This is a genomic window from Streptomyces sp. NPDC047525, from assembly GCF_040643025.1.
Lineage (GTDB): Bacteria > Actinomycetota > Actinomycetes > Streptomycetales > Streptomycetaceae > Streptomyces > Streptomyces durmitorensis.
Genome location: NZ_JBEYTL010000019.1, coordinates 1 through 56,273 on the forward strand (window position 1 = coordinate 1; position 56,273 = coordinate 56,273).

The 56,273-nt window shown below is 71.0% G+C and carries 49 protein-coding genes, 7 tRNA genes and 2 pseudogenes; 17 read left to right on the top strand and 41 right to left on the bottom strand.

Annotated features, from left to right (window positions below):
* The 3 genes and pseudogenes from ABZ833_RS37400 to ABZ833_RS37410 all read right to left on the bottom strand — a co-directional run.
* Positions 1 to 224 (bottom strand): annotated as a pseudogene (locus ABZ833_RS37400) (hypothetical protein); the annotation flags it as partial.
* Between the two features lie 181 nt (positions 225 to 405).
* Complete coding sequence (hisS, locus tag ABZ833_RS37405; protein ID WP_361056744.1) at positions 406 to 1,668, bottom strand: histidine--tRNA ligase; 1,263 nt, start codon at positions 1,666 to 1,668, stop codon at positions 406 to 408.
* 13 nt (positions 1,669 to 1,681) lie between these two features.
* Positions 1,682 to 2,386, bottom strand: coding sequence for an MBL fold metallo-hydrolase (locus ABZ833_RS37410; protein WP_160503787.1), 705 nt, complete (start codon positions 2,384 to 2,386; stop codon positions 1,682 to 1,684).
* A 146-nt stretch (positions 2,387 to 2,532) separates the two neighbouring features.
* Here ABZ833_RS37410 and ABZ833_RS37415 point away from each other — a divergent pair, with 146 nt between their 5' ends.
* Both ABZ833_RS37415 and ABZ833_RS37420 read left to right on the top strand, forming a co-directional pair.
* Entirely contained in the window at positions 2,533 to 3,354 is an 822-nt protein-coding gene (locus tag ABZ833_RS37415; RefSeq protein ID WP_361056748.1) for a peptidylprolyl isomerase, read from the top strand.
* Positions 3,355 to 3,487: 133 nt separating this feature from the next.
* A complete protein-coding gene (locus tag ABZ833_RS37420) occupies positions 3,488 to 4,720 on the top strand; it encodes a DUF349 domain-containing protein (RefSeq protein WP_249591112.1) in 1,233 nt (410 codons plus the stop codon).
* Between the two features lie 137 nt (positions 4,721 to 4,857).
* On the opposite strand, the gene ABZ833_RS37425 is transcribed toward ABZ833_RS37420, so the two are convergent.
* The 18 genes from ABZ833_RS37425 to pgsA all read right to left on the bottom strand — a co-directional run bounded on the left by ABZ833_RS37425 (position 4,858) and on the right by pgsA (position 23,242).
* The gene (locus tag ABZ833_RS37425) at positions 4,858 to 6,006 is read right to left on the bottom strand and encodes a caspase family protein (protein ID WP_361056752.1); all 1,149 of its coding nucleotides are present in this window, start codon (positions 6,004 to 6,006) and stop codon (positions 4,858 to 4,860) included.
* Complete coding sequence (locus tag ABZ833_RS37430; RefSeq protein ID WP_361056755.1) at positions 5,990 to 6,400, bottom strand: hypothetical protein; 411 nt, start codon at positions 6,398 to 6,400, stop codon at positions 5,990 to 5,992. Before ABZ833_RS37430 ends, ABZ833_RS37425 begins: the two co-directional genes overlap by 17 nt.
* Complete coding sequence (locus tag ABZ833_RS37435) at positions 6,397 to 7,761, bottom strand: serine/threonine-protein kinase (protein WP_361056758.1); 1,365 nt, start codon at positions 7,759 to 7,761, stop codon at positions 6,397 to 6,399. Before ABZ833_RS37435 ends, ABZ833_RS37430 begins: the two co-directional genes overlap by 4 nt.
* Positions 7,762 to 7,791: 30 nt before the next feature.
* Positions 7,792 to 10,374, bottom strand: a complete 2,583-nt coding sequence (locus ABZ833_RS37440; protein ID WP_361056761.1) for a bifunctional (p)ppGpp synthetase/guanosine-3',5'-bis(diphosphate) 3'-pyrophosphohydrolase — start codon at positions 10,372 to 10,374, stop codon at positions 7,792 to 7,794.
* Between the two features lie 237 nt (positions 10,375 to 10,611).
* Positions 10,612 to 11,160 (bottom strand): adenine phosphoribosyltransferase, encoded by a 549-nt coding sequence (locus ABZ833_RS37445; protein ID WP_361056764.1) that lies wholly within the window; start codon positions 11,158 to 11,160, stop codon positions 10,612 to 10,614.
* Entirely contained in the window at positions 11,157 to 12,284 is a 1,128-nt protein-coding gene (gene secF / locus ABZ833_RS37450; RefSeq protein WP_361056767.1) for a protein translocase subunit SecF, read from the bottom strand. The genes ABZ833_RS37445 and secF overlap by 4 nt, the downstream gene beginning before the upstream one ends.
* Position 12,285: 1 nt before the next feature.
* Positions 12,286 to 14,067: a protein translocase subunit SecD gene (secD, locus tag ABZ833_RS37455; protein ID WP_361056770.1), complete on the bottom strand. Its 1,782-nt coding sequence runs from the start codon at positions 14,065 to 14,067 to the stop codon at positions 12,286 to 12,288.
* Between the two features lie 170 nt (positions 14,068 to 14,237).
* Complete coding sequence (gene yajC, locus ABZ833_RS37460) at positions 14,238 to 14,708, bottom strand: preprotein translocase subunit YajC (protein ID WP_361056773.1); 471 nt, start codon at positions 14,706 to 14,708, stop codon at positions 14,238 to 14,240.
* 164 nt (positions 14,709 to 14,872) lie between these two features.
* Positions 14,873 to 15,955, bottom strand: a complete 1,083-nt coding sequence (gene ruvB, locus ABZ833_RS37465; protein WP_361056776.1) for a Holliday junction branch migration DNA helicase RuvB — start codon at positions 15,953 to 15,955, stop codon at positions 14,873 to 14,875.
* A gap of 65 nt (positions 15,956 to 16,020) precedes the next feature.
* The gene (gene ruvA / locus ABZ833_RS37470) at positions 16,021 to 16,632 is read right to left on the bottom strand and encodes a Holliday junction branch migration protein RuvA (protein WP_361056779.1); all 612 of its coding nucleotides are present in this window, start codon (positions 16,630 to 16,632) and stop codon (positions 16,021 to 16,023) included.
* Complete coding sequence (gene ruvC / locus ABZ833_RS37475) at positions 16,629 to 17,204, bottom strand: crossover junction endodeoxyribonuclease RuvC (RefSeq protein WP_361056782.1); 576 nt, start codon at positions 17,202 to 17,204, stop codon at positions 16,629 to 16,631. Before ruvC ends, ruvA begins: the two co-directional genes overlap by 4 nt.
* A 132-nt stretch (positions 17,205 to 17,336) precedes the next feature.
* The gene (locus tag ABZ833_RS37480) at positions 17,337 to 18,089 is read right to left on the bottom strand and encodes a YebC/PmpR family DNA-binding transcriptional regulator (protein WP_249591103.1); all 753 of its coding nucleotides are present in this window, start codon (positions 18,087 to 18,089) and stop codon (positions 17,337 to 17,339) included.
* A 48-nt stretch (positions 18,090 to 18,137) separates the two neighbouring features.
* Positions 18,138 to 18,743, bottom strand: coding sequence for a pyridoxal 5'-phosphate synthase glutaminase subunit PdxT (gene pdxT / locus ABZ833_RS37485; protein WP_361056785.1), 606 nt, complete (start codon positions 18,741 to 18,743; stop codon positions 18,138 to 18,140).
* A gap of 12 nt (positions 18,744 to 18,755) precedes the next feature.
* Positions 18,756 to 19,670: a pyridoxal 5'-phosphate synthase lyase subunit PdxS gene (gene pdxS / locus ABZ833_RS37490; RefSeq protein ID WP_160503800.1), complete on the bottom strand. Its 915-nt coding sequence runs from the start codon at positions 19,668 to 19,670 to the stop codon at positions 18,756 to 18,758.
* A gap of 158 nt (positions 19,671 to 19,828) precedes the next feature.
* Complete coding sequence (locus ABZ833_RS37495; protein ID WP_361056788.1) at positions 19,829 to 20,374, bottom strand: hypothetical protein; 546 nt, start codon at positions 20,372 to 20,374, stop codon at positions 19,829 to 19,831.
* Between the two features lie 101 nt (positions 20,375 to 20,475).
* Positions 20,476 to 21,636, bottom strand: coding sequence for a glycosyltransferase family 4 protein (locus tag ABZ833_RS37500; protein WP_361056791.1), 1,161 nt, complete (start codon positions 21,634 to 21,636; stop codon positions 20,476 to 20,478).
* Positions 21,633 to 22,571 carry a phosphatidylinositol mannoside acyltransferase gene (locus ABZ833_RS37505; protein WP_361056794.1) on the bottom strand — a complete coding sequence of 313 codons (939 nt, stop codon included), beginning with the start codon at positions 22,569 to 22,571 and terminating at the stop codon, positions 21,633 to 21,635. Before ABZ833_RS37505 ends, ABZ833_RS37500 begins: the two co-directional genes overlap by 4 nt.
* Positions 22,568 to 23,242 carry a phosphatidylinositol phosphate synthase gene (gene pgsA / locus ABZ833_RS37510; protein ID WP_361056797.1) on the bottom strand — a complete coding sequence of 225 codons (675 nt, stop codon included), beginning with the start codon at positions 23,240 to 23,242 and terminating at the stop codon, positions 22,568 to 22,570. Before pgsA ends, ABZ833_RS37505 begins: the two co-directional genes overlap by 4 nt.
* A gap of 258 nt (positions 23,243 to 23,500) precedes the next feature.
* On the opposite strand from pgsA, the gene ABZ833_RS37515 reads away from it, so the two are divergent.
* Both ABZ833_RS37515 and ABZ833_RS37520 read left to right on the top strand, forming a co-directional pair.
* The gene (locus ABZ833_RS37515; protein ID WP_361056800.1) at positions 23,501 to 25,708 is read left to right on the top strand and encodes an elongation factor G-like protein EF-G2; all 2,208 of its coding nucleotides are present in this window, start codon (positions 23,501 to 23,503) and stop codon (positions 25,706 to 25,708) included.
* Positions 25,709 to 25,842: 134 nt separating this feature from the next.
* Complete coding sequence (locus tag ABZ833_RS37520; protein WP_361056803.1) at positions 25,843 to 27,510, top strand: hypothetical protein; 1,668 nt, start codon at positions 25,843 to 25,845, stop codon at positions 27,508 to 27,510.
* Positions 27,511 to 27,516: 6 nt separating this feature from the next.
* Here ABZ833_RS37520 and ABZ833_RS37525 read toward each other — a convergent pair whose 3' ends face one another.
* The gene (locus ABZ833_RS37525; protein ID WP_361056806.1) at positions 27,517 to 28,080 is read right to left on the bottom strand and encodes an HIT domain-containing protein; all 564 of its coding nucleotides are present in this window, start codon (positions 28,078 to 28,080) and stop codon (positions 27,517 to 27,519) included.
* Between the two features lie 67 nt (positions 28,081 to 28,147).
* Between ABZ833_RS37525 and ABZ833_RS37530 the strand changes: the two genes are divergently transcribed.
* Positions 28,148 to 28,804: a potassium channel family protein gene (locus ABZ833_RS37530; RefSeq protein ID WP_361056809.1), complete on the top strand. Its 657-nt coding sequence runs from the start codon at positions 28,148 to 28,150 to the stop codon at positions 28,802 to 28,804.
* Between the two features lie 39 nt (positions 28,805 to 28,843).
* On the opposite strand, the gene thrS is transcribed toward ABZ833_RS37530, so the two are convergent.
* The 3 genes from thrS to ABZ833_RS37545 form a co-directional block, all read right to left on the bottom strand.
* On the bottom strand, positions 28,844 to 30,820 hold the full coding sequence (gene thrS, locus ABZ833_RS37535) for a threonine--tRNA ligase (RefSeq protein ID WP_361056812.1): 1,977 nt from the start codon (positions 30,818 to 30,820) through the stop codon (positions 28,844 to 28,846).
* Positions 30,821 to 30,950: 130 nt separating this feature from the next.
* Positions 30,951 to 32,183 (bottom strand): hypothetical protein, encoded by a 1,233-nt coding sequence (locus tag ABZ833_RS37540; RefSeq protein WP_361057147.1) that lies wholly within the window; start codon positions 32,181 to 32,183, stop codon positions 30,951 to 30,953.
* Positions 32,180 to 32,746, bottom strand: a complete 567-nt coding sequence (locus tag ABZ833_RS37545) for a DUF4365 domain-containing protein (protein WP_361056815.1) — start codon at positions 32,744 to 32,746, stop codon at positions 32,180 to 32,182. Before ABZ833_RS37545 ends, ABZ833_RS37540 begins: the two co-directional genes overlap by 4 nt.
* Before the next feature lie 168 nt (positions 32,747 to 32,914).
* Here ABZ833_RS37545 and ABZ833_RS37550 point away from each other — a divergent pair, with 168 nt between their 5' ends.
* Positions 32,915 to 33,640, top strand: coding sequence for a 3'-5' exonuclease (locus tag ABZ833_RS37550; protein WP_361056818.1), 726 nt, complete (start codon positions 32,915 to 32,917; stop codon positions 33,638 to 33,640).
* 62 nt (positions 33,641 to 33,702) lie between these two features.
* Here ABZ833_RS37550 and ABZ833_RS37555 read toward each other — a convergent pair.
* Positions 33,703 to 33,774: transfer RNA gene (locus ABZ833_RS37555), tRNA-Val, on the bottom strand.
* Positions 33,775 to 33,836: 62 nt separating this feature from the next.
* Positions 33,837 to 34,295: an SRPBCC family protein gene (locus tag ABZ833_RS37560; protein WP_361056821.1), complete on the bottom strand. Its 459-nt coding sequence runs from the start codon at positions 34,293 to 34,295 to the stop codon at positions 33,837 to 33,839.
* Positions 34,296 to 34,387: 92 nt separating this feature from the next.
* On the opposite strand from ABZ833_RS37560, the gene ABZ833_RS37565 reads away from it, so the two are divergent.
* Positions 34,388 to 37,027 (top strand): hypothetical protein, encoded by a 2,640-nt coding sequence (locus tag ABZ833_RS37565; RefSeq protein WP_361056824.1) that lies wholly within the window; start codon positions 34,388 to 34,390, stop codon positions 37,025 to 37,027.
* Positions 37,028 to 37,144: 117 nt separating this feature from the next.
* Here the strand turns inward: ABZ833_RS37565 and ABZ833_RS37570 are convergent.
* Both ABZ833_RS37570 and ABZ833_RS37575 read right to left on the bottom strand, forming a co-directional pair.
* Positions 37,145 to 37,216, bottom strand: a tRNA-Val gene (locus ABZ833_RS37570).
* A 66-nt stretch (positions 37,217 to 37,282) separates the two neighbouring features.
* Positions 37,283 to 37,714 (bottom strand): TIGR02611 family protein, encoded by a 432-nt coding sequence (locus ABZ833_RS37575; protein WP_361056827.1) that lies wholly within the window; start codon positions 37,712 to 37,714, stop codon positions 37,283 to 37,285.
* Between the two features lie 191 nt (positions 37,715 to 37,905).
* Between ABZ833_RS37575 and ABZ833_RS37580 the strand changes: the two genes are divergently transcribed.
* The gene (locus ABZ833_RS37580; RefSeq protein ID WP_003959770.1) at positions 37,906 to 38,319 is read left to right on the top strand and encodes an SsgA family sporulation/cell division regulator; all 414 of its coding nucleotides are present in this window, start codon (positions 37,906 to 37,908) and stop codon (positions 38,317 to 38,319) included.
* Positions 38,320 to 38,548: 229 nt separating this feature from the next.
* The gene (locus ABZ833_RS37585) at positions 38,549 to 39,112 is read left to right on the top strand and encodes a CGNR zinc finger domain-containing protein (protein ID WP_361056830.1); all 564 of its coding nucleotides are present in this window, start codon (positions 38,549 to 38,551) and stop codon (positions 39,110 to 39,112) included.
* Positions 39,113 to 39,168: 56 nt separating this feature from the next.
* On the opposite strand, the gene ABZ833_RS37590 is transcribed toward ABZ833_RS37585, so the two are convergent.
* Positions 39,169 to 39,339, bottom strand: coding sequence for a hypothetical protein (locus ABZ833_RS37590; RefSeq protein ID WP_249591086.1), 171 nt, complete (start codon positions 39,337 to 39,339; stop codon positions 39,169 to 39,171).
* A gap of 178 nt (positions 39,340 to 39,517) precedes the next feature.
* Between ABZ833_RS37590 and ABZ833_RS37595 the strand changes: the two genes are divergently transcribed.
* Positions 39,518 to 41,068 (top strand): DUF4874 domain-containing protein, encoded by a 1,551-nt coding sequence (locus ABZ833_RS37595; RefSeq protein ID WP_361056834.1) that lies wholly within the window; start codon positions 39,518 to 39,520, stop codon positions 41,066 to 41,068.
* A 78-nt stretch (positions 41,069 to 41,146) separates the two neighbouring features.
* On the opposite strand, the gene ABZ833_RS37600 is transcribed toward ABZ833_RS37595, so the two are convergent.
* The gene (locus ABZ833_RS37600; protein WP_249591084.1) at positions 41,147 to 41,590 is read right to left on the bottom strand and encodes a hypothetical protein; all 444 of its coding nucleotides are present in this window, start codon (positions 41,588 to 41,590) and stop codon (positions 41,147 to 41,149) included.
* Positions 41,591 to 41,778: 188 nt separating this feature from the next.
* On the opposite strand from ABZ833_RS37600, the gene ABZ833_RS37605 reads away from it, so the two are divergent.
* Positions 41,779 to 42,315, top strand: a complete 537-nt coding sequence (locus tag ABZ833_RS37605) for a DsbA family protein (protein ID WP_361056838.1) — start codon at positions 41,779 to 41,781, stop codon at positions 42,313 to 42,315.
* Here the strand turns inward: ABZ833_RS37605 and ABZ833_RS37610 are convergent.
* The 3 genes from ABZ833_RS37610 to ABZ833_RS37620 form a co-directional block, all read right to left on the bottom strand.
* Positions 42,312 to 43,136 (bottom strand): GNAT family N-acetyltransferase, encoded by an 825-nt coding sequence (locus tag ABZ833_RS37610; RefSeq protein ID WP_361056841.1) that lies wholly within the window; start codon positions 43,134 to 43,136, stop codon positions 42,312 to 42,314. The two genes, ABZ833_RS37605 and ABZ833_RS37610, sit on opposite strands and share 4 nt — an antisense overlap.
* Positions 43,137 to 43,210: 74 nt before the next feature.
* A complete protein-coding gene (locus ABZ833_RS37615; RefSeq protein WP_361056844.1) occupies positions 43,211 to 44,032 on the bottom strand; it encodes an aminodeoxychorismate lyase in 822 nt (273 codons plus the stop codon).
* Positions 44,029 to 45,099 carry a chorismate-binding protein gene (locus ABZ833_RS37620; protein WP_361057150.1) on the bottom strand — a complete coding sequence of 357 codons (1,071 nt, stop codon included), beginning with the start codon at positions 45,097 to 45,099 and terminating at the stop codon, positions 44,029 to 44,031. Before ABZ833_RS37620 ends, ABZ833_RS37615 begins: the two co-directional genes overlap by 4 nt.
* A gap of 163 nt (positions 45,100 to 45,262) precedes the next feature.
* Between ABZ833_RS37620 and ABZ833_RS37625 the strand changes: the two genes are divergently transcribed.
* From ABZ833_RS37625 to ABZ833_RS37645, 5 genes are all read left to right on the top strand, one after another.
* A tRNA-Gly gene (locus tag ABZ833_RS37625) sits at positions 45,263 to 45,335 on the top strand.
* Positions 45,336 to 45,374: 39 nt separating this feature from the next.
* Positions 45,375 to 45,448 (top strand) — tRNA-Cys (locus tag ABZ833_RS37630).
* Position 45,449: 1 nt separating this feature from the next.
* A tRNA-Val gene (locus ABZ833_RS37635) sits at positions 45,450 to 45,521 on the top strand.
* Between the two features lie 41 nt (positions 45,522 to 45,562).
* Positions 45,563 to 45,634, top strand: a tRNA-Val gene (locus ABZ833_RS37640).
* A gap of 29 nt (positions 45,635 to 45,663) precedes the next feature.
* Positions 45,664 to 45,738, top strand: a tRNA-Val gene (locus ABZ833_RS37645).
* Positions 45,739 to 45,792: 54 nt separating this feature from the next.
* On the opposite strand, the gene ABZ833_RS37650 is transcribed toward ABZ833_RS37645, so the two are convergent.
* The 4 genes and pseudogenes from ABZ833_RS37650 to ABZ833_RS37665 form a co-directional block, all read right to left on the bottom strand.
* On the bottom strand, positions 45,793 to 46,107 hold the full coding sequence (locus ABZ833_RS37650; protein ID WP_361056847.1) for a zf-TFIIB domain-containing protein: 315 nt from the start codon (positions 46,105 to 46,107) through the stop codon (positions 45,793 to 45,795).
* Between the two features lie 69 nt (positions 46,108 to 46,176).
* On the bottom strand, positions 46,177 to 47,115 hold the full coding sequence (locus ABZ833_RS37655) for an aminoglycoside phosphotransferase family protein (protein ID WP_361056850.1): 939 nt from the start codon (positions 47,113 to 47,115) through the stop codon (positions 46,177 to 46,179).
* Positions 47,116 to 47,421: 306 nt separating this feature from the next.
* On the bottom strand, positions 47,422 to 47,628 hold the full coding sequence (locus ABZ833_RS37660) for a hypothetical protein (RefSeq protein ID WP_249591078.1): 207 nt from the start codon (positions 47,626 to 47,628) through the stop codon (positions 47,422 to 47,424).
* A gap of 198 nt (positions 47,629 to 47,826) precedes the next feature.
* Positions 47,827 to 48,125 (bottom strand): annotated as a pseudogene (locus ABZ833_RS37665) (hypothetical protein).
* Between the two features lie 195 nt (positions 48,126 to 48,320).
* On the opposite strand from ABZ833_RS37665, the gene ABZ833_RS37670 reads away from it, so the two are divergent.
* Complete coding sequence (locus ABZ833_RS37670) at positions 48,321 to 49,637, top strand: serine/threonine-protein kinase (RefSeq protein WP_361056854.1); 1,317 nt, start codon at positions 48,321 to 48,323, stop codon at positions 49,635 to 49,637.
* 24 nt (positions 49,638 to 49,661) lie between these two features.
* On the opposite strand, the gene ABZ833_RS37675 is transcribed toward ABZ833_RS37670, so the two are convergent.
* From ABZ833_RS37675 to cobT, 3 genes are all read right to left on the bottom strand, one after another.
* Positions 49,662 to 50,480 carry an RNA methyltransferase gene (locus ABZ833_RS37675; protein WP_249591076.1) on the bottom strand — a complete coding sequence of 273 codons (819 nt, stop codon included), beginning with the start codon at positions 50,478 to 50,480 and terminating at the stop codon, positions 49,662 to 49,664.
* A 105-nt stretch (positions 50,481 to 50,585) separates the two neighbouring features.
* On the bottom strand, positions 50,586 to 51,818 hold the full coding sequence (gene cobA / locus ABZ833_RS37680) for a uroporphyrinogen-III C-methyltransferase (RefSeq protein ID WP_361056858.1): 1,233 nt from the start codon (positions 51,816 to 51,818) through the stop codon (positions 50,586 to 50,588).
* A 238-nt stretch (positions 51,819 to 52,056) separates the two neighbouring features.
* Complete coding sequence (gene cobT / locus ABZ833_RS37685; protein ID WP_361056861.1) at positions 52,057 to 56,094, bottom strand: nicotinate-nucleotide--dimethylbenzimidazole phosphoribosyltransferase; 4,038 nt, start codon at positions 56,092 to 56,094, stop codon at positions 52,057 to 52,059.
* Positions 56,095 to 56,273: the final 179 nt, after the last annotated feature.

Here is a 56,273-nt window from a genome sequence, read left to right on the forward strand (position 1 = left end):
ACCACCGGATTGAGGCTGCAGCCCGGCGTGAAGTCCGGGTCCTCAAGGAGCTTGAACTTGTCCAGCGTGATGACCCACGCCGCCAGCAGACCCGCCGCACCCGTGATCACCAGAAGCAGCGCGAACGCACGGCTCCCGCCGACACTGCGTGGCGCGTCCGCGTCCCCTCCCCCGTGATCGTGCTCGGAGGGGAGGCTGTCGCTTGCCGGGGTCGTCTTGCTCATCACGCCGTTCCGTCGCTTGTGGTGGCCTGCGGGCACGGACATTGTGCCGCACGCGGGCGGGTGTCCACCGTTCGATGGACATAAGGAGGTACGGACCGAACGCGCATGGCACTCACCCCGGGACCCTGAACGGGCGGGGCCCGTGTGCGGTGTCGCACCCGGGCCCCGCACCAGGCTTCGGCTAGGCCAGCTTGCCCTTCAGGACGGCCACGATCTCGTCCACCGCGACAGCGTCCTGCTCACCGGACTCCATGTCCTTGAGCTGCACGACGCCTTCGGTGAGATCCCGCTCGCCGGCGACGATCGTGAAGCGCGCGCCGCTGCGGTTGGCGTTCTTCATGGCGCCCTTGAGGCCCTTGCCGCCGTACGAGAAGTCGGCCGCGACGCCCGCCTTGCGCAGCTCCGTCACCTTGGCGAACAGGACCCGCCTGGCCTCGTCGCCGAGCGGCACCGCGAACACGCTGGTCGCCGAGGGCAGTTCGAGCTCCACGCCCTCCGCCTCCAGGGCGAGGACCGTGCGGTCCACGCCGAGTGCCCAGCCGACGGACGGCAGCGCGGGGCCGCCGATCATCTCGGAGAGGCCGTCGTAGCGGCCGCCGCCGCCCACCGCGGACTGCGAGCCGAGGCCGTCGTGGACGAACTCGAAGGTCGTGCGCGTGTAGTAGTCCAGGCCGCGGACCAGCTTCGGGTCGTCCTCGTACGCGACGCCCTCCGTCGTCAGGAGCTCGCGCACCTCCTCGTGGTACGCCTTGCAGGCGTCGCAGAGGTAGTCGCGCAGCATCGGGGCACCGACCAGCTGCTTCTGGACGTCATCGCGCTTGTCGTCCAGGACCCGCAGCGGGTTGATGTCGATACGTCGACGTGTCTCCTCGTCCAGGTCGAGCGCGCGCAGGAAGTCCTGCAGCGCGGCCCGGTAGACGGGGCGGCACTCCTTGTCGCCCAGCGAGTTCAGCAGGATGCGGAACTGGGAGAGGCCGAGCGTGCGGTACGCCTGGTCGGCGAGGATGATCAACTCGGCGTCGACAGCCGGGTCCTCGATACCGATCGCCTCGGCGCCGACCTGCGAGAAGTGGCGGTAGCGGCCCTTCTGCGGGCGCTCGTAGCGGTAGTACGAGCCGGAGTACCAGAGCTTGACCGGGAGGTTGCCCGCCTTGTGCAGGTTGGCCTCAAGGGCCGCGCGCAGCACGGACGCGGTGCCCTCGGGACGCAGGGCGAGCTGGTCGCCGCCCTTGGTCTCGAAGGCGTACATCTCCTTGGAGACGATGTCGGTGGACTCGCCGACGCCGCGCGAGAACAGCTCGACGTTCTCGAAGCCGGGGGTCTCCACATAGCCGTACCCGGAGTTCCGCAGCGGCGCGGCGATCGCCTCGCGCACCGCCAGGTACTTCGCCGAGTCCGGCGGGAGCAGGTCGTAGGTGCCCTTGGGGGCCTTGAAGGTGCTCACGGGTTTTCTCTCGTCACATTCCTCGTCGGGGAGCGTCGGCTCCCAGGCCGGCGGCCACCTGACGCAGATACGGGTTGGTGGCGCGCTCACGGCCGATGGTCGTGTGCTCGTTGTGACCGGGCAGGACCACGGTCGAGTCGTCGAGCGGCAGGCACACGCGCGCCAGCGACTCGAGCATCTCGTCGTGCGATCCGCCGGGCAGGTCGGTGCGTCCGATGGAGCCGGCGAACAGCAGGTCGCCCGAGAAGAACACCGAGGGGACCTCGGCGGACTCGGGGAGCTGGAAGGTCACCGACCCCTTCGTATGCCCCGGCGCGTGCGCGACGGAGAAGTCCAGACCGGCGAGCTTCAGGCGCGCGCCGTCGGCCAGCTCCTTGACGTCGGAGGGCTCCCCCACGGTCAGTTCGCCGAGCAGCTGCGCGCCGAAGGAACGGCCTATGGCCTTCTCCGGGTCGCTCATCATGTACCGGTCGTCGGGGTGGATCCACGCGGGCACGTCATGGGCCCCGCAGACCGGGACGACCGAGGCGACGTGGTCGATGTGGCCGTGGGTGAGGACGACCGCGACGGGCTTGAGCCGATGCTTCTTGAGTGCGTCCTCGACTCCCTCGGCGGCCTGATGGCCCGGGTCGATGATCACGCACTCCTCACCGGCGGCGGGGGCGACCAAGTAGCAATTGGTGCCCCAGGCCCCGGCGGGAAACCCGGCAATGAGCACGATCGTCCTTCGTTCGTCGTCCGGCGGAGGTGACCGCGCAGGATCGCGGCAGATCAGAGCCTACCGGCGCTCCCGATTCCACAGCTAACCCATATACGGTACGGGGCACACAGAAGCGGTCATCCACGCAGAGGAGAGATCACCCGGTGGTCAGCAACGATCAGCGGCGGCGTCAGCTCGCCCGGGAGAAGTTCTTGCGGCAGCAGCAGCGCCGGGAGGCCGCACGGCGCAGGGCGCGGATGCGCAACGCGGTGATCGCCTCGGCGCTCGCGGTGGTGGTGACCGGTGGCGCGGTGTCGTACGCGGCGGGCGCCTTCGACGACGACGGCAAGCCGAAGGACGTGGCGAGCCCGGGCCCCACCAAGAAGCCGGACCCCTGCGAGAAGCCCGCGGGCGGCAAGGTGAAGCCGCTCAGCTTCAAGAAGGAGCCGGCGCTCACGATCGACAAGTCGGCGGACTACGCGATGAAGCTGAGCACCACCTGCGGCGACATCGGCCTCGACCTCTCCGCGGCGAAGGCCCCGCACACGGTCAACTCCTTCAACTTCCTGGTGAACAAGGGCTACCTCGAACACACCAAGTGCCACCGGCTCACCGCGGGCGGCATCTTCGTCCTGCAGTGCGGCGACCCGAAGGGCACCGGCAAGGGCGGGCCCGGCTACTCGATCCCGGACGAGAACCTCAAGGACAAGCGCCTGAAGGGGAACGTGTATCCGGCGGGTACGGTCGCGATGGCCAACCAGTACAGCGCCCAGGAGAAGAAGGGCCGGGACACCGGAGGCAGCCAGTTCTTCCTGGTCTACCAGGACAGTCAGCTGCCGCCCGACTACACACCGTTCGGGACCATTTCCGATTCCGGGATGAAGGTGCTCAAGAAGATCGCCGACGCCGGCGAGAGCACCGGGCAGGGCGACGGCGCCCCGAACGCGACGGTCGTCATCAACAAGGCGACCGTGTCGAAATCCTGACCGCTCGCAGGCAAACTTCGGACGCGCGGGATGCGGACAGCCGCCCCGCGCGTCGCCTATGTTGGCGGTGACGAAACTGTGGACGATGCCGGGGGCCCGAGGCCCTGCACAGGCATCATGTGGAGGAGGCGCTGTGAGCAGCGACCCGTGGGGCCGCGTCGACGAGACGGGGACCGTGTACGTGCGCAAGGCCGACGGCAGTGAGCGCGAAGTCGGTTCGTGGAAAGCGGGATCTCCTGACGAGGCCCTTGCCTACTTCGAGCGCAAGTACGACGGTCTGGTCGTCGAGATCGGACTTCTCGAGCGCCGGGTGAAGACGACCGACCTGTCGGCCAAGGACGCCATGACCGCCATCGACCACCTGCGCGCGCAGGTGGACGAGGCACACGCGGTCGGCGATCTGGACGCCCTGAGCAAGCGCCTGGACAAGCTGGTCGAGACCGTCGACGCGCGCCGTGAGGAGCGCAAGGTCCAGAAGGCCAAGCAGTCGGACGAGGCGAGGCACGCCAAGGAGGCGCTGGTCGTCGAGGCCGAGGAGCTCGCCCAGAGCGAGCAGTGGCGTGCGGCGGGCGAGCGGCTTCGCGCCCTGGTGGACACCTGGAAGGGTCTGCCGCGCCTCGACCGCAAGTCGGACGACGAGCTGTGGCACCGCTTCTCGCATGCCCGCTCGGCGTTCTCCAAGCGCCGCAAGGCCCACTTCGCCTCGCTGGACGCCCAGCGCGAAGAGGCCCGCAAGACCAAGGAGAAGCTGGTCGGCGAGGCCGAGGCGCTCTCCGGCTCGGCGGACTGGGGCCCGACGGCCGCGCGGTACCGCGACCTGATGACCGAGTGGAAGGCCGCGGGCCGCGCACAGCGCGAGCACGAGGACGATCTGTGGAACCGCTTCCGCGGCGCCCAGGACGTGTTCTTCGCGGCGCGCAGCGCGGTCTTCGCGGAGCGGGACGCCGAGCAGACGGAGAACCTGAAGCTGAAGGAGGAGCTGGCCGAGGAGGCCGAGAAGCTCGTCCCGGTGAAGGACCTCAAGTCGGCTCGCGCCGCCTTCCGTACGCTCAACGAGCGCTGGGAGGCCATCGGCCACGTCCCGCGTGACGCGCGGCCGAAGGTCGAGGCCCGGATGCACACGGTGGAGCGGGCTCTTCAGGAGACCGAGGAAGCCGAGTGGCGCCGTACGAACCCTGAGGCGCGCGCTCGGGCCGAGGGCCTGACGGGACAGCTGCAGGCGGCTGTCGACAAGCTGACGGAACAGATCGAGAAGGCGCGCGCGGCGGGCAACAACGCCAAGGCGGACAAGCTCCAGAAGGAGCTCGACGGCCGCCAGGCGCTGCTGGACCAGGCGCTGAAGGGGCTGCACGAGTTCGGTGGCTGAGCAGTTCCTTCTCGGCGACGGCTCGTATGTGATCGCTCGTATGTGACCGCTCGTGTCGAAGGCCCCGGGTACTCCGCTGAGTGCCCGGGGCCTTCGCCGTTCCCGCACCTCGCACGCTCCCGGGCGCGGTCGGTCGGTCACCGCGCGGTCGGCGGTGGCGGCACGTCCTCGTCCAAGCTGTCCAGGGCGTGCCGCAGCACATCGCAGGCCTGGCGGTGGTTGCCTGCCTGCTGCAGCAGCTCGGCCAGCCGGCGGCACACGGTCAGCGCCTCGGGCCCGAACCGCTTGTGGGTCTGCCGGAACGCGGCCTCCAGTGTCTCGATGGCTTCCTTGTCCTGACCCGTCTCCGTGAGCAGTTCGGCCAGCTCCAGATGAACGGCGACGCTCTCGCCCTCCGCCTCCGGCACACGGGCCTGAAGGATCATGCGCAGGATCGGCAGGGCGTCCCGGTTACGCCCCACCGACCGGAGCAGCCTCGCCAGTTGAAGCCCGCTGGCCATGAGGGCCGCCTGGACCTCGATGTCGATGACGGGGCCTGCGGCCGTGGTCCGGGTTGCTCTGGCCCGATTGCGTACCAGCGGCAAGCGCCCGATGTCGTTGACCTGGCTCCGCTGGGGACTCGGGCGGTTCTTGGACCGCAGGCGCGCGTCCAGTTCTCGGAACAAGGTCTCCAGATCAAGGGTGTCCGACGCGTCGGCCACTCCGTCCATCAGCAGCTTCAGGAGCTCGCCCGTGAACGCGGTGTGCCGTTCGCCGTCCGGGGCGAGCGCGGCGTGATCGCGGGGCGACGCGGTGAGCACATAGGCCCCGTCGACCACGGCCTGGGCCGCGAGGTCGCCGGAGGCTCCCAGCGTGCGCGTGGCCCGGCCGCTGAAGCAGCAGTCGAGGATCACGATCTTGCGCCGGGCCGGTGAAGCGCGCAGCGCGGCCCGCAGATGCCGGTACTCGGTGGCCGTGTAGCCCGCCCCTTCGCGCGATCCGGTCAGCGCCAGATACAGGTCGGCGGAATCGCTGTCGCGCAGCCCGTGCCCGCAGTAGTACACGAGAAAGGTGTCCGTGGACTGGCGGCCCAACTCATAGACGGGGTCGAGGAGTTCGGACGGCGTGGCGGGGTCCGGCACGACGGAGCACCGGGCTTGCGGCAGCCCCCACACCGTGACGTCCTGGAGGGCGTCAGCCAGGTCCGCCAGGTTGTTCTCGACGGCCGGAACCTGCAGAAGGTGGCGGTATGCGGAGGTGCCGATGAGGACCGCTGCCGACGCGGTCGGGTCAGGAAGCTCCGGCACTGCCGTCATCCCGACCCTCGGCGAGCAGTTCGGTCAGGCGCCGCACGGTGTCCGGGTCGGCATCATGGACGTCCACCCGGACGTCGCCCCGGTGCAGGGTGACCTTCGGGGCTCCGGGACGCGCGCCGCGCCACTGGGCGATGCCCACCGCGAGCTGGCCGGCTCCCAGGGCGACGCTGACCGTCAGCGAGATCAGGTCCAGCGGGACGCCCATGTGTTCGGGGTCCGGAGCACGCGATGACGCCAGCTCGCCGTGCGTATGCGGCCCTGTCTCCTCGTCGGCCCTGAGCCAGCGCAGCAGCGAGCGCAACTCCTCCTCGACGTCGCCGTCCGTTTCCACCGTGACGCGGATGCTTTGCAACACTCCCCCGTGGGCCGATCCGTGATGCGTCATGAGCCGCCGCCGCTCCATCGAGGGGCTTCCTCCAGGGCTGCCTGTTCGCGCCGGGCCGTGACGGCTCGGGCCGTGCCCTCGGAGACCGTGGCGAACGCCGCCAGCGCCTCGCCGGCCGCGTCAAGCCTCGAGAGGCACACCCCGTGCCAGTAGCGCGCGGCCAAGGTCGTCGGATGCCCCGCCCCCAGCGTGCCGCCGCACACCGAGTGGACGGCCGAGAGCAACTGGACCGCGTCCGCGAGTTCACCGCGCAGGACCAGGCTCACCGCCTCCCGCAACCGCGTCTGTGCGGTCTCCGGGGTCATCGCGCGCAAGATGTGTTCACGCGTCACCCGGCTCAGGGCGATGTCGTACTCGGAAACGGCCTCGCCCGGAACCGGCAGGACGGCCAACTCGGGTACCACGGCCGTGATGGGGTTCCAGGGCCTCGGGTCCGGCTGAGAGTCCGCGGCAGCGTCTTGGTCGGCAAGGCCCGCCAGGGCACGGTCCCGTACACCGCCCGTGGCCACGCTCGCGATCATCGCGTCCGCGTCCGGCGGGCAGTCCAGGCGGGCGATCGTCTCCTCGACCGTGGGCCGTTCGCCGGCCGCGGTCCGTACGAGGTCCATGACGAGCTCGGCCAGGTCCGGCGGGAGACCGGGGACGGCTTCCCTGATGTCCGGCAGGCCCTCGTTCACGATGCGGTACATCGCGGCGAAGGCGGTGTCGCTCTCGAAGGGCGTCTTCCCCGCGAGCATCACGTACAGGCAGGCGCCGACCGAGTAGAGGTCTGCGGCCGGGCCCACAGGAGCGCTCAGTACGGACTCGGGCGGCATGAACTGCGGGGTGCCGATGATATGCCCCGTACGCGTCAGCGTGTTGTCCGAGGTGTCACCGATCAGCAGGGCGGCGATCCCGAAGTCCTGCAGCACCACGCGGCCTTGGCGTGTCAGATGGACGTTGCTCGGCTTGATGTCCCGGTGCAGCACGCCCGCCTCGTGCGCGGCGCGCAGTCCCTCGCACATCCCTGCGGCAATCGCTCGGACCAGCATCGGAGGGAGCGGCCCCTGTTGCGTCAGGGCCTGGAGGTCGAACCCTTCAAGGAGCTCCATGACGATGTACGGCCGGGCCTCGTGCAGTCCGAAGTCGTGCACGGCCACCGCGTTGGGGTGCGAGATACGGGCGAGCGCCCGGGCCTCACGGCGAAAGCGCTCCCCCACGTCGGGCAGACCGCTGCCGCCGTACATGAGTTTGAGGGCCACCCGGCGGTCGAGGCTCTCGTCGAGGGCCTTGTAGACCTCCCCCATGCCACCTCGACCGATGGGATCGAGGATCCGGTACCGACCGCCGATCAATGCGCCGCCGGCCAGCGGTTCACTCATCACGCCCCTCCCGTCCCGCTCCCCCTCAGACTACGGTCTGCGCGCCGACGTCACCCTGTACACGTCATAAACGCCCTCGACTCCCCTGACCGCCTTGAGCACATGGCCCAGGTGCTTGGGGTCGCCCATCTCGAACGTGAAGCGCGAGGTGGCGACCCGGTCGCGGGAGGTCTGGACGGCCGCGGACAGGATGTTCACGTGCTGGTCCGAGAGGATGCGCGTGACGTCCGAGAGCAGCCGCGAGCGGTCCAGGGCCTCGACCTGGATGGCGACCAGGAAGACCGAGGACTGGGTGGGTGCCCACTCGACCTCGAGGATGCGCTCGGGCTCACGGGAGAGTGAGTCGACGTTCACGCAGTCGCTGCGGTGAACCGATACGCCGCTGCCGCGCGTGACGAAGCCGATGATCCCGTCGCCGGGGACAGGCGTGCAGCAGCGGGCCAGCTTGACCCACACGTCCTCGACGCCCTTGACGACGACACCGGGGTCGGCGTTGGCGCGCCGCTTGCTGCGGCTGCGCGAGGGCGGCGTGCTCTCGGCGATGTCCTCGTTGGCGGCCTCCTCGCCGCCGAGCGCCTGGACGAGCTTCTGCACGACGGACTGCGCGGTGACGTGGCCCTCGCCGATCGCCGCGTAGAGGGACGAGATGTCGGGGTAGCGCATCTCGTGCGCGAGCGTGACGAGCGAGTCGCCCGTGAGGATCCGCTGGATCGGCAGGTTCTGCTTGCGCATGGCGCGCGCGATGGCGTCCTTGCCCTGCTCGATGGCCTCGTCGCGGCGCTCCTTGGAGAACCACGCACGGATCTTGTTGCGCGCCCGCGGCGACTTGACGAAGCCGAGCCAGTCGCGGGACGGGCCCGCGCCTGCCGCCTTGGAGGTGAAGACCTCGACCAAGTCGCCGTTGTCCAGGGTCGATTCGAGCGGCACGAGCCGTCCGTTGACCCGCGCTCCTATGGTGCGGTGGCCGACCTCGGTGTGGACCGCGTACGAGAAGTCGACCGGGGTCGCGCCCGCCGGGAGCGCTATGACGTCGCCCTTCGGCGTGAAGACGAAGACTTCGTTGCGCGACAGGTCGAAGCGCAGCGATTCGAGGAACTCGCTGGGGTCCTCGGTCTCCTTCTGCCAGTCAAGGAGCTGACGCAGCCACGCCATGTCGTTCAGGTGGTCGTCCTTGCCACCGGTCTTCTTCGGCACGTCCGTACGCACCTTGGAGGCACCGGCGGACGGCTCCTGCTTGTACTTCCAGTGCGCGGCGATGCCGTACTCGGCGCGGCGGTGCATGTCGAACGTACGGATCTGGAGCTCGACGGGCTTGCCGCTGGGGCCGATGACCGTCGTGTGCAGCGACTGGTACATGTTGAACTTCGGCATCGCGATGTAGTCCTTGAACCGGCCGGGGACCGGGTTCCATCGCGCGTGGACGGTGCCGAGGGCGGCATAACAGTCGCGGACCGTGTCGACGAGGACGCGGATGCCCACCAGGTCGTAGATCTCCGCGAAGTCACGGCCGCGGACGATCATCTTCTGGTAGACGCTGTAGTAGTGCTTCGGGCGCCCGGTGACGGTGGCCTTGATGCGGGCGGCGCGCAGGTCGGCCTGGACCTCGTCGGTCACTATGGCCAGGTACTCGTCGCGCTTGGGGGCGCGCTCGGCGACCAGGCGCACGATCTCGTCGTACATCTTGGGGTAGAGGATCGCGAAGGCGAGGTCCTCCAGCTCCCACTTGATGGTGTTCATGCCCAGGCGGTGGGCCAGGGGCGCGTAGATCTCGAGGGTCTCGCGGGCCTTCTTCTCCTGCTTCTCGCGCTTGAGATAGCGCATCGTGCGCATGTTGTGCAGGCGGTCGGCGAGCTTGATGACCAGGACGCGGGGGTCCTTGGCCATGGCGACGACCATCTTGCGCACGGTCTCGGCCTGCGCGGCCTCGCCGAACTTGACCTTGTCCAGCTTGGTGACGCCGTCGACGAGCAGGGCGACCTGGTCGCCGAAGTCGCGCTTGAGGGTGTCGAGGCCGTACTCGGTGTCCTCGACGGTGTCGTGAAGGAGACCGGCCATGAGCGTGGCCGGGTCCATGCCGAGCTCGGCGAGGATCGTCGTCACGGCGAGCGGATGCGTGATGTACGGGTCGCCGCTCTTGCGCTTCTGGCCGCGGTGCCAGCGCTCGGCGACCTGATAGGCCTTCTCGATCTGGCGCAGCGTCGCCGTCTCGATCTTGGGGTCGTTGCTGCGCACTATCCGCAGCAGCGGCTCCAGGACCGGGTTGTACGGATTCGAGCGCTGGACGCCGAGGCGGGCCAGGCGGGCGCGTACGCGGTTGGACGAGCCGGAGCGCTCGTTCTTGGCCGCCGTGGGGCGGGGCGCGGGGGTCGTGCTGCCGGCGCGCGCCTCGGTGGGGGGCTTGGGGCGCGAAGAATCGGCGGCAGGCTTGTCGCTCTTGGCGCCGGCGCCGGGCGTGCTCGGTGCGGACGTGGTGCTGGGAGGCGTGCTCTCCCGCTTCGCCGGCGTCGCGCCCGCGGCGGGCGGCGCGCTCTTCGCGGGCGCAGCAGCGGACGCCGCGCGCTGGGCCTGCTCTGCGGCCTTGGCGGCGGTGAGTGCCTTGGACTCGTCTGGCAAGAGGCGCTCCCTGTGCGCGATCCGGGTCCCCCGGTCAGGCCCCGAAGAGCCCATGGTATCGATCCTGGACCTTCGGCTCTCCCTCAGCTCGTGAGACAGCGCTTCACGGGAGAAACGCCTGAGGTCTCCACACGGCCGACCCTCGGTCTCTACAGAAGCAACACCTGAGGCGGGCGCCGGATTCCTCCGGGCCCGCCTCGGGGTGTGCGTGGTGGCTGCTCAGACGCCTCAGACGCCTCAGACGGTGAGGAGGGCCTCCAGCGGGGCGCCCTCCAGGGCCGTCTCCAGCTTGCTGCGGCCCCCGAGGAAGCCGAGCTCCATCAGAACCGCCACACCGGCCACCTGAGCGCCCGCACGGCGGATGAGCCGCAGGGACGCCTCGGCGGTGCCGCCGGTCGCCAGGACGTCGTCGACGACCAGGACGCGGTCATCGGCGGCCAGGTCCTCGGCGTGCACCTCGATCTCGGCGCTGCCGTACTCCAGGTCGTACGACTGGCTGAGCGTCGCTCCGGGGAGCTTGCCCGCCTTCCGTACGGGGATGAAGCCGAGCCCGGCGCGCAGGGCGACCGGGGCGCCCAGGATGAAGCCGCGGGCCTCCAGGCCGACGATCTTCGTGGCTCCGTGCCGCACCGCGAGGTCCGCGAGGGCCTCGGTCAGTGCGGCGAAGGCCTCCGGGTCCGCGAGGAGCGGCGTGATGTCCTTGAACATCACCCCGGGCTCGGGGTAATCGGGAACGTCTCGGATGCGGCTGAGCAGCAGCTGAGTCGTTCCGGCGAGCTCGGTCATCGGCGCTTCCCCGACGGACGGCCACGGCCACGGCCCCGCGAGGCCGGCTGCGTGCGCGGGCCGACGACGCCCGCGGGGGCGGCGTCCTGGTCCACGTCGTCCTGCGGCTCGTCGTCCTCGTCCCGCGGGGCGCTCTCCACGGACTCGCCCTTGGCCGCGGCAGCGGCACGCTTGGCGAGGACGCGCTTCTTGAGCGCCTTCATCTGCGGCTCGGTCTCCTTGAGGTCCGCGACGAGCGGCGTGGCGATGAAGATCGAGGAGTACGCACCGGCCGCGAGGCCGACGAACAGCGACAGCGAGATGTCGTTGAGCATGCCCGCGCCCAGGAAGCCGCCGCCGATGAAGAGCAGTCCGGCGACCGGCAGGAGCGCGACGACCGTGGTGTTGATCGAGCGCACCAGGGTGCTGTTGATGCTGCGGTTGGCGACCTCGCTGTAGGTCCACCGGGTCTGCTTGGCGAGGTCCTTCGACTGCTCCTTCAAGCTGTCGAAGACCACCACGGTGTCGTAGAGCGAGTAACCGAGGATCGTCAGGAGACCGATGATCGTGCCCTGGGTGACCTCGAAGCCCACCAGGGCGTACACACCGACGGTGATCGTGATGTCGTGGATCAGGGCGATCAGCGCGGCGAGCGCCATGCGCCACTCGAAGGCGATCGCCAGATAGATCACCACGAGGACCATGAAGATGATCAGGCCCGTCCAGGCCTTCTTGCTGATCTGCTCACCCCAACTGGGGCCCACGAGATCGGCGTTGATGGTGTCGACCTTCAGGTCCATGTCCTTGGCCAGATCAGCCTTGATCTGGTCGGACTTGGCGGTGTCCACACCGGCGACCTGGATGCGCAGACCGCCCGAGCCGAGCTCCTGGACGACCGCGTCGTGGCCGGAGGCCTCTTCCGCGTACTTCTCGGCCTGCGCGACCGAGACGCTGGTCTTCGGGGTGGTGAAGACGGCACCGCCCTCGAACTCGATGCCCATGTTCAGGCCGCGCACCGCAAGGCCGACGATGGCCGTGATGGTGATCAGGATCGAGATGCCGTACCAGATCTTGCGCTTGCCGACGAAGTCGTAGCCGACCTCACCGCGGTAGAGCCTGGCGCCGAGACTGCCGAGCTTCGACATCTCACGCCTCCTTCGGGTCGACAGGGCCAGCGGCAGAACCAGTGGCACGGCGGGTGCGGCGCAGCGGCGGCTTGGCGCCGAGGCGCTTCGGGTCGAGGCCGGACCACTTGTGGCCGTTCGCGAAGAACTTCTTGCGCGCCATCAGGGTCATCAGCGGCTTGGTGAAGAAGAACACCACCACGACGTCGAGCAGCGTGGTCAGGCCGAGCGTGAACGCGAAGCCCTGGACCTTGCCGACCGTGACGATGAAGAGCACCGCGGCCGCGAGGAACGACACGAAGTCGGAGACCAGGATGGTGCGCCGGGCGCGCGGCCAGGCGCGCTCGACGGCGGGACGCAGGGTACGCCCCTCCCTGATCTCGTCCCTGACCCGTTCGAAGAACACGATGAACGAGTCCGCCGTGATGCCGATCGCAACGATCGCACCACACACCGCGGGCAGGTTCAGGGTGAAGGAGATGGCCGGGCCGAGCAGCGTCATCAGGGTGTACGTCAGGGCTGCCGAGACCAGGAGGCTCGCGATGGCGATCAGCGAGAGGCCGCGGTAGTAGACCACCAGGTAGATGATGACGAGCGCGAGGCCGATGGCTCCCGCGATCAGACCGGCGTGCAGCTGCTCGCCGCCGAGCGCCGGGCTGACGGTGGTGACGCTCTGCTCGTGGAAGGTCAGCGGCAGCGCGCCGTACGACAGGATGTTGGCCAGGTCCTGGGCCGACTCCTGGGTGAAGCTGCCGGAGATCTCGGCGTTCGCGCTCAGCGTCGTGTTGACGCTGGGGGCCGAGGCCACCTCGCCGTCGAGGACGATGGCGAACTGGTTCATGGGCGGCTGCTGCTGCGAGAGCTTGCTGGTCGTCTTCGAGAACTTCTTCGAGCCACCGCTCGTGAAGTCCATGTTGACGACCCAGGCACCGCTCTGCTGGTTGATCGTGGCCTTGGCGTCGTCGACGTCCTTGCCGTTCAGCTCGGCCGGACCGAGGACGTACTTCTCCCACTGCCCCGCGTTGTTCTTGCCACAGGCCACGGTCTGCTCGGACGGCTTGATGCCGTCGCCGACCTTGCCGCGCTGCGCCTTGTCGGTGCAGTCCAGCTCGGTGAACTTCTTCTGCAGCGCCGCGGTGGCCGGGTCGGCCGACGGGGTGGGGGTCGGCGACGCCTTGTCGTCCTTGTCGCTGCCCTTGTCCGAGGCCTTCGGGGTCGGCGTCGCGTCGGCCTTCAGGCCGTCGGTGACGGCGCGGCCCTGGGAGGTGGGCGAGTCGGAGGCGGTCGGGGTCGACGACGCCTTGTCGTCGCCCTTCTCGGTCGCCTTGTCCGGGTCCGCCTTGTCCTTGTCCTTGTCCTTGCCGGACGAACTGGCGGACGGCTCGGGGGTGGGCTCACCGCTGGCCACCGTCAGGACGGGACGGAAGTAGAGCTGAGCGGTCGTGCCGACCTGCTCGCGCGCCTGCTTCTCGTTCGTGCCCTTGGGGATGTTGACGATGATGTTGTCTTCGCCCTGGGTCTGCACCTCGGCCTCGGACACACCCAGACCATTGACGCGGTTGTTGATGATGCTGACCGCGGTGTTCATGTTGGTCGGGTTGATCGCGTTCTTCTGGCCGGGCTCGTTCTTCGCCTGGAGCGTGATGCTCGTGCCGCCGGCGAGGTCGATGCCGAGGCGAGGCGTGGTGTTCCCGGAAAGGAACATCCCCCCGGTGAGCGCCACGAGGGCGATCAGGATGAAAGCCAAAGAGCGGCCCGGCTTGCCCGGGGCGCTCTGCCTTCGGCCCTTCTTAGGTGCTGCCACCTTCTCGTTCTCCCTGTCCAACCGCCCGGCGTCCGGTGCACTGCCCCCCTCGCTGAGCGGGGAGTTCCCAGGTTGGGCGGCCATGAATGGTGTCGAGACCCGTCACGAAACCCACGCACTGAGGGGGCCGTGGCAGCGCGAGCGGCGCGCCCCACGGACCCCGGTGGTGGTTACTTCGTGTCGGACTCGCCGTCGGTCTTCTTCGGCTCGGCGTCGTCGGCCTCGGGGGCGCTGTCCGCGTCCTTCTTGCCGAGGTCGATGGGCGAGTCGTCGGAAGCGCCGGCGGCGGGCTCGTCGGTCTCGGTCAGGGAGGAGGCGTCGTCCGGGACGACGGGGTTGTCCGACTTCAGGTCTTCGCTCGTGCCGTGGACGATGCGGTTGTACTCGTCGTCGTCCAGGACGGCGCCCACGGAGTTCTTCGCGTAGAACGCGTGCACACCAGGAGCCACCTCAAGGAGGACGGCGTCGTCGTGAACCTCCTTGACGGTGGCGTACATGCCCCCGATCGTGCGGATGCCGGTGCCGGGCTGCATCTCATTGCGCATCTGCGCGGCCGCCTGCTGCTTCTTCTTGGCGGAGCGCGTCATCAGGAACATGGCCCCGATGAGCACGATGAAGGGGAGGAGGGTCACGATATTCACGGGACGGAGTTTCCTTCGCATGACCGCGCAGATAAGCGGCCTGATGGACGGGGGTGGGCACGCCGCCCACAAGGGCGGCATCGGCGGAGTCTAAGCGAGTCCGCACCTAAGGAACAACGCTCAGCATGGCACCGCAGTTCCTGACCGTTCCACTACGCGCGCCGTCACGCCCCGAACAGGTCCCCTTGTCCGATTCCGCCCGCCTGCCGTGGTGGAACAAGGCCGAGATGCGCCCATGCGGCGGGCGTCCCGACCCGGCCGCGGGGGGTGCGCGCGAGCAGTCCCTCCCGCACCAGGAAGGGCTCGGCGACCTCCTCGACCGTCTCGCGCTCCTCCCCCACGGCGACCGCGAGCGTCGACAGGCCCACGGGCCCGCCGCCGAAGAGCTTGAGCAGGGCTTCGAGGACGGCGCGGTCGAGGCGGTCCAGGCCGCGGGCGTCCACCTCGTAGACCTTGAGGGCCGCGCCCGCGATGTCCCTGTTGATCACGCCGTCGGCCTTGACCTGCGCATAGTCCCGGACGCGGCGCAGCAGGCGGTTGGCGATACGGGGCGTGCCGCGCGAGCGTCCCGCGATCTCGGCGGCGCCCAGAGGGTCGATCTCCACGTCGAGCAGCTGGGCGGAGCGATGGACGACCCGCTCCAGCTCGGCCGGTTCGTAGAACTCCATGTGCGCGGTGAAGCCGAAGCGGTCACGCAGCGGCGGCGGCAGCAGACCCGCCCGGGTGGTGGCGCCGACCAGGGTGAAGGGCGGCAGTTCCAGCGGGATGGCCGTGGCGCCGGGGCCCTTGCCGACGATGACGTCGACGCGGAAGTCCTCCATCGCCATGTAGAGCATCTCCTCGGCGGGCCGGGACATCCGGTGGATCTCGTCGAGGAAGAGGACCTCTCCCTCCTGGAGGGAGGAGAGGATCGCCGCGAGGTCGCCCGCGTGCTGGATGGCCGGGCCGCTGGTGATGCGGATCGGGGCGCCCATCTCGGCCGCGATGATCATCGAGAGGGTGGTCTTGCCGAGGCCGGGGGCGCCGGAGAGCAGGACGTGGTCGGCGGTGGCGCCGCGTGCGCGGGCCGCGCGCAGGACGAGGTCGAGCTGCTCGCGGACCTTCTCCTGGCCGATGAACTCGCCCAGGTCCTTGGGGCGAAGGGCGGCCTCGACCGCCTGGTCCTCGCCGTCGGCGGACGCACCCACGAGCCGCTCGGCCGCGCCGGGTGCGGCGGTCGCGTCGTCGGTCGTCTCGTCCCAGTTCATGAGCTCGCCTCGCGATGTGGTTCTGGTGGTCAGGGCGTCAGGGGCAGGGGGCTGGCGGGTGCGGGCTAGCGGGTGCGGTTCAGCGTCTGGAGCGCGGCCTTGAGGAGCTGGCCCACCTGCGGCTTCTCGGACGCCTCGGCCTGCGGGGTGACGGCGGCGACGGCTTCGTCGGCCTCGCGCGTCGCATAGCCAAGGCCGATGAGCGCCGCGTGCAGCTGGTCGCTCCAGCCGGAGGTGACCGGCGTGCCGATCGCGGGGCCGCCGCCGGTGCCGAGGGGCTCGCCGAGACGGTCCTTGTACTCCAGGAGCAGCTTCTGGGCGCCCTTCTTGCCGATGCCCGGGACCGCGGTGAGCGCCTTCTCGTCGCCGGTGGCGACCGCGCGGCGCAGGGCGTCCGGGCTGTGCACGGCGAGCATGGCCTGCGCGAGGCGGGGTCCGACGCCGCTGGCGGTCTGCAGGAGCTCGAAGGTCTGGCGCTCGTCGTCGTCCGCGAAGCCGTACAGAGTCAGGGAGTCCTCGCGGACGACCAGGGAGGTGGCGAGCTTGGCCTGCTGACCGAGGCGCAGGGTGGAGAGCGTGTTCGGCGTGCACTGGACGGCCATGCCGACACCGCCCACCTCGACCACCGCTGCATCGGGGGCGAGGGCGGCGACGGGGCCGCTGACGAAGGCGATCATGCGGTACGGCCTTTCTGTGCTGGTGCGGTCTTCGATGCGTGCAGGGCTGCGGCCTGCTGGAGACGGTTCTGGGCCACCGCCTGCTGGAGGCGGTTCTGCGCGGGGGCGCGCCAGATGTGACAGATGGCGAGGGCGAGGGCGTCCGCCGCGTCGGCGGGCCTGGGCGGTGCGTCGAGCCGCAGGAGGCGGGTGACCATCGCTCCGACCTGCGCCTTGTCGGCGCGGCCGCTGCCGGTGACGGCGGCCTTGACCTCGCTGGGGGTGTGCAGGGCGACGGGGATGCCGCGGCGCGACGCGCAGAGCATGGCCACGGCGCTCGCCTGGGCGGTGCCCATGACCGTACGCACGTTGTGCTGGCTGAACACCCGCTCCACGGCGAGGACTTCGGGGTCGTGCTCGTCGAGCCACTGCTCGATGCCCTGCTCGATGGCGACCAGGCGGTGGCCCAACTCGGCGTCCGGCGGCGTCCGGACGACACCGACGGCGCGCATGGTCAGCTGCCGCCCGGCGACCCCGTCGACGACGCCCACGCCGCACCGGGTCAGCCCGGGGTCCACCCCCAGTACGCGCATGCGCGCCCTCCCCTCGTCACCGCGGCGATCTTCGAACTTCACGCCAGGCTATCCGCTGCCACCGACAACAGCGGCGGGCCGGTGGACGTGTGTCCCACCCGGCCCGCCGAAACTGCTCAGCTCGCGACAGCGTTACGCGTCGACCTTCTCCATGACCTCGTCGCTCACGTCGAAGTTGGCGAAGACGTTCTGGACGTCGTCGCTGTCCTCGAGCGCGTCGATCAGCTTGAAGATCTTCCGCGCGCCGTCCTCGTCCAGCTCGACCTGCATGGTCGGGACGAAGTTGGCGTCGGCCGAGTCGTAGTCGATGCCCGCGTCCTGGAGCGAGGTGCGGACCGCGACCAGGTCGGTGGCCTCGCTGAGCACCTCGAAGGACTCGCCGAGGTCGTTGACCTCTTCGGCGCCCGCGTCGAGGACCGCGCCGAGGACGTCGTCCTCGGACAGCTCGCCCTTGGGGACGATCACGACACCCTTGCGGTTGAAGAGGTACGAGACGGAGCCCGGGTCGGCCATGGAGCCGCCGTTGCGGGTCATCGCGACGCGTACGTCCGAGGCCGCGCGGTTGCGGTTGTCGGTGAGGCACTCGATGAGCACCGCGACGCCGTTCGGGCCGTAGCCCTCGTACATGATCGTCTCGTACTCGGCGCCACCGGCTTCGAGACCGGCGCCGCGCTTGACCGCGGAGTCGATGTTCTTGTTCGGGACCGAACTCTTCTTGGCCTTCTGGATGGCGTCGAAGAGGGTCGGGTTACCGGACACATCGGCGCCGCCCGTGCGGGCCGCGACCTCGATGTTCTTGATCATCTTCGCGAAGAGCTTGCCGCGCTTGGCGTCAATCACGGCCTTCTTGTGCTTCGTCGTAGCCCATTTAGAGTGGCCGGACATCTGCCTGTCTCCTTCGCGTTACCCAACTGTACGAACGCAGAGATCCTACTAGGATCCCGCCGCCGCGTGCCCCCGCACCATCCCCACGAACAGCTCGTGCATGCGATGGTCGCCCGTCAGCTCGGGGTGGAACGACGTGGCGAGCGCGTTGCCCTGGCGCACGGCGACGATGTGACCCTCGTGCTCGGCGAGCACCTCGACGCTCGCGCCGACCGACTCGACCCAGGGGGCGCGGATGAAGACGCCCTCCACGGGGTCGCCGTCGATGCCGGCGATCGCGACGGCCGCCTCGAAGGACTCGTTCTGCCGCCCGAAGGCGTTGCGGCGCACGATCATGTCGATGCCGCCGAAGGTCTCCTGCTCCGAGCGCGGATCCAGGATCTTGTCGGCGAGCATGATCATGCCCGCACAGGTGCCGTAGACCGGCATACCGGCACGCACGCGGGCGCGCAGGGGCTCCAACAGGCCGAACAGGGCCGCCAGTTTGGAGATGGTGGTGGACTCACCGCCGGGGATGACCAGGCCGTCCACGTCGGCCAGCTCTTCGGGACGCCTGACCGGCCTGGCCACGGCGTCCGCCGAGGCCAGGGCGATCAAGTGTTCCCGTACGTCGCCCTGGAGTGCCAGGACGCCGACTACAGGGGTGTCAGTCATCTGCGTGGTGCCTTACCAGCCGCGGTTGGCGTAGCGCTCGGCCTCGGGGAGGGTGTCGCAGTTGATGCCGACCATGGCCTCGCCGAGGTTGCGGGAAGCGTCCGCGATGATCTTGGGGTCGTCGTAGAAGGTGGTGGCCTTCACGATGGCGGCTGCGCGCGCGGCCGGGTCGCCCGACTTGAAGATGCCGGAGCCGACGAAGACGCCCTCGGCGCCGAGCTGGCGCATCAGAGCGGCGTCGGCCGGGGTGGCGACGCCACCGGCCGAGAAGAGGACCACCGGCAGCTTGCCCAGCTCGGAGACCTCCTTGACCAGCTCGTACGGGGCGCGCAGGTCCTTGGCGGCGGCGTACAGCTCGTTGTTGTCGAAGCCGCGCAGCTTGGCGATCTCGTTCTTGATCTGGCGCAGGTGGCGCACGGCCTCGACGACGTTGCCGGTGCCGGCCTCACCCTTGGAGCGGATCATGGCCGCGCCCTCGGCGATGCGGCGCAGGGCCTCGCCCAGGTTGGTGGCGCCACACACGAACGGGGTCGTGAAGGCGAACTTGTCGCTGTGGTTGACCTCGTCGGCCGGGGTCAGGACCTCGGACTCGTCGATGTAGTCGACGCCGAGGGACTGGAGCACCTGGGCCTCGACGAAGTGGCCGATGCGGGACTTGGCCATGACGGGGATGGAGACGGCCTCGATGATCTCTTCGATCATGTTCGGGTCGGACATCCGGGCCACGCCGCCGTCCTTGCGGATGTCGGCGGGAACCCGCTCCAGCGCCATGACGGCCACCGCGCCGGCGTCCTCGGCTATCTTCGCCTGCTCGGCGTTGACGACGTCCATGATGACGCCGCCCTTGAGCTGCTCGGCCATGCCGCGCTTGACGCGCGCGGTGCCGGTCTCGGGCGACTGGTTGCTGCTGGGGAGGGTGCTGGACACGGAGTTGACCTCGCTCGCTGAAGACGGGTTACTGCGTCTACGAGGAAACTCCCGGCGACCAGTCCACAGCAAGGGCCAATAGACGACCCGTGGCTCATTTTTCCCGGACGCCCCTGGTCAGCGGCCCGAAGATCCCTGGTCAGCGGCGTCCGGTGACCCTAGGTCGTCGCGCGGTCGGCCAGCGCGACCGGCGGCTCGTCGTCCATCTCGAAGGCCATCGGGAACGGCGCGTGACCCGCGAGGCGGAACCAGCGGACCGTGCGATGCCTGCGCAGGGCACGGGCCGCGCGTACGGCGTCGTTGTGGAAGCGCCGGGCCATCGGCACCCGGCGCACGGCCGCGGCCAGTTCGGTCGCCGCCTCGTCGCCGCCCGGGGCCTCGCGCACCGCCTCGACCTGCTGCACCTCGCCGAAGATCGCGCGCAGCGCCTGGCTGAGCTCGCTCTCGGCGACTTCGCGGTGCTCCTCTTCCGCCTGCCGGGCCGCGTGCGCCGCTTCGTAGAGCACGATGGAGGCCGCGGGGTCGAGCACCCCTGAGGTGGCCAGCTCCTGGGCGACCGAGGCACGGCGCAGCAGCTGGGCGTCGAGAGCGGCGCGGGCCGCGTCGATGCGTGCGTGCAGCCGGTCGAGCCGGCCCGCGGTCCAGCTCAGGTAGAGGCCGATCGCGAAGAGGGCTACCGCGATCCAGATCAGTGTCGAGGTCACCGGGGGAAGGCTAGTCGCATCGGCGGCGCCCGCTCACCGCCGGGCTCCCTGGTCCTGTGTGCCGGGCTCCCCGTCCCGCTGACGGGGAGCCCCCAAAGCGGTCAGTCCCGTGCGAGCCCGAAGCGTGACCGGAGGCTTGAGCGTTCATCGGCGGCCACCGCCGCCGCGCCGTCCGCCACCGTCTCGTACACCGAGAGGATGTCGGCGCCCACCGTCGACCAGTCGAAGCGGCGCACGTGCTTGCTGCCGCGCTCCCGCAGCTCCTCGCGGCGCTCGGGGTCGCCCAGGAGCCGCAGCGCCGCGGCGGCCAGCGAGTCCGCGTCCTCGTTGGTGAACAGGTCGCCGGCGGCGCCCTGGTCGAGGACCTGCGCGAAGGCGTCCAGATCGCTGGCCAGGACGGGTGCGCCCGCCGACAGTGCCTCGACCAGGATGATCCCGAAGCTCTCGCCCCCGGTGTTGGGAGCGACGTACACGTCCACGCTGCGCAGGAGCCGCGCCTTGTCCTCGTCGCTGACCATGCCGAGGAACTCCACGCGTTCGCGCATCTCGACGGGCAGCGAGGAGACGGCCTCGTGCTCGTCGCCGCGGCCCGCGACGAGCAGCCGGGTGTCGGGGCGCTCGGCGAGGATCTTCGGCAGCGCCTTCATCAGCACCGGAAGACCCTTGCGCGGCTCGTCGATGCGGCCGATGAAGCCGATCGTGCCGCCCTGCCACTCCGTCTTGGGCTCGACCTTGGTGAAGAAGTCGACGTCCACGCCGTTCGGGATGACGACCGCGTCGCCGCCCAGGTGCTCGACGAGCGTGCGGCGCGCGTACTCGCTCACGGCGATGCGCGCGCTGATCTTCTCCAGGGCGGGCTGCAGGATCGGGTACGCCGCGATCATCGCCCGCGAGCGCGGGTTGGACGTGTGGAACGTCGCGACGATCGGGCCCTGCGCCGCCCAGCACGTGAGCAGCCCCAGGGAGGGCGAGGTCGGCTCGTGGATGTGGATGACGTCGAAGGTGCCGTCGTGCAGCCAGCGCCGCACCCGCGCGGCCGAGAGGAACCCGAAGTTGAGCCGGGCCACCGAGCCGTTGTACGGAACGGGAACGGCGCGGCCCGCCGACACGACGTACGGCGGAAGGGGGGTCTCGTCGTCCGCCGGGGCCAGGACGGACACCTCGTGCCCGAGGCGGATCAGATGCTCCGCGAGGTCGCGGATGTGGAACTGGACGCCGCCCGGCACGTCCCACGAGTAGGGGCAGACGATGCCGATCCTCACGGGGTGGTCCCCTCGGCGGGGTGCCCGGAACCGTCGGCGGGCCCCTTCGCGGGGTCGAGATCAGCGAGCCACAAGCGCTGCAGCATGTGCCAGTCCTCCGGATGGTCGGCGATACCCGTGGCGAAGGCGTCTGCCAGCGCCTGCGTCATGACAGACGTCTTCTCCGTGCGGGTACCTGTCTCGGGGACATCAAGGGGGGCGTGCACACGCCCCTTCATGACAGGCGACTCGTCATACCAGAGGGTGACGGGCAGCAGCAGCGCCCCCGTCTGCTGCGCGAGGATCGCGGGCCCTGCGGGCATCCGCGCGGTGTCCCCGAAGAACTTCACCTCGACGCCGGACGCCGAGAGGTCACGGTCCGCGACGAGGCAGATCAGGCCGCCCGCGCGCAGGCGCCGCGCCAGGGTGCCGAACGCGGAGCCGCCCTCGTGCGGCAGGACCTCCATGCCCAGGCCCTCGCGGTAGGCGACGAAGCGGTCGTACAGCGTCTCGGGCTTGAGCCGCTCGGCGACCGTCGTGAACGGCGTCTCGAGCTTCGTGGTGACCCACGCGCCCGCCAGGTCCCAGTTGCCCAGGTGCGGAAGGGCAAGAATGACGCCCTTGTCGGAGGCGAGGCCGTCCGTCAGGTGGTGGAGGTCCTTGATGTCGACGCCTGCCTTGATGCGCTCCTTGCTCCAGGACGGCAGCCGGAACGACTCCATCCAGTAGCGCAGGTACGAGCGCATGCCCGCCCTGGACAGTTCGGCGAGGCGCTCCGGGCTCGCGTCGGGCACCACGCGCGCGTAGTTGGCCTCCAGGCGCAGGACGCCCTTGCCGCGCCGCTTCCACACGGCGTCGGCGATGGTCCGGCCCAGCCGCACCGCCACCGGTTCGGGGAGCTTCTTGACCGTGCTCCATGCGGCTCCGTAGAGCGCGTCGGTCAGTCGGTCCTTCACGACGTGGCCTCACTGCCCTGGGCCGGGGCGGCCTGCGTGGCCGCGTCCGCCTCGGCGGCCTCCTTGCGCACGGTCACGACGCGCTGGACGAGCGTGACGAGGCTGCCGACGGCGACGATCCACAGGGCGATGGGCAGCAGGACGTCGATGCCGGGGACCCCGAACTTGTGCAGTCCCGCCAGGCCCGCGGCGACCAGCGAGATCACCAGGCGCTCGGCGCGTTCCACCAGGCCGTTGACGGCGACGGGCAGGCCGATCGCCTCGCCGCGCGCCTTCGTGTACGAGACCACCTGGCCGCTGGCCAGGCAGAAGATGGAGACGGCGCACAGGACGTTGTTGTCGCCGGAGCCCGCGTACCAGAGCGCCAGGCCACCGAAGATCGCGCTGTCGGCCACCCGGTCGAGCGTCGAGTCGAGGAAGGCTCCCCAGCGGCTCGAGCGCCCCAGCTGCCGCGCCATGTTCCCGTCGACGAGGTCGGAGAACACGAAGAGCGTGATGACGATCGTGCCCCAGAAGAACTCTCCGCGGGGGAAGAAGACCAGCGCGCCCGCCACCACACCGGCGGTGCCGATGAACGTGACCGCGTCGGGGCTCACGCCGCGACGGATGAGAAACGCGGCGAACGGTGTGAGAACACGCGTGAAGAATGCACGCGCGTACTTGTTCAGCATGGCCTTCCCGAGGGGTCGGTGAGCCGCGCGGCCCTGTTGGCCACCGGCTGGCCCATCGTAGTCACGCCCTTGACGGACCGGCTCGCCCCCTCACGATCGCGTACGACGTATGGACGCACAGTGACCCGAGTGGAAAGCTCGAAAGCACCGCGGGCGTCGCCGGAGCCGACCCGCACACGGCCCCGCATGTCCGCGAGCAGCCAGCATCCCCGAGGGGGCGGTGCCTCCTCACCGTGCACGTGACCGGGAGGCCAAGGCATGGGCGACAAGGCGAACGCACACCCCGGAGCCGCCGGCAGGGCTACAGCGGCCGACCACCCCGCGTCCGTACGGAATGTGGTGCTGGTCGGCCACAGCGGATCGGGCAAGACGACTCTGGTGGAGGCCCTCGCGCTGACCGCGGGGGCGGTGAACCGCGCGGGCCGCGTGGAGGACGGCACCGCCGTCTCCGACTACGACGACATCGAGCACCGTCAGCAGCGCTCGGTGCAGCTGTCCCTGGTCCCCGTCGAATGGGGCGGCTTCAAGATCAATCTTCTGGACACCCCCGGGTACGCCGATTTCGTCGGCGAGTTGCGGGCCGGTCTGCGCGCGGCGGACGCGGCCCTTTTCGTCGTTTCGGCGGCCGAGGGCAGAGAAGGCATCACCGGCGCGACCCGCATGGTGTGGGAGGAGTGCGCGGCGGTCGGCATGCCGCGGGCCATCGTGGTGACGCACCTGGAGGCGGCCCGCGCCGACTTCAGTGACATGACGCGGACCTGCGCCGACGCGTTCGGGGCCGACGATCCCGACGCCGTGCTCCCGCTGTACCTGCCGCTGCACGGCACCGAGGGGCCTGACGGGCACGCACCGGTGACCGGCCTGGTCGGGCTGCTCTCGCAGCGGATCTTCGACTACGCGTCCGGCGAGCGCAAGGAGTCCGAACCAGGCGACGACCAGCTCCCGCTCATCGAGGACGCACGCAACAAACTGATCGAGGGGATCATCGCCGAGAGCGAGGACGAGTCCCTCATGGACCGCTATCTCGGCGGCGAGGACATCGACTTCAAGACGCTCGTGGACGACCTGGAACGGGCCGTGGCGCGCGGCATCTTCCACCCCGTCCTCGCGGCGGCGCCCGCGGCCGAGGGCGCCCGGCAGGGCATCGGCACGGTGGAGCTCCTCGAACTGATCACGGGCGGCTTCCCCACCCCCCTGGAGCACCCGGCGCCCTCCGTCACCACACCGGACGGCAAGCCGCGGCCCGCGCTCACCTGCGACCCCGACGGGCCGCTGGTCGCCGAGGTCGTGAAGACCGCTTCCGATCCCTACGTGGGGCGCGTCTCGCTCGTACGCGTCTTCTCCGGCACCCTGCGCCCCGACGAGACCGTGCACGTCTCCGGGCACGGTCTGGCCGACCGCGGCCACGAGGACCACGACGTCGACGAGCGCGTCGGAGCCCTCTCCTCCCCCTTCGGCAAGCAGCAGCGCACGCTCACCCGCTGCATCGCGGGTGATCTGGCCTGCGTCGCCAAGCTGAACCGCGCCGAGACGGGCGACACCCTCTCGGCCAAGGACAACCCGCTCCTGATGGAGCCCTGGGACATGCCCGACCCGCTCCTGCCGCTCGCCATCCAGGCGCACAGCAAGGCGGACGAGGACAAGCTCTCCCAGGGACTCTCGCGCCTGGTCGCCGAGGACCCGACGATGCGCCTGGAACAGAACCAGGACACCCACCAGGTGGTCCTGTGGTGCCTGGGCGAGGCCCACGCGGACGTCGCCCTGGAACGGCTGCGCAGCCGGTACGGCGTGCAGGTCGACGTCGTGACCCACAAGGTCTCCCTCCGGGAGACGTTCGCGGGCAAGTCGGGGGGACGCGGCCGTCATGTGAAGCAGTCCGGCGGCCACGGCCAGTACGCGATCTGCGAGATCGAGGTCGAACCGCTGCCGGGCGGCAGCGGCATCGAGTTCGTCGACAAGGTCGTGGGCGGCGCCGTGCCCCGGCAGTTCATCCCGTCCGTCGAGAAGGGCGTGCGCGCGCAGGCCGCGCGGGGCGTGGCCGCCGGCTACCCCCTCATCGACGTACGGATCACGCTGCTCGACGGCAAGGCGCACTCGGTGGACTCCTCCGACGCCGCGTTCCAGACGGCGGGCGCGCTCGCCCTGCGCGAGGCATCGGCCGAGGCCAGGATCCATCTCCTGGAGCCGGTGGCCGAGGTGCGGGTCCTGGTCGCCGACGACCATGTGGGCGCGGTGATGAGCGACCTCTCGGGGCGCCGCGGCCGGGTGGTCGGGACCGAGCAGGCGCCCGGCGGGCGCACGCTCGTACGGGCCGAGGTGCCCGAGATCGAGATCGGGCGGTACGCCGTGGACCTGCGGTCCCTGTCGCAGGGCACCGCACGCTTCAGCCGGACGTACGCACGCCATGAGCCGATGCCGCCGCAGCTCTCCGAGAGGATCCGTGAACAGGCCCAGGACGTCTCCTAGTTGAACGGATCCGGCAGGGTGCACCGGATGCGCCCTGCCGGATGTCCGTGCACACCGATACGCTGATGACCTGATCAACAGGTGTGCCGGGCAGGGAAGTCGGGAAGAGCCGCAGCAGCGAAGGTTTTGCGGCGTTGGGGGCGGCAGTGGCGGATGACGTATTCGACTTCAGGCCCGGGGCCCAGGTCCCGTTGTCCGGGGCCGCGGGGCAGACGGCGGCGACCCACGCCCTGGCGTCGGCCGCGTACCGCGACGACAAGGCCACGAAGATCCTCGACGCCAACAACGAATGGCACAAGTCCGAGGTGAAGGACGGCCTTTGGTCGCTCTTCGCGCCGAATCTGGGCGAGGCGTTCGCGCGGGCCGTGCAGGTGCGGATGCTGGGCGGCGCCCGCAAGCCGCTCATCCAGTCCTTCGGCATGGAACCGCAGTCGATCGTCGAGCACTGCCTCGCCGCGAACAACATCCGCAAGGAGCGCGACCGCTGGCTCACCGTCGTGATGGTGCTGTGCGGGCTGCTCTTCCTGCCCGGACTGCTCGTCTGGCTGCTGCTCTTCACGATCAAGCAGGCGGTCGTCAAGCAGGACAACAAGCGGGCAAGCGCGATCGCCACGGCCGCCATGGTCGCCGTGGGCGTCCTCGCCGTGATCTTCCTCGTGAAGCTGCCGGTCGACGGCCTCCTCGGGTGGTACATCCGCGCGGCGATCGTCGTCCCCGTACTGGGCTGGTTCTGGGCCAAGATGATCGCCGAGCGCACCGCGAGGGACCTGCGCGACCGCTGGGGGAGCCTGCTCTCCGGCGGGGGCATCGGCGCCAAGATCCCCGAGGCGGTGCCGGGCAGCCCGGGTGAGACGGCGGCCGAGCAGCTCCGGCAGGGCCTCGCACGCCTGTCGGCCGAGCAGCAGAGCAACTCGGTCTTCTACGCCGGCCCCAAGGGAATACTGGGCATGGGCACGCGCTGGGGCAGCTGGCAGCTCGCCGAGGAGCTGGTCTCCAGCAAGGAAGGCACGGAGATCCACCCGTTCCGCAGCTGGGACGTCATACGCGCGGTGCACGACCAGCTGCGCCTCCTGGAGCGCGGCCCGCTGCACACCGGCGGCTTCCCGACGCCCTCGATAAAGCACTGGATCGTCTCCCCCATCGGGGAGAACGCGAAGGCGGTCTCGCGCCCCAGCGGCACGGAGGTCGAGGCCTTCCAGGTCCGCGGCCACGAGATACAGCGGATCTGCAACGAGCAGCAGTTCGGCAGCGGCAACCGGCACTATCTGGGGGTCCAGTTCACGCTGTGGGACGGCCAGTTGGTCATCACGATGCTGATCACGGTGACCGTCCTGCACGAGACGCTGCGCATCGAGGTCACCGGCCACGCGCTCGGACCGGTCCACTCGCTGTTCACCAGCAAGCCCGACCCCAAGGTGAAGAAGGTCTCCAAGCCCATCAAGTTCTGGGAGACCACCGAGCGCAAACTGCCGCTGGTCGACGCCGACGAGGTCGTACGCCTCGCGGTGCGCGCCCCCTTCACGTGGTATCCGCCGATCCTGGACCACCTCGGCGGCAAGCTGGTCCTGCCCGAGCCCTTCGGCCTGCGGCACGCCTGGGCGGACAAGCCCTGGCGGCACCGCTTCATGGCCGACGACGCCCTGCGCGCGGCCACACCGGTGCTGCGCGTGGTGCACTCGGCGGCCATCAAGGTGCTCGAGGAGAACGGCGTCGACACGGAGAAGTTCGGCAACCGCTCCGGCCTCCTCAGCGGACTGGTCCAGGACCCGATGCCGAGGAAGGCGGACGTGTACGACGCGTGAGGCGCCCTAGCGCGCGGCGGGCCAGGCGTCGGCCAGCATCTTGCGGGTGTCCGCGAGCAGCTGCGGCAGCACCTTCGTGTGGCCGACGACCGGCATGAAGTTCGTGTCCCCGCCCCAGCGCGGCACGAGGTGCTGGTGCAGATGCGCGGCGATGCCGGCCCCCGCCACCGTGCCCTGGTTCATGCCGATGTTGAAGCCGTGCGCCCCGGACGCGGCGCGCAGCGCCGTCATGGCCTGCTTGGTGAACTCGGCGAGCTCGGCCGTCTCGAGGGCGGTCAGCTCCGTGTAGTCGGCGACGTGGCGGTAGGGCACGACCATCAAGTGGCCGCCGTTGTACGGGTAGAGGTTGAGCACCGCGTACACCTGCTCGCCGCGCGCGACGACCAGACCGTCCTCGTCGGATTTGGCCGGGATGGAGCAGAAGGGACAGCCGTCTTCGGCGCCCGGACCGCTCGGCTTGTTCTCGCCCTGGATGTACGCCATCCGGTGGGGCGTCCACAGGCGCTGGAACGCATCCTGCGTCCCCACTCCGATCTGCTGCTCCGGCTCACTCGTCATGCAGTGCAGCATATGACTTAGCCCGATCGAAGCGTGTCGGCGGGGCGCCCGCCGGGCCCAGCACCGCGAAGCTGTGCAGATGACCCATGACAGCCGTCAGGCACGCTGGGAGAACCGCACGGAGGCGCCGCTGGCCGTGGCGGCGCTGCTCTACCTGGCCGCGTACGCGGTGCTGGTCCTGACCTCCGGGCTGCCCGGGGCAGGGCGCGGCGCCTGTCTCGCGGTGATCTTCGCGGCCTGGGCCGCGTTCGCCGTGGACTACGCGGTGCGGTGGCGGCTGAGCGGGCAGGGACTGCGCTTCGTACGTTCGCACGCGCTGGACACCCTCGTCCTCGTCCTGCCCCTGCTGCGGCCGCTGCGCGTCGTGCACGTCTACGAAGCGGTCCAGCGCAGGCACGGGAAGCCGCGTCTGGCCCTGCACGCGCGCGTGGTCACGTACGCCGGTCTCTCGGCGCTGCTCCTCGGCTTCACCGGGGCGCTCGCCGTCTACCAGCAGGAGCACGGGGCGCGGGGCGCCACGATCCACACGTTCGGGGACGCGGCCTGGTGGGCATCGGCCACACTCGCGACCGTGGGCTACGGCGACGAGACGCCCGTGACACCGCTGGGGCGGCTGATCGCGGTCGGCGTGATGCTCTGCGGCCTCGCGCTGCTCGGCGCGGTGACGGGAGCGTTCTCGTCGTGGCTGCTTCAGGTGTTCGCCCGGGAGGACGACGAGAGGCCCCCGGGACGGTGAACGTCCCGAGGGCCTGACCCCCGCGCGGGCGGGGACGGATCACACCTGCTCGCGACGCTCCACCACGTCGAGGAGCTTGGCGAGCGCCTGGTCGCGCGGGATGCCGTTCTCCTGCGAGCCGTCGCGGTAGCGGAAGGAGATCGTGCCCGCGTTCATGTCGTCGTCACCGACGATGATCATGAACGGGACCTTCAGCTTCTGCTGCGTCCTGATCTTCTTCTGCATGCGGTCCGACGAGGCGTCCACCTCGACCCGCAGGCCCTTCTTCTTGGCCTCGGCCGCGAACTCCTGGAGGTACGGGATGTGCGCGTCCCCGACGGGGATGCCCACCGCCTGGACCGGGGCCAGCCACGGCGGCATCGCGCCCGCGTAGTGCTCCAGGAGCACCGCGAAGAACCGCTCGATGGACCCGAAGAGCGCGCGGTGGATCATCACCGGACGCTGCTTGGTGCCGTCCGGCGAGGTGTACTCGAGGTTGAAGCGCTCCGGCAGGTTGAAGTCCAGCTGCACGGTCGACATCTGCCAGGTGCGGCCGATGGCGTCCTTGCACTGCACGGAGATCTTCGGGCCGTAGAAGGCGGCGCCGCCCGGGTCGGGGACCAGCGGGAGACCCTGCTTCTCTGCGACCTGCTGCAGCGTCGCGGTGGCCTCTTCCCAGACCTCGTCCGAGCCGACGAACTTCTCCGGGTCCTTGGTGGACAGCTCCAGGTAGAAGTCGGTCAGGCCGTAGTCGCGAAGGAGGTTCAGGACGAAGGTGAGCGTCTTGTCGAGCTCCTCCGCCATCTGCTCCTTGGTGCAGTAGATGTGCGCGTCGTCCTGGGTGAAGCCGCGGGCACGGGTCAGACCGTGCACGACGCCGGACTTCTCGTACCGGTACACCGTGCCGAACTCGAAGAGACGCAGCGGCAGTTCACGGTACGAACGCCCGCGCGCATCGAAGATCAGGTTGTGCATCGGGCAGTTCATGGGCTTGAGGTAGTAGTCCACGCCCTCGTCGAGCTGCATGGGCGGGTACATGCCGTCGGCGTACCAGTCCAGGTGGCCCGAGGTCTCGAAGAGCTTCCCCTTCGTGGCGTGCGGGGTGTAGACGAACTCGTACCCCTCCTCCTCGTGGCGGCGCCGCGAGTAGTCCTCCATGACCCGGCGGATGATGCCGCCCTTGGGGTGGAAGACCGCGAGGCCCGAGCCGATCTGCTCCGGGATGGAGAAGAGGTCCAGCTCGCTGCCGAGCTTGCGGTGGTCGCGCTTCTCGGCCTCGGCGAGGAACTCCAGGTGCGCCTTGAGCTCGTCCTTGGTGGGCCACGCGGTGCCGTAGATGCGCTGGAGCATCGGGTTCTTCTCGCTGCCGCGCCAGTACGCCGCCGCGTTGCGCATCAGCTTGAACGCCGGGATGTTCCGGGTGGTGGGCAGGTGGGGACCGCGGCAGAGGTCCTTCCAGCACAGGTCGCCGGTCTTCGGGTCGAGGTTGTCGTAGATGGTCAGCTCGCCGCCGCCCACCTCGACGTCCGCGCCGTCGTCACTGGACGCGGAGCCCTTGATGCCGATGAGCTCCAGCTTGTACGGCTCGTCGGCGAGCTCCTCGCGGGCGGCCTCGTCGGTGACGACGCGGCGCGAGAAGCGCTGACCGCGCTTCTGGATCTCCTGCATCTTCTTCTCGATGGCCTTGAGATCCTCGGGCGTGAACGGCTTCTCGACGTCGAAGTCGTAGTAGAAGCCGTTCTGGACCGGCGGGCCGATGCCCAGCTTGGCGTCCGGGAAGAGCTCCTGCACGGCCTGCGCCATCACGTGCGCGGTGGAGTGGCGCAGGATGTTCAGGCCGTCCTCGGAGGAGATCTCGACCGGCTCGACCTCCTCGCCGTCCTGCACGGCGTACGCGAGGTCCTTCAGCTCGCCGGCCACACGGGCGGCGACGATGGTGCGCTCACCGGCGAAGAGTTCGGCGGCCGTAGTGCCCGTCGTCACCACGCGCTCTTCCCGCTCGGAATCGCGTTGGATGATCACACGGACGTCTGACACCGGTCTTCTCCTACCTGAAGGGGGTCGCGGCAGATCTGCTCCTGCGCGCGAAACGAATCGTACCGAGCCGGGGGCGCCCATCGCGAAACGGTTGTCTCCCCGGCCCCGGCCGCACCCGCCCCAGACGCCCCTAGTCGCCGCTGCACGCCTCCTCGAAGAAGTCGAGATTCTCCTGGAGGGACTTCATCAGGCGGTCCTTCTCCGCGTCGTCCACCTGCACCGGCACCACTCCACAGGCCCCGGTGAGCCGCCGGAACCCGCCCCGGCTCTCCAGGCGCCCGTGCACCCGGATCGGCAGCCCCACGAGGTGGGCATGGCCCGCGATGCGGTACGACTCCTCGTCGAGGGTCATGCGTACGTGGGGGACGTCCGCCCCGGCGAGCACCCGCACCCGCACGGTGCCCTCACCCCGCGGCCCCGACCGCCGCATCCGCACCACGGTCCCCGTGATCCGCACCGGCATCGCGGGCTCGTCCCGCAGATAGCGGGCGCTCGCCTCCCGCAGCACCGTCAGGTCACCGGGCGAGAACTCGACGGGCTCCGCGTCGACGGCGCACCCCTCGGGCACCCCCGCGGCCGGCGCCCACTCCACGGCGATCCGTGCCCCTTCCGTGCCCCGCACCAGGGCCACGACGGCCTCGGTCAGCTCATGGCTGACGCCCGCCTCCACGGCGCCGTCGAAGGCGTCCATGCCGCCGGTGGCGCGTTGGTAGTCGACGGCCTCGCGGACCGCGTACAGCGCCTGGTGCAGCCGCACCGCGATCAGGCGCCCGGTCAGGACGGGCACGAACGCGGTGAGCTGCCGCCCGCCGGGAGCGGGCCCGACCAGGACGCTCTCCAGGGAAGCGGCGGCGGGCCCGCGGTGCCGCGCCCCGTAGTACCCGGCACGCCCGCGCGCCGCGAGAGCTCCCGCGAGCAGCATCTGCCGTGCCGCCGCCCGCAGTTGTTCCTCCGCCGTCCAGGTCGCGGCGCCCGCGGGGCCCAGCGGGACATCCCGCCACCAGCGGATCTCGTCGCTGGGCACGGTGAGCCCGACGAGCACGTCACGCGCGGACGGCGACGCACTGCGCGACAGCGCGGTGAGCGCCTCGCCCAGCAGGTCCTCGCAGTCGGGGAAGGCCCTGCTCTCCGGCACGAGCAGACTCGTGCCGCCACCGCCTGGCCCCGGAGGGGTCCAGCGGGCGTAGCGCCCCGCCGCTCCCCCGCGCCGGTGCCAGCCGTGCCGGTCGAGCAGCGCGCCGAGCACGGCGGGGTCGACCTGCGAAGGGTCGAGCGGACCCAGCGGATCGGCCCAGGCGCCCGCGGCTTCAACGGGGTGCGGGCGAACGGAACGTAGCGGCTCTTCGATCGGGCGGTGCATCAGGGTCTCCCTCCCGTCCCGACCCGCGTCATGATCTCGCAGAGGGCCCTGTCGTCGAAGATCCGCGAGGTCGGGACGCGCACGGTGGTCCTGCGCCGGCCGGTCACCTGGTGTCCGGCGAGGTTGGTCCAGTAGCAGCAGTGCCGCAGGTCGAGCCGGTCATGGCTCGCGCGCAGCCAGTCGTCCTGCGACCGGGGCACGAGCATCACGACCAGGATCTTGTGCACCGAGACCGGGGTGCGGGCGAGCTTCTCCAGGTGCGGGTTGTCGAGCGTGAAGGAGAAGGCGGCGCCCGGGGGGTTCGGCGGTATCTGGTACGTGCACTTGAGCTGCACCTTGATGGTGACTTCGTCGTCGACCGTGTGCCCGGGGGCGCTGTGGCTGACGTGCCAGTCGATTCCGTTGTCCGGGAAGGGCTGCGAGAGCGAGCACCCCGCCGCGGCGGCGACGGCGTGCAGATAACCCACCTGAAGGGTCTCCATGCAGGCGGTGGTGGCGAGTGTGCCGCGCGGCGGTGCGATCCGCTCGGGCAGCAGCCCACCCTTTTCGGGCTGCGCGAGCGCCATGTGCAACGAGCCTTCCGAACCAGTGAATCCCCGCTTCGGGCCGGTCAATTCCCAAGCCCTGTACCTCTGTTGTCTCCGGGCCGCGTACAGCGCAAACGGCCCGGGTATCACCGGTGTGGGCAGGGGAGGAAAGCCATCTGCCGGACATGATCGAGGAGTTGCGTCACTATGACGTGCTGGTACGAGGGGCCCTTGGCCGCATTCGACACGGAGACCACGGGCGTCGACGTCGAGACCGACCGCATTGTGTCGGCCGCCGTCGTCGTCCAGCAAGGAGCGGGCACCCGCCCGCGCATCACTCGCTGGCTGGTGAACCCGGGCGTTCCCGTGCCCGCGGGCGCCACCGCGGTGCACGGCCTGACGGAGGAACATCTCCAGCACAACGGCCGCTGGCCCGCGCCGGTGATGGAGGAGATAGCGAGGGAACTGGCGGAACAGGGTGCGGCGGGCCGCCCCATCGTCGTCATGAACGCACCGTTCGATCTGACGATCCTGGACCGGGAGTTGCGCAGGCACCGCGCGTCGTCGCTCAGCCACTACATGGCGGGCTCGCCGCTGTGCGTCCTGGATCCGCGGGTCCTGGACAAGCAGCTCGACCGTTACCGCAAGGGCCGCCGCACCCTGACCGATCTGTGCGCGCACTACGCGGTGGAACTGGACGAGGCGCACGACGCGGCGGCCGACGCGCAGGCCGCGCTGGATGTCGTGCGTGCCGTGGGTCAGCGTTTCGCGTCCCGGCTCGAACGGCTCTCGCCTGCCGAGCTGCACGCGCTCCAAGCGGTGTGGCACGCGGCGCAGGCGCGCGGTCTGCAGGCCTGGTTCGCGCGCAGCGGTACACCGGAGGCCGTGGATCCGGCCTGGCCGCTGCGGCCCGAAATGCCTGCGGCAGCCTGACCGTCCATACGGTGCGGGCATGAAAAAACCGGTCCGTCGGTGACGGACCGGCATTCTCCGGGTGGGCGATACTGGGTTCGAACCAGTGACCTCTTCGGTGTGAACGAAGCGCTCTCCCACTGAGCTAATCGCCCGGGAACGGACTGAACAATACAGGTCTTCGCGGGTTTCCTTCAAACCGCTTCCGCGAGAACCCTCAGTCGCCCCTCAAGTCCCCTCCGAGGTGCTCCTTCAGGCCTCGCTCGCCCGCACGCATCATCAGCGCGTGGTTGAGGAGGAAGACGGGTCTCCCGGGCACGGCGAGGCGCCGCATCAGCGGTTTGCGCACCACCACTTCCTGGTCGTAGACCGCCTGCGTCCCGCCCGGCACAGCCGTGACGGTCCAGCGCGCCCAGCCCTCCAGATCCCCGGTCATCGCGATCTCCAGGACCCCGGCCTCCGGGTCGCGGAGCCGCTCCTCGCCGGTGACGAACAGGTCGTACGGCAGGAGGGAGCGGAAGCGCGCGGTGCCGCTGCGCTCGTCCACGGGGGTCACCTCACGCACCTGGGGCCACCACGCCGGATAGTCCTCGGCGCGTTCGAGGACGGCGTACACGTCACAGGGCGGTGCGGGCACGTTCCAGACACTGCGGAAGCGGTAGTGGCTCCAGTCCATGGTCCGAGTCTGCCGGTAGGGCGCCCGATCTGAGTACGTACTGAGTATCCGCACCGATGTCCGTCGCTGTGTCCCGGACCACACTCCACGGCATGACGAACATTCCGCCCCCGGCCGAGGAGCTCCGCGTCCTCGACCTGGAGCTGCACCGACTCGACGCGCGCAGGTCGCAGTTGCTGCAACGCCGCGCCTGGCTGATCGGCGCCCTGCAAGCGGCGGCGCCACCCGCCTCCGCTCCCCCGCGGCCGCCGGCCCGCGCCCCGGAGGCCACACCGCCGAACGTGCAGAACGCGCTGCTCACGCTGGGCGGCATCCTGCTGACCATCGCGGCGATCGCCTTCACGCTGGTGAGCTGGGGCCATCTCGGCATCGGCGGCCGCAGTGCCGTTCTCGCGGCCGTGACGCTCACGGCGCTCGGCGTGCCCGCGCTCCTTCTGCGCCGGAAGCTGCGTTCGACGGCGGAGACGGTGGCCGCGCTCGGCCTCGCCCTGACCGCCCTGGACGCGTACGCCCTCCATGCCGTCGCCCTGCCGCAGGCCGACGCCCTGGGCTACACGGCGGCCGCGTCCGCCGGGCTCGCGGCGCTGTGGGCGGCGTACGGACTGCTCTTCCGCGAGCTGCGGTTGCCCTTGCCGCTGGCCGTGGCGACCGCTCAACTCCCGTTGTTCCTCTGGGCGCGCGCGGCGGAGGCGGGTGACCACGCGACGGCTGCGGCACTTCTGGTGACGGCGGCGTTCGATGTCGCCGTCGCGCTGCGGGTCGGCGACCCGGCCGTGCGCGTCATCGCGACCGTCGGCGCCTGCGCCACGGGGCTGTGGGGCGCGGCGGGCTCGGGCTATCTGTCCTGGTCCGCCACGGATCTGCCCGAAGCGGCGCGGGCGAGCGCGCTCCTGATGCTGGCCGCGTCGATCGCGCTGGTGGCGGCATGGCTGATCACGCAGCCCCCGCAGGCGACGGGCGCGGCGTTCGCGGGCGGCCTGCTCGTGGCGGCCGCGGCCGGTGGCGTGCTGCGCGAGGCGCTGCCCTCCGCCTGGGCGGTCCCCGGCTATCTGGCGTGCGGCATCGCGCTGTTGGCGGTCGTACGCACCGCCTTGCCGCGCCCCGTCCTGCGCGGGATCGCCGGTGCGGCGCTCCTGGTGCACGCGCTCGCGGCGCTGTGGACGCTGCCCGCGTTCGTCACCGCCCTGTTCGGGCCCGTGAGTTGGGCCGGAAAGGCGTGGTCGGGCGCGCCGCGGGACGCGGGGGACGCGTTCGCCGTATCCGGCCTGTCCGTGCAACACCCCGTCATGGCCTCGCTCGTGCTCGCGGTGGTCGCCGGGGCCCTGTTCGCGGCGGCCCGGCTTCTGCCCGCGATCATTGAGCTGCCGGGGACGCCGCCGCGCAGCCGGTCAGCTGCCGCAGGAGCGGCACCATCTGCCGCCCCTGCCTCAGGTCCCGGCGCCTCGCCGACCGCGGCGCCCGGTGCGGATCCTGCCGCCGGTGCCGGTGCGGGGCCCGCAGCCAAGCCGGGCGCAGATCCTTCGGCGGATCCCGGTGCGGAGCGGGGCGCCGGGCTGCCCCTCGCCCCCGCCACGCCGCCGTCCGGCGCACCTCACCTCAACACCCCCGCCATCACCCGCTCCGGCGCCCTGTCCCTCGCCTGGGCCGCCCTCCTCATCCTCCCCTCCGCACTCCAACTCCCCTACGCGGCCGGGGTGTCGGCGTACGTCGCCCTGACCGCAGCCCTGCTCGCCGTCGCGTCGCGCGTCGCCTCGAAGGCGGTCGCCCTCACCTCGCTGAGCCTGGCGGTCGCCTCCTCGGTGAGTGTCGCGTTCCTCGCCCTGGCCACCACTGAGGCAACGCTCGGCACCCTCGGCGCCCTGACGGCTCTGTTCCTGGCGGCGACGGTGCTCGCGGCCCGCCGTCAGGCGCCCGTGCCCGGTGTGGCGCCCACCGCCGTCGGTGCGGCCGTCGCGTACTCCACCGCTCTCGCCTGCGCCACGGGCGCCGCCTGGAACCTGCGTCCGGATCACACCGGGCTGCTCGTGCTGGTCGTCCCTGCGCTCAGCGCCCTCGCCGCTGCCCGGCTCGGCCGTCACCCGCTGACGCCGCCGGTGGAGGTCACCGGGGCTCTCGCGGGCGGACTCGCCATCGTCCTCACCGCCGGGCACGCGACGACCCTTGCCCTGGCCCTCGCGCTGGGCGGCGTCATCGCCGCGGGCACCGCGCTCCGCACGGACCGCCGCCCCGTCGGGTACGCGGCCGGTGCGCTGTTCCTCCTGGCGACCTGGGTACGCCTGGCCGCCTGGGACGTCGGCACCCCGGAGGCGTACACCCTGCCGGTCACCGTCCCCGCCCTCCTGATCGGCGTGCTGCGGCGCCGCCGCGCCCCGCAGACGTCCTCCTGGACCGCCTACGGCCCCGGCCTCGCCGCGACGCTCCTGCCGAGCCTCATCGCCGCCTGGAGCGACGCGCACTGGCAGCGCCCGCTGCTCCTGGGCACCGCGGCCCTGCTGATCACGCTGGTGGGCGCCCGGCACCGGCTACAGGCTCCGCTGGTGCTCGGCGGCGCGGTCCTCGCTCTGGACGCGCTGCACGAACTGGCGCCCTACATCGTCCAAGTGGTGGACGCCCTGCCGCGCTGGCTGCCGCCCGCGCTGGCCGGACTCCTGCTCCTCGCCATCGGCGCGACGTACGAACAGCGACTGCGTGACGCACGCCGGGTGCGTGACGTTGTCGGCAGAATGCACTGACTCCGCTTTTCCCGCGCCGCAACCGACGGGACGTCAATTCCCTTGTGCCGCACGGGAAAGCGAGCGAATACGACTGCGGCCCGGAGGCTTAAAAGCCTCCGGGCCGCAGTTCCGGGGTGGGCGATACTGGGTTCGAACCAGTGACCTCTTCGGTGTGAACGAAGCGCTCTCCCACTGAGCTAATCGCCCCGGGCGCACGGAGAACATTACCGCATGTCAGCGGGTGCCTCCGACCGCCTTGGAGTCACCCGGAGGTCACTCCTTGATCTTCCACGGCATCTCGAGGCCGAACTTCCAGACGTAGATCGCGACGAGCACGGCGATGATCACCAGGCCGATGGTCGTCAGGATGATGTTCCGGCGTCGGACCTTGGGGTCGAGCGCGCGCTGCGCCGCCTCCGTGACCTTCCGCTTCGTCCAGCGAAGGACCAGCTGGGCCCAGACGAACTCGGTCGCCCAGATCGCCATTCCACCGAAGATCACCAGCCAGCCCGGTCCGGGCAGCGGCAGCATCACGATGCCCGCGGCAACCACAGCGAGACCGACGATGAACACGCCGACCTGCCAGCTGAGGTGCAGCGCCTTGCGGGCCTGGATGAACTCCGGCGCACGCGATCCGAGCGGCTGTTCGTCCTTCGTACCGGTGATTGTTTCGGCAACCCCCGGCTCGTTACTCCCCGTATTCATACGGCCAAACCCTACCGGACGGAAACCCGTCACCGGAATGGCCGTACCGACCGAACAAACAACCCGCCGTACGAGCTACCTAAAGACACCCAAAACCCTCAGAGGGGTTTACAACGGCACCGTAGGTGGCATGTCGATTTCGCCGACGTGCGAATCCCCGAGCGCACACTGAGCGAAAGGCCCTGGCGCTTATGAACACCACGGTCAGCTGCGAGCTGCACCTGCGCCTCGTTGTGTCGAGCGAGTCCTCACTGCCTGTACCCGCAGGACTGCGGTATGACACGGCCGATCCCTATGCCGTGCACGCCACCTTCCACACCGGAGCCGAGGAAACCGTCGAGTGGGTGTTCGCCCGCGACCTCCTCGCCGAGGGCCTGCACCGGCCCACCGGTACCGGCGACGTCCGAGTCTGGCCGTCCCGGAGCCACGGTCAGGGTGTTGTCTGCATCGCCCTGAGTTCCCCCGAGGGTGAGGCTCTGCTCGAGGCCCCGGCGCGGGCCCTGGAGTCGTTCCTGAAGCGAACCGATGCGGCCGTGCCGCCCGGCACGGAACACCGCCACTTCGATCTGGATACGGAGCTCTCGCACATCCTGGCCGAAAGTTAGCTCCAGGCCGCGCGAGAGCGCCCGGCGCCGTCCGACTCGGGGCGACGGCTCGGGCATGACAACCGCACAGTGCAGACACACCGGCGCCGTCGCCGCGGACTCCCGCGGGGACGGCGCCGGTGTGTCCTGTCGCGAAGCCGCTAGCATCGGCCAGCATCGGCGGGCACCCTTCCCCAGGCTCTCCAGGAGCGGGGGGAGAGCCCACTACCCCCAGGCCAGGGAGCAAATCGTGCTGATCACCCACGACACCCGGTGCGCACTCGACGCCGTGGTCGATCTGGTGAACACCGCGCCGGACGACGACAGCGCCGGGACGGAGGGGCTCGCGGACCTAGCGGCTTTGGGCGAGTTCGTACGAAGCCACGACATAAGTGACGTCGGGGTGCTCTCGGAGCGTGACCTGGCCGGCGTCCGGCACATCCGGAGCCGCTTCCGGGAAGTCTTCGCGGCGCCCGAGCCGCAGGCCGCGGCGGCGGTGATCAACGAACTGATCGCCGCGGCGGGCACCACGCCCCGGCTCACCGACCACGACGGCTACGACTGGCACGTGCACTACTTCGCGCCCGGCGCCTCCATCGCCGACCACCTCGCGGCGGACTGCGGGATGGCGCTCGCGTTCTTCGTGGTCGCCGGCGAGCAGGAGCGGCTGCGGCGCTGCGAGGCCCCGGACTGCCGGCACGCCTTCGTCGACCTCTCCCGCAACCGCTCGCGCCGCTACTGCGACAGCCGGACCTGCGGCAACCGACTGCACGTCGCCGCCTACCGGGCCCGGCGCAAGGAAGCGGCGGGCTGATCCCGCGGCCGCGACGCCCCTGAGAACCCTCAGAACCCTCAGAGCCCTCAGAACGCTCAGAGCCCCAGCAGATCGTGCAACGAACCCATCAGGATCAGGACGCCGATCACCGCCAGGAAGATCATCAGGGGTGGCTGGGAGAGCGCGAACAGACAGCCCTTGGGCTCTTCCGTCGCGGCTCGCTCATCGGTCGGCGGGGCGGCATCGCCCGGTGCGGTCTCCAGCATCTCGCGGCGATGATGACTCAGTCCCGGGGGTACCGATGACCAACACGCCCGGAAAGCGGGGGAGTTCGCCGCATTCCGTGACCTGCAAAAGTCCAGCGTCCCGCCCGTTCCGTCCATGGCTCACCAGCGACGCACCTCGTCAGACTCGGCGGCACCGCCACACGAACGAGGGAGTCTCATGCCCATCGAACGCAGACGGTTGTTGACGACCGCGCTCGGCGCGACCGCGGCGGCGCTCGCGCCGCTCGCCACGGCGCCCTCCGCATCCGCCGCCCCATCGGCCGCTGCCTGGCACCGGGTCCCCCACCGCGGCATCCGCCCCGACGATCCGGCGGGCCGTGCCCCGCTGGCCAATCCCCGCCGCGGGTTCCGATACGAGATGTCGTACAACGCCGTGGACCTCACGAGCCCCTGGCCGAACGAACAGGACCACTCCCCCGACTCCGCGCGGACGCTCGATCTCCTGGAGCGCGAGTACGGCCCCGGCGCGAACCTCACCCAGCTGTACTTCTACCTCTGGGACTTCGCGACCTCCACGATCCCGCCGAGCGCCCTCGACAACATCGAGAGCGTCCTGCGCGGACTGCGCCGCAAGGGATACGCGGCGGTCCTGCGCTTCGTGTACGACGACGGTGTGCGGGAGAACCGCCGCTACACCGTGCAGGACATCCAGCGCCACATCGGACAGCTGGCGCCGGTCGTCGCGCGCAACAGCGACGTGGTGGCCGTGTGGCAGGCCGGCTTCCTGGGCACGTGGGGCGAGTGGCACGGCAGTCACTACGCCCACGAGACCTACCCCGACGCAGTCACCGCCATCATGACGAGCCTCGTCGAGGCGCTGCCGCCGGGACTGCACACACAGGTCCGCTACGCCGAGAAACGCGACATGATCACCAACAGGGCGATCCTGGACCGGGTCGGTTTCCACAACGACTACGTGACGCTCGGCGAGGGCGAGTGGGACTACTACGTCCCCGGCAACCCGGGCTGGCCCAGCTATCTCGACGTCTCGCAGACGCGGATGATGGACGGGGAGATGCCGTGGGACAAGGGGCAGAGCGCGGATCCGTACGCGTGGAGCACCGTCATCCCCGGGGTGGCCGCCGCACGGCGGCTGCAGACGCTCCGGTTCGACAGCCTCTCCCTGGTGCACAACGCCACGGTGACCATTCCCGCCTGGAAGACGGCGGAGCTCACCGAGCGACAGACGACGGACGCGCTGCTTCCGGTCTCGGACGGCTACTTCCGGGGGCGTGACGGGCGGCCGGTGGCGCGCACGCAGTTCGAGTACCTGCGGGATCACCTGGGCTACCGGATCGAGGTGCGCGAGGCACGCCACGACCTCTCCGCCGCCCGGCGCGGCCGCCTTCCCGTGCAGGTCGACGTGGTCAACCGCGGCTTCGCGGCACCGAAGCACCCACGTCCCGTGCGGCTCGTGCTCCTGGACGCGGACGGGCGGACGGTGACTTCCGCGGACACCAGGGCGGACTGGCGGGACTGGCGGCCGCAGGGGCGTGCGGAGACCGGGGACGACCACTCGGGCCCGGCCGTCGCGACCGTGAGCGGAGAGCTCACGGTGCCCGCAGGGGCGCGTGGACCGCATCGCGTGGGTCTGGCCCTGCCCGACCCCGCGTTCCCCGGGAGAGGGCGCGCGGTGCGGTGCGCGAACGCGTCGGTGGAGTGGGTCGAGGGCGTGAACGTGATCGCGAAGGTGCGGCTCGGCGGCTGACCCGCGGGGCGGGAGCCGCTCCCGTCAGATGCGGTGCTCCCGTCAGATGCGGTGCTCCCGTCAGGTGTGGTGCTCCCGTCAGATGCCGTGCTTCTTCAGGATGGCCTCGATGTCGCTGAAGTCCTCCTTGGGCGCGGCTGCCTTCGGCTGAGCCGCGGGCTGGGCGGCCGGGCGGGCGCCCTGGCCCAGGGAGGGCGCGGACGCCGCGGGGGCCACCGCCTCGCGCTGGGCCGCCTTCGCGGCCTTGCGCTCCTTGCGGGTGCCGCCGGAGCGGCGCTCCACGGCGCGGGTGATCATGAAGAGCAGCCAGGCGACGCCGAGCACGCCGAAGCCCGCCCAGGCCTTCATGCTGAAGGCGGTGTCGGCCAGCCATCCCACGACACCGGTCATCACCAGGCCGACCGGGACCAGGGAATAGGCGGCGAGGCGCGTCGCCGCGAGGAAACGCTTGCGATAGGCCGTGATCGCGGCGATGCCGAGGCCGGCCGCGGATACGGCGGAACAGACGGTCTCGGCAATCATCCGGTCCTCCAGGCGTGCGGGCGTAGACGGTGACACTGTCGCCCTTCCATCCTGCACCGGGTGGCCCCCCGCAGGCCACGCCCCGAGCGGACTTCAGGGACATATCAGGGTCGGGCCTCCTCCGCAGGTTCCGGTCGGCGTCCGGGCCCCGGTTGGGAGCAGGTCGCGGGGCTGGAAGACTGTGACCCATGAGCGACTCTGCCCCCGCCGCCCCCACCGGTCCCCTCGTCATCGACATCTGGTGCGAGCTGGAGTGCCCGGACTGCCGGACCGCCCTCGACGACGTACGCACGCTCCGCGACCGCTACGGCGACCGCGTCGAGCTGCGCCTTCGGCACTTCCCCCTCGAAAAGCACAAGCACGCCTTCGCCGCCGCCCAGGCCGCCGAGGAGGCCTTCGAGCAGGGACAGGGCTGGCCGTACGTCGAGGCCGTGCTCGGCAAGGCCGAGGAGCTGACCCGCAAGGGCGAACCCTTCCTGGTCGAGGTGGCCCGTGAACTGGGCCTGGACGCCGAGGAGTTCGACACCGCTCTCGTCGACGGACGCCACATGCTGATCGTCGACGCCGACCAGGCCGAGGGCAAGGCGATCGGCGTCACCGGGACACCGACGTACGTCATCGGGGGCGAGCGCCTCGACGGCGGAAAGAGCCAGGACGGCCTGCTCGAGCGGGTCGAGGAGATCACGGACCTCCTGCTCGCGGCCTCCGGGCAGCACGGTTCCTAGAGCAGCTGCTTGTAGACGTAGTACATGACCGGTTCGTAGCCGAGCGACTCGTACAGGCGCAGGGCCGGGGTGTTGCCCGCGAAGACGTTGAGGCCCATGCGGGTCAGACCCACCGCACGGGCCTGGGTCTCCGCGAGGAGCATCAGGGAGCGGCCGTGGCCGTGTCCGCGGTGCTCCTCGTCGACCTCGACGTCGAAGACGAACGCGTCGCCGTCGCGCAGCGCGAGCCACAGGGTGCCGACCTTCGTGCCCTCCTGCGTGAGCACGCTGAGGCTGGTTCCGGGGGTCGCGAGGCCCTGCGGCAGGTGGTCGGCGTGGTCCGCGTCGGACTTGGCGCGCGCCTCCGCCTCCGGGACGCCGCGCTCGATCCACGTCTGGGCGTAGTCCTCCTTCTCGCGGGCCAGCCACACCTCGTACTCGTCCTCGGTCATCTCCCGCCCCTCGATGCCCGGCGGCAGCGCGGGCGGCTCGGCGCTCAGGGGCTTGACCATGTGGCGGTTGCGCTCCTGGTAGCCGAGGGACACGGCGAGGCGGTGGGCCGCCGCGGCCTCGGCGGGCACGGCCACTTCGATCCGCTCGCAGCCCCAGCCGCGCACCACCTCCTCGGCGGCGAGCACGGCGACGGTGGCACGGCCGCGTCTGCGGTCGGGTTCCTTGATGCTCAGATCGCGCATCTCGGCGACACCGGGGCCGAACACGGCGTGCGTGGCGAGTTCTATCCCGCCCACAGGACGGCTGTTCACGCGCACTTCGTAGGTGCGTGACTTCGCGCCGTCAGCGCTCTGCTGAAGCGGCCCGGTCGGCCGCAGGGTCGTGGTCATCAGTGGTGTTCTACCCGCCCTGCGGCTCGTGCGTCATCAGGATTACAAGCAGTTGGGTCCTCTTGCCGGACCGGTCACGGATCGAGGTCGTCCGCCGCCCGCTCGTCGAAGACCCGCATCGCCTTGGCGGTCACCGGACCCGGCGCGCCCGGCAGTTCGCGCCCGTCGATCCGCTGCACGGCCTGGACGTCACGGAGTGTCGAGGTCAGGAACACCTCGTCGGCGCGGTCCAGGACGTCGAACGGAAGATCGGTCTCGCGCGCGTTCGTCCAGTCGACGGCCAACGCGCGCGTGATGCCCGCCAGGCACCCGGAGGCGACCGGCGGCGTGTGGATCTCGCCGTCGAGCACGACGAAGACGTTCGATCCCGTGCCTTCGCACAGCTGCCCCACCGTGTTGGCGAACAGCGCCTCCGAAGCGCCCTGTTCGCGGGCGCGCGCGAGGGCGACGACGTTCTCGGCGTACGACGTGGTCTTCAGGCCGGTCAGGGCGCCGCGCTCGTTGCGGGTCCACGGCACCGTGATCACGGCGGTCGTGTCGGAGCGCCTGCCGGCCTCACCGACGGCGACGACGAGGGTCTGCCCCTGGTCGCCGCGGTCCGAGCCGAGCGGCGAGAGGCCTCCGGTGTACGTGATGCGCAGCCGTCCGAGGGGCAGCGGGTCGGCGTCGAGCACGGCGGCGCAGGCCGCGCGCACCTCGTCGAGGTCCGGCTCGGGCAGGCCGAGGCCGCGTGCCGAACGGGCGAGCCGGTCCAGGTGCCGGGTCAGCGCGAAGGGCCGCCCCTGGACCGACTTCACCGTCTCGAAGATTCCGTCGCCGACGGTCAGTCCGTGGTCGAGCACGGAGACGCGGGCGGTCTCGATGTCCTGCAGGCCACCGTTGAGCCAGATCTTCACTGAAGGGTTCCTCCACTCACTTCGTACGCTCCCGACGCTACCGCCAGCAGTCTTTCCGCCTTCAGCTCGGTCTCCCGCCACTCCCCCTCGGGGTCCGAGCCCCAGGTGATTCCCGCACCGGTGCCGAACCGCAGCACGCCCTGCGCACGGTCGAACCAGAAGGTGCGGATGCCGACGGCCAGTTCGCCGGTCCCCCGGTCGGCATCGACCCAGCCGATGCCGCCGCAGTACGGGCCGCGGGGCGAGGTCTCCAGGGCGTCGATGATGCGCAGGGCGCTGGACTTGGGGGCGCCGGTGACGGAACCGGGCGGGAAGGCGGCGGCGAAGAGTTCGGGCCAGCCGGCGTCGGGGCTCAGCTCGCCCCGGACGGTGGAGACGAGGTGGACGAGCCCGGGGTGCTTCTCGATCACGCAGAGGTCGGGGACCGTCACGGAGCCGGTCCCGCATATCCGCCCGAGGTCGTTGCGGACGAGGTCCACGATCATGACGTTCTCGGCGTAGTCCTTCTCCAGGAGATCCGCCTCGGTGCGGCCCGTGCCCTTGATCGGCCCCGACTCGACGACGCGGCCCTCGCGCCGCAGGAACAGCTCGGGTGACGCCGTCGCTATCTCGACCCCGTGCTCGGGCAGCCGGATCGTTCCGGCGTACGGAGCGGGATTGCCGCGCGCGAGGAGCGCGGTCAGGGCGTCGACGTCCACACCGTCCGCGCCGTCCGGAACCGGCGCGGACAGCACGCGGCAGAGGTTCGCCTGATAGACGTCGCCCGCCGCGATGTGTTCGCGCACCCGCCGCACGCCGTCCACATACGCGGCGCGGTCGAGCGACGACGTCCAGTCACCGGCGGCGGGGCCCCGCCAGGCCCCCGGCACCGGAGCGGGCACCGGCTCCTCGCGTACGTCGTCGAAGCGGGCGCAGACCAGTTCGCCCTCGAAGCTCGCGGAGACCGCCCAGAAACCGCGGGAGTCCAGGGCCGAGGGATCGCTGGTCACGTCCCTGAGGCCGGTCGCGAGCAGGCCGCCGAAGCGCGCCATGGGCGGGGCCGCCCCGGAGGGGGGCCGGGAGGACATCTGAGGGGCGCTGTGCACGCCTGTGAGTCTATGACCGGTGTCCTGGTGGCGCCCCGGGCCGGTGACAGCGCAGCACGCTGCGCAAACGCGTTTTTGTACTGGCCCAGGAATCCGCTAGAGTTCAACACGTCGCCGGGACGCGCAAGCGGGCCGGGAAAGACAAGCGGACGTAGCTCAGTTGGTAGAGCGCAACCTTGCCAAGGTTGAGGTCGCCAGTTCGAACCTGGTCGTCCGCTCGCAGGAAGTGGGGGATCTTCCCGAACCCCCGCACTCCTGGTGGAGTGGCCGAGAGGCGAGGCAACGGCCTGCAAAGCCGTCTACACGGGTTCAAATCCCGTCTCCACCTCCAAGGACGATTAGCTCAGCGGGAGAGCGCTTCCCTGACACGGAAGAGGTCACTGGTTCAATCCCAGTATCGTCCACTGGATCTTCTCGAAGGCTCGCCTTCCTGAGGTCTGAACCCGCGCGATTAGCTCAGCGGGAGAGCGCTTCCCTGACACGGAAGAGGTCACTGGTTCAATCCCAGTATCGCGCACGCAGTACGCACCACACGCAGGTTGACCCGCGCGATTAGCTCAGCGGGAGAGCGCTTCCCTGACACGGAAGAGGTCACTGGTTCAATCCCAGTATCGCGCACCATCCGCACGAAGCCCCCGGCCGTTCCCACGGCCGGGGGCTTCGTCGTTCCTCCGGTCAGGAGGAGAAGAGCATGTGCCCGAAGCTCTTGTGACGCTTGTTGTGGCCGTAGTGCCCACCGTGACCGCCGTGACCGCCGTGGTGGCCGCCGTGCTGGGGAGCGCCCCACTGCGGCGCGGGAGCGGCCGGGTACGCCTGCGGGGCGGGCGGCGGGGGCGGGGCCTGCTGGCCGCCCCACTGGGACTCGACCCGGCTCAGGGCCTCGAGCTCGCCGTAGTCGAGGAATATCCCGCGGCAACCGCTGCACTGCTCGATCTGGACGCCATTGCGGTTGTACGTGTGCATCGGTGCATGGCACTTGGGACACTGCATGGTCGGCTCAACTCCTCGCCGGTCGTGAATGCTTGGCCGGATCTCTGCCCGGCTTCGGTGCGTTGCACCCTACTTCGTGGTGGTGGGCGCCAACTCCGGCGGGAGGGCCGCCATTCGATCACAGGCGTCGACCACCGCCTGCTCGATCTCGTCGAGGGGCCGGTTCTCCCTGCCGGACTTGGCGACGGCGAGGGCCGCGGTCTGCGCGGTGAGGGCGCGGGCCGGCACGTCGAGGGCGGGCCAGGGGTCCGCGCCGTCCGCCGGGACCGCGGGTCCACGTGCCGCGCGGTAGGCGGTGAGGAAGCGGGTCCATTCGTCCGGGGCCAGGAGGCCGCAGGCGAACCAGGCCGCGGGGCGGGCCAGGTCCCAGGCGGGGTCGCCGAGGCCGAGGTCGTCTACGTCGATGAGCAGCCAGCGTCCTTCGGGAGTGCGGACCAGCTGGCCCAGGTGCAGGTCACCGTGGCACAGGAGCTTGGGGAGCGGGGCCGGGGCCTCGGCCCGGGCCCAGGCGGGGAGCGTGGCCCAGGCCCGCTCGACGGGGGCGGCCGCGGGGTGCGCCCCCGCGTCCCGCATCCGCGTCATCGCCCGTGCGGCCTTCGTGGGGCCGCGCATGTCCGGGAGCGGATGCGGGAGTTCGGCCGGGGGCGTGGCGTGCAGGCGGGCGAGGAGGGTGGCGACGGCTTCCCAGGGGGCGGCGTCGGGATCGTCGCGGTCCACCGGGGTACCGGCCGGCCAGAAGGTGACCAGGCGGCCGTCGAGCGGGACCGCCGTCTCGCCGAGCGGGGGAAGCAGGATGCCGCTCAGAGCGGCGGCGACTTTCAGCCGGGCCGTGAGCTCGATGGGGTCCGTGCCGGGGGCGTGGGCCTTGGCGACGGTGTCGCCGTGCCGGACGACCGTGGCGTCGTCCCGGTCCGCCAGGACGGCATCGGGGGCGCAGGCGCAAGCGAGCGGGGTGCGGTGGGCTGCGTGGCGGACCTTGACGGTCAGCGCGGACAGCAAGGCGGTCACGGGTCCCCCGGCGTGCGTCGATCGGTGTTCCCCGTGAGCGTACGCATCCGGGGCTCCGACGCCCTGGCCCCCCTGCAAGATGTCCTCAATCGCCGGACGGGCTGAATTTTCAGCCCGTCCGGCGATTGAGGACGAGCTCGGCGCAGCCGGTGATGTCCCCCGCGGAGCACCCCGGCGCAAAGAAGTGCCCGCGCAGCTCCCCAGCTGCGCGGGCATTTCTCGTGCCGTCCGCCGCACCCCCGTCCCCACGGGGTTTCCTGGCCGGATGTCCCCGCCCGGACCGCTCATCCGGGCCTGGGGCGCCGCTCAGCGCCCCAGCATCACGCCCACGGACGACGCCTGTGTGACCACTGCTTCCCAGCCGCCGAAGACGACCACCAGCAGGGCCGCCAGAGGAAGAACCATGGCCGTCGCCACCAGGGGGTGGCGCGTGCCGGACGGGCGGACGCCGAACGAGGCGAAGGCCTTCCGTCCTTGCGTGCGGACCATTGCCCGCGGTGCCGTGTCCGCCATGGTTCCTCTCCTGACCGAGTCTGTATGAACTTGGCAGCGGCGGGTGTCTGACCTCGGGGGACGAGTGCTGCACCCGCCGCTTGACCTCAAATCTAGGTGTGCCGGAGGTCTCGGTCGTCATGCCCTCGTACCGATTGCCGGGCCTCCCGGAGGATGACCGATCGTCGGTCATGTACTCCCATGGGTGGAGACGGGGTCCTAGGTCTCGGGGTCTTCCCGGAGGGGACGGGCTGCCTGCTCGGACGTGTCCTCTCTGGGCACGGGCTGCTCGACCAGAGCCAGGACACGGGTCGACATGAACCGTGCCGTCCGCACGACGGACCCTCCCCCACTGCCTGAAGGGCGCGGGGGGACCCCCAGCGGGTGACTTCGCTCACTTCGACCACCCCTCTGCGCACCGCCGTCTCCACCCGGCGGCCCGCCCGGCTCGCCACCACCTCGTACGTCCGTGTCGTGTCCCCGGCGTCCACGACTATCTCCACGCGATCACCCTTCACGGGATCAATCCCCCTTCAGCGATGGATGGTTGGGAACGGTGACCCCCACAACGGCCGCCCGCCCCCGCGTCCCTGACCACTCTTCAAGTTTCCCACCCGGCACTGACAATCGGTCGGGCCGCGAGGGCGCGGCCTCTGCACCTGCCCGGCCACGGAAACGTAAGCTGTGGCACGACAACGGACCGGGCAGCGGGGATGGACATGGCGATGATGCGGCTCCGGCGCGAGGACCCGCGTGTCGTCGGCTCGTTCAGACTGCACAGGCGGCTGGGCGCCGGCGGCATGGGTGTCGTCTACCTGGGGTCGGACCGGCGGGGGCAGCGCGTCGCCCTGAAGGTGATCCGGCCCGACCTGGCGGAGGACGAGGAGTTCCGGTCGCGCTTCGCGCGGGAGGTGTCCGCCGCCCGGCGGATCCGCGGTGGCTGCACCGCGCGGCTCGTCGCCGCCGATCTCGACGCCGACCGGCCGTGGTTCGCCACGCAGTACGTTCCCGGCCCGTCCCTGCACGACAAGGTCGCCGCCGAGGGCCCGCTCTCCGCGGCCGATGTGGCGGTCGTCGGTTCGGCGCTCGCCGAAGGGCTCGTCGCCGTGCACGAAGCCGGTGTGGTGCACCGCGACCTGAAGCCGTCGAACATCCTGCTGTCCCCGAAGGGGCCGCGGATCATTGACTTCGGCATCGCCTGGGCCACCGGCGCATCGACGCTGACCCATGTGGGCACCGCCGTCGGTTCGCCCGGTTTCCTCGCGCCCGAGCAGGTGCGCGGCGCCGCCGTCACGCCCGCCACGGACGTGTTCGCCCTCGGTGCCACCCTCGCGTACGCGGGGATGGCGGACTCGCCCTTCGGGCACGGCAGTTCAGAGGTCATGCTCTACCGCGTCGTCCACGAGGAGGCGCAGCTCGGCGGGGTTCCTGACGCGCTCGCCCCGCTGATCAGGGCCTGTCTGGCCAAGGACCCGGCGGAACGCCCCAGCACGCTCCAACTGTCGCTCAGGCTCAAGGAGATCGCGGCCCGTGAGGCACAGGGCCTGACCGAGCCGCGGCCGCCCGCGCCCCGGCAGGACCAGGACCGGCCGACGGGGCGGATGGCCCAGGAGTACGTGGACCAGCACACCCAGCGGCGTCATCCGCAGGGCACTCCCCCGCCGCGGCCGAGTTCCTCGCGGACCGGCTCCTCTCGGACCGGCTCGTCGCGCACGGGTTCATCCCGTACGGGTTCCTCGCGGCCGAATTCTTCGCGGCCGGGGTCCAGTTCCTCGCGGTCCGGCTCGCGTCCCGCGCAGTCCCGGAACACGACGCGTTCCGGCGGCGCGCGGCGGCCCGCCAATCCGCGGCTGCTGCGGCAGCGGCTCTTCGTGTTCGTGGTCGTGACGCTGCTCGTGGCCCTCGGGATCGCGGCGGCGCAAGGGTGCCAGGGGCCCGCACGCGGGCTCGGCGGCAGCGACGTGCACGGCGTACAGCAGAGTCAGGGCCAGAGCGAGCGGCAGGCCCCGGGGCCGGGCCCTCGGAGCTGAGGGCGTCTCAGAACTGAGGGTGACTCAGAGCTGAGGGCGGCCCGTCGCCACCGCATAGAACGCGACCGCGGCCGCCGCCCCCACGTTCAGGGAGTCGACGCCGTGGGCCATCGGGATGCGGACCCATTCGTCGGCCGCCATCAGGGCCTTCGTGGTGAGGCCTTCGCCCTCCGCGCCGAGCATCAGCGCCACCCGGTCCATGCGGTGGGGCGCCGCCTCGTCCAGGGTCTTCGCCTTCTCGTCCGGGGTGAGCGCGAGAAGGTTGAAGCCCGCCTCGCGCACGCCCTCCAGGCCCTTGGGCCAGGATTCGAGGCGGGCGTAGGGCACGGAGAAGACCGCGCCCATGGAGACCTTCACCGAGCGGCGGTAGAGGGGATCGGCGCAGTCCGGTGAGAGCAGGACCGCGTCCATGCCGAGGGCGGCCGCGCTGCGGAAGATCGCACCGATGTTGGTGTGGTCGTTGACCGACTCCATGACGACGACGCGGCGCGCCCGGGTGAGGAGTTCGTCCGACGTCGGCAGCGGCTTTCGCTGCATCGAGGCGAGGGCTCCGCGGTGCACGTGGTAGCCGGTGACCTGCTCGGCCAGGTCGGGGTTGACCGCGTACACCGGGGCCGGGACCTCGTCGATGACGTCCCGCATGACGTCGACCCACTTCGCGGAGAGCAGCATCGAGCGCATCTCGTAGCCCGCCTGCTTGGCGCGCCTGATCACCTTCTCGCCCTCGGCGATGAAGAGGCCCTCGGCGGGCTCGCGCCTGCGGCGCAGCTCGACGTCGGTCAGGCCCGTGTAGTCGCGCAGGCGCGGGTCGGTGGGGTCGTCGACGGTGATGAGATCAGCCACAGGGTGATACTGCCTTGTCCTGGGTGTGGTGCCAACGCCTGGGGGCGGGCTGGGTTACCGGTGGTACGCGAGGGCTTGGTGTGGTTACGCGAGGGCTTGGTGTGGTTACGCGGGGCTGTCAGGGCCCACGTTCACCACGTCGCCGACGACGATCACCGCGGGAGGCTTCACCTCGTGGGCCACGACCTCGGCGGCGACGGTGGAGAGGGTGGCGTCCACGCGGCGCTGGGCCGCGGTGGTGCCCTCCTGGATCAGGGCGACGGGGGTCTCGGGCGCCCTGCCGTGCGCGACGAGCGTCTCGGCGATCCTGCCGATCTTGTCCACGCCCATCAGGATCACGAGGGTGCCGCGCAGCTTGGCCAGGGAAGGCCAGTCGACGAGGGAGCGCTCGTCGTCGGGGGCCACGTGCCCGCTGACCACGGTGAACTCATGCGCGACCCCGCGGTGCGTGACGGGGATGCCTGCGGCGCCGGGCACGGAGATCGAGCTGGAGATGCCGGGGACCACCGTGCAGGAGATGCCCGCCTCGGCGAGCGCCTGGGCCTCTTCCATGCCGCGCCCGAAGACGAAGGGGTCGCCGCCCTTCAGGCGGACGACCGACTTGCCCTGCTTCGCGTGCTCGATGAGGGCGTTGTTGATGGCTTCCTGGGCCATGAACCGGCCGTACGGGATCTTCGCGGCGTCGATCACCTCGACGTGCGAAGGGAGTTCGTCGAGCAGGTCGCGGGGGCCGAGCCGGTCGGCAATGACCACGTCCGCCTCGGCGAGGAGACGACGGCCGCGGACCGTGATGAGGTCCGGGTCGCCGGGGCCGCCGCCGACGAGCGCGACGCCGGGGGTGCGGGTGCGGTGCTGGCGCGCCACGAGGGTCCCGTCGCTCAGGCCCTCGACGAGCGCGTCGCGAATGGCGGCGGTGCGGCGCGGGTCGCGGTCGTGGATGTCCGTGGTGAGGACGGCGACCGTGACGCCCGCGGAACGGCCCGTCGCGGGCGTCAGGGCGGTGGCGGCGTCGGCGTCGTCGGAGCGGACGCACCAGACACGGTGCGCCTCCCCTTCCGCGGAGGCCGCCGTGTTGGCATCGGGGTCGCTGGTGGCGATGAGGGCGTACCAGGCGTCCTTGAGGTCGCCGTGCTCGTAGCGGCGACGCTCCCAGGTGATCTCGCCCGCGTCCGCCATCGCCTCCACGGAGGGGGTCGCCGTCGGCGACACGAGGAGGATGTCGGCGCCCGCCGCGATCAGGGCGGGGAGGCGGCGCTGGGCCACCTGGCCGCCGCCGAGCACGACCGTGCGGCGGGCGGTGAGACGGAGGCCTACGGGGTAGGCGGGGCTTTCGGCCATGGCGGAGGGCTCCTCGTGCGGGGCGCTGGGCTTTGCGGGTGCCGCTGCGACGGTGGGGCGGCTGCGCTGATGCTTTGACGTGCGGGTTCAGTATGGCTGGGGTGGGGTGGGGTTCTCTCCCCCAGCCCACCCCTTCCCGAAAACGGGGCTTCGCCCCGGGCCCCAGTTCGTCTGCGGGCCGTGGGCGTTTGTGCCCACCCGTTCCGCCCTGCGGAACGCCTGCCCACAAACGCAGGTGCTACTTCTCGGTTACTCCTGCCGAGTCGAACGTGGCCACCTCGTGCATCGCACGGGCCGCGCTCTGGACCACCGGGAGGGCCAGGAGGGCGCCGGTGCCCTCGCCCAGGCGCAGGTCCAGGTCGACCAGAGGGCGCAGGCCCAGCTTGTTGAGGGCCGCCACGTGGCCCGGCTCCGCGCTGCGGTGGCCCGCGATGCAGGCCGCGAGGACCTCGGGGGCGATGGCGCGGGCGACCAGGGCCGCCGCGCCGGCGCTCACGCCGTCCAGGATCACGGGCGTACGGAGCGATGCGCCGCCGAGGAGCAGGCCCACCATCGCCGCGTGCTCCAGGCCGCCGATGGCCGCGAGGACGCCGATCGGGTCGGCCGGGTCGGGCTGGTGCAGTTCGAGGGCGCGGCGGACGACGTCGACCTTGCGGCTGTGCATCTCGTCGTTGATGCCGGTGCCGCGGCCGGTGACCTCGCCCGGGTCGGTGTCCGTGTAGACGGAGATGAGGGCCGCGGACGCCGTGGTGTTCGCGATGCCCATCTCGCCGGTGAGCAGGGCCTTGTTCCCCGCCGCCACCAGGTCGCGGGCGGTCTCGATGCCCACCTCGATGGCGGCCTTGACCTCCTCCCGGCTCAGGGCCGGGCCGGTGGTCATGTCGGCCGTGCCCGCGCGGATCTTGCGGGGCAACAGGCCGGGGGTGGCCGGGAGTTCGCTCGCCACGCCCACGTCGATCACGCAGACCTCGGCGCCCACCTGGTTGGCGAAGGCGTTGCAGACCGCGCCGCCACCGAGGAAGTTGGCGACCATTTGCGCGGTCACTTCCTGGGGCCAGGCGGTGACGCCCTGGGCGTGCACACCGTGGTCGCCCGCGAAGATCGCGACGGCCGCGGGCTCCGGGATCGGCGGCGGGCACTGCCGGGACAGGCCGGAGAGCTGCGCGGAGATGATCTCCAGCATGCCGAGCGCGCCCGGCGGCTTCGTCATGCGCTTCTGCCGCTCCCACGCCTCGCCGAGCGCCTTGGCGTCCAGCGGGCGGATGTTGGAGACGGTCTCGGCCAGCAGGTCGTGCGGGTCCTCGCCGGGCAGGGCGCGACGGCCGTACGTCTCCTCGTGGACCACCCAGGAGAGCGGGCGGCGCTTGGACCAGCCTGCCTGCATCAGCTCGGGCTCCTCCGGGAACTCGTCGACGTATCCGACACAGAGATAGGCCACCACTTCGAGGTGCTCGGGCAGGCCGAGGGTTCTGACCATCTCGCGTTCGTCGAAGAAGCTGACCCAGCCGACGCCGAGGCCCTCGGCGCGCGCCGCGAGCCAGAGGTTCTCGACGGCGAGGGCCGAGGAGTAGGGCGCCATCTGCGGCTGCGTGTGACGGCCGAGGGTGTGGCGGCCGCCGCGGGTCGGGTCGGCGGTGACGACGATGTTCACCGGGGTGTCGAGGATCGCCTCGATCTTCAGTTCCTTGAACTGCTTCGCGCGGCCCTTGGGGAGCGACTTGGCGTACGCGTCCTTCTGCCGCATGGCCAGCTCGTGCATCGTGCGGCGGGTCTCCGCCGAGCGGATGACGACGAAGTCCCAGGGCTGCGAGTGGCCCACGGAGGGCGCGGTGTGGGCCGCCTCCAGGACGCGGAGCAGGACCTCGTGCGGGATGGCGTCGCTGCGGAAGCCGTTGCGGATGTCGCGGCGTTCGCGCATGACGCGCAGGACGGCTTCGCGCTCGGCGTCGTCGTAGGCGGGGGCGGCGGGCGCCTCCGACTCCTTGACCGGCTCGGGCTCCTTGAGCGGCGCCTGCTCGTCGACCGGCTCCGAGGGGAGCGCCTCGTCCGCGATGTCCGCCGGGTCGGCGGCTTCGGGGGCCTCGACCGCTGCCGCAGCCTCCGCTTCGGCGGGTGCGTCACCCTCGGCGACGGGCACGGCTTCGGCTGCCGTCTCCGTCGGTACGGGCGCCTCGGCCACGACCTCTTCCGCCGCGTCCGGCACGGGAGTTGCCGCCGCGGGCTCCCCGCCGTCACGCGGTGCGGGCACGGTGGCCGCGGGCTGCGGGGACGCGGGCTCGGGGGCCCGGGCGGCTTCGACGAGAACCACGGGCTCCTGGGCTTCGGCGCCCTCGGGGGCCTCCGGGGCGACCGGCGCCTCCGGGATCTCGGCTGCCGCTACGGCGTCAGGCGCGACCTCAGGTGCGAGGGCCTCGGCGACCGGCTCCGGCTGCGCCTCGGGGGCCTCGGGCTGCGGGGCCTCGAAGTGCTCCGGGGGAACGGACAGGGCCTGCGGCGGTGTCGGTGCCAGGTGGGGCGTGGTCGGCACCGAGCCCTCGACCGGCACGAACTGGCCGAGGGGCGCGGGCGTCTGGGGCTCCGCGTAGGGCTGGTTCGGGTCGCCCGGGAGTCCCGCGCCCTGGGGCGCCTGGGCCACGGGCGCTTCCGCGTGCTGCGGGGCCTGCGGGATGTGCGGGCCCTGGACCGTGTGCCCGGCGGCCGCGAGCGGCGCGTCCGACCAGGGCTGTGCTCCGGCCATGGCGAACTGCGGCTGACCGGCGGCGGACGCGTGTGCGGGCCGACCGTTCGCGAACGGCTGCTCGGCGTCGGCGACGGGCGGGAGCTCCTGGCTCGCTTCCGGGGCGTGCGCGGACGGGTCCGCGGCCGACGGCTGCTCGGCGTCCACGGCGAACGCGGGCTGCCCGGCTTCGGCCACGGGGTGCGCGAACCGGTCGTCGGCCTCGGCGCCTTGCGTGATCGCGGGGTCGACGGCCTCCGCGGCCTGCGGGAAGGCGGCCGCGGGCGTCTCGGAGGCAGGGGCGGCGGGCGTCTCCACGGGCTGGGGCAGCTCTGCGGCCGGGGCGGGCTGCGGGGCCTCACCGGCGAGTGCGTCCTGCGCTGCCTGTACGTCCTGCGAGCTCTGTGCGTCCTGCGTGCCCTGTGCGCCCTCTGATACGGGCGTCACGGGTGTTACGGGTGCGCCCTCAGCCGCGGATGTGGCGTCCGGGACGACCGTTTCTGCTGGTACGACGGGCTGCACGTCCTGCACGTCCTGCACGTCCTGAGAAGACTGGGAGTGCTGGGCCGGCTGCGACGGCTCGGAGTGCTGCGGCTGACTCGTCCACGGCGTCGCGCCCTGCGGCGTGATCTCACCGAGCTGCGGACCCGGAAGCATCCCTTCCTCGTCTCGCGGGATGTCGAGGTACTCGGGCCCCACGGTCGGCGGCCCCGCGTGCCGCATGGGCACGGCGTGCTGGGGCGCACCGGCCGGGCCGCGGTCGGCGAGCGAACGTACGGGACTCCCCGTGCCGTCGGGCACCGCGGGACCCGAAGGCCCCCGGTGGAGCGGGCGGCGGGACGGGCCGGGGTGCGAGGCGGGCGCCGGCGTGGGCGCGCCGGGCAGCTGGACGCCGTTCAGGTCGACCGAGCCGCTGTCGCGCCCGGCCGTCTCGTGCGGGCCCGGCTGGTGCATGGCCTGCGGCTGCCCGACCGACTGCTGGGCGGCGGCCTGCGGGCCTGCGGCGTGCTGACCGACGAGGTGCTGGCCGCCCAGCGACTGATCGGCGGAGTGCCGACCACCGACGGACTGACCGCCGACGGACTGTTCCGCCATGGCGGGGTCGGCCGAGGGGTCGGCCGCGTGAGCACCCACCGGCTGACCGGCCACGTACTGGTTCGCCAGCGACGGGTCACCCACGGGCTGGCCCACGCCCTGCTGACCGACGGCCTGCTGGCCCACGCCCTGCGCGACCGCCGCATGCTGAGCACCCCCGGGCTGCGCACCCACCGGCTGAGCGACGCCGTGCTGCGCGGTCCCGCCCTGGGCACCCCCGTGCTGGGCGGCCACCGGCTGACCGGGGCCTGCCTGCTGCGGCGGAGCCGACTGCGGCTCGCTCCAGGCGCCCTGGGCACCCGGCATGAGGAGCAGATCGTCATCGTCGGCGGGGGCGACGTTCGCGGCGGGACTCTCGGAGGGGTCGAGGAAGGTGTACGCATCCGGGGCGGGGACGCCCGGCTGCTCCACCATGCCTGCGTTCTCCGGCAGTCCCTCGCCCGGGACCTGGCCGGTGTCGGTCATGCGTAACCCCTCGCCCATCGGTTAGTGCTTCTTCGACCGCCCCTCAGCCTTAGGCCGGGGAAGCCCCATTGCCCGGAGCGGCGCACCAACCGCCCGTCATTCTCAACGAGCGTGCGCGCCGCGCGGCACGAACCGCGTACGGACAACAGGCATTGTCCCGGTCGGCCAGCCGCCACGGC

Bases quoted from the DNA above. Each gene is read 5' to 3' on its own strand.
- ABZ833_RS37430 (WP_361056755.1), bottom strand. From the start codon at position 6,400: ATGACGCATCACGGATCGGCCCACGGGGGAGTGTTGCAAAGCATCCGC.
- ABZ833_RS37435 (WP_361056758.1), bottom strand. From the start codon at position 7,761: ATGAGTGAACCGCTGGCCGGCGGCGCATTGATCGGCGGTCGGTACCGG.
- ABZ833_RS37445 (WP_361056764.1), bottom strand. From the start codon at position 11,160: ATGACCGAGCTCGCCGGAACGACTCAGCTGCTGCTCAGCCGCATCCGA.
- secF (WP_361056767.1), bottom strand. From the start codon at position 12,284: ATGTCGAAGCTCGGCAGTCTCGGCGCCAGGCTCTACCGCGGTGAGGTC.
- ruvB (WP_361056776.1), bottom strand. From the start codon at position 15,955: ATGAACTGGGACGAGACGACCGACGACGCGACCGCCGCACCCGGCGCG.
- ruvA (WP_361056779.1), bottom strand. From the start codon at position 16,632: ATGATCGCCTTCGTCAGCGGCCCCGTCGCCGCCCTCGCCCCCGATGCA.
- ruvC (WP_361056782.1), bottom strand. From the start codon at position 17,204: ATGCGCGTACTGGGGGTGGACCCCGGGCTGACCCGGTGCGGCGTGGGC.
- ABZ833_RS37480 (WP_249591103.1), bottom strand. From the start codon at position 18,089: ATGTCCGGCCACTCTAAATGGGCTACGACGAAGCACAAGAAGGCCGTG.
- pdxT (WP_361056785.1), bottom strand. From the start codon at position 18,743: ATGACTGACACCCCTGTAGTCGGCGTCCTGGCACTCCAGGGCGACGTA.
- pgsA (WP_361056797.1), bottom strand. From the start codon at position 23,242: ATGCTGAACAAGTACGCGCGTGCATTCTTCACGCGTGTTCTCACACCG.
- ABZ833_RS37515 (WP_361056800.1), top strand. From the start codon at position 23,501: ATGGGCGACAAGGCGAACGCACACCCCGGAGCCGCCGGCAGGGCTACA.
- ABZ833_RS37525 (WP_361056806.1), bottom strand. From the start codon at position 28,080: ATGCTGCACTGCATGACGAGTGAGCCGGAGCAGCAGATCGGAGTGGGG.
- ABZ833_RS37530 (WP_361056809.1), top strand. From the start codon at position 28,148: ATGACCCATGACAGCCGTCAGGCACGCTGGGAGAACCGCACGGAGGCG.
- ABZ833_RS37545 (WP_361056815.1), bottom strand. From the start codon at position 32,746: ATGGCGCTCGCGCAGCCCGAAAAGGGTGGGCTGCTGCCCGAGCGGATC.
- ABZ833_RS37550 (WP_361056818.1), top strand. From the start codon at position 32,915: ATGACGTGCTGGTACGAGGGGCCCTTGGCCGCATTCGACACGGAGACC.
- ABZ833_RS37560 (WP_361056821.1), bottom strand. From the start codon at position 34,295: ATGGACTGGAGCCACTACCGCTTCCGCAGTGTCTGGAACGTGCCCGCA.
- ABZ833_RS37565 (WP_361056824.1), top strand. From the start codon at position 34,388: ATGACGAACATTCCGCCCCCGGCCGAGGAGCTCCGCGTCCTCGACCTG.
- ABZ833_RS37575 (WP_361056827.1), bottom strand. From the start codon at position 37,714: ATGAATACGGGGAGTAACGAGCCGGGGGTTGCCGAAACAATCACCGGT.
- ABZ833_RS37580 (WP_003959770.1), top strand. From the start codon at position 37,906: ATGAACACCACGGTCAGCTGCGAGCTGCACCTGCGCCTCGTTGTGTCG.
- ABZ833_RS37590 (WP_249591086.1), bottom strand. From the start codon at position 39,339: ATGCTGGAGACCGCACCGGGCGATGCCGCCCCGCCGACCGATGAGCGA.
- ABZ833_RS37595 (WP_361056834.1), top strand. From the start codon at position 39,518: ATGCCCATCGAACGCAGACGGTTGTTGACGACCGCGCTCGGCGCGACC.
- ABZ833_RS37600 (WP_249591084.1), bottom strand. From the start codon at position 41,590: ATGATTGCCGAGACCGTCTGTTCCGCCGTATCCGCGGCCGGCCTCGGC.
- ABZ833_RS37605 (WP_361056838.1), top strand. From the start codon at position 41,779: ATGAGCGACTCTGCCCCCGCCGCCCCCACCGGTCCCCTCGTCATCGAC.
- ABZ833_RS37610 (WP_361056841.1), bottom strand. From the start codon at position 43,136: ATGACCACGACCCTGCGGCCGACCGGGCCGCTTCAGCAGAGCGCTGAC.
- ABZ833_RS37620 (WP_361057150.1), bottom strand. From the start codon at position 45,099: ATGTCCTCCCGGCCCCCCTCCGGGGCGGCCCCGCCCATGGCGCGCTTC.
- ABZ833_RS37650 (WP_361056847.1), bottom strand. From the start codon at position 46,107: ATGCAGTGTCCCAAGTGCCATGCACCGATGCACACGTACAACCGCAAT.
- ABZ833_RS37660 (WP_249591078.1), bottom strand. From the start codon at position 47,628: ATGGCGGACACGGCACCGCGGGCAATGGTCCGCACGCAAGGACGGAAG.
- ABZ833_RS37670 (WP_361056854.1), top strand. From the start codon at position 48,321: ATGGACATGGCGATGATGCGGCTCCGGCGCGAGGACCCGCGTGTCGTC.
- cobA (WP_361056858.1), bottom strand. From the start codon at position 51,818: ATGGCCGAAAGCCCCGCCTACCCCGTAGGCCTCCGTCTCACCGCCCGC.
- cobT (WP_361056861.1), bottom strand. From the start codon at position 56,094: ATGACCGACACCGGCCAGGTCCCGGGCGAGGGACTGCCGGAGAACGCA.